The organism is Streptomyces sp. NPDC046349 (assembly GCF_055587885.1).
Genome location: NZ_JBVJFK010000006.1, coordinates 436,824 through 486,015 on the forward strand (window position 1 = coordinate 436,824; position 49,192 = coordinate 486,015).

Below are 49,192 nucleotides of genomic sequence, written 5' to 3' on the forward strand. Positions count from 1 at the left end.
AGTTCCCGGGCCGTGGCGAGCAGGTCCCCCGCGAAGCAGGCGGGGCCGGCAACGTCCTGGGCCACCGGGTAGCCGGCCTTGGGGGCGCCCTGCGCGTCGTACGGCAGGATCCGCACCGGCCAGGCCGCCGGCGCGTAGGCGGTGCGCGTCGCCAGCTGGACCCCGGCGTGCGTGAGCGCGATCGGCCGGGAGCCGCTGTTCTTGGTGTACTCGACCCGGGCCAGCACCAAGCCGTGCTTGGCCAGCAGCGACCGGCCGAACTCGGTGACCAGGCCGTACGAGCCGTCGAAGAGCGCCGGGACCGCCTCGCGCAGGGCGGACACGTACCGGGCGTAGGTCGGGGCCGCCTCGTCGGAGGCGAAGTTGACCGGCAGCCCGCCGCCGATGTCGAGGGTGTCGATCCGGCGCCGCCCGGCCGCGGCGTTGACCTCCTCGGCCAGGGCGTGCAGCGCCCGTACGCCCTGCGCGATCAGCTCCAGGGGGACGCCCTGCGAGCCCGAGTGGATGTGCAGCCGGGTCAGCCACGGCCGGTCCAGGAAGGCCCGTACGAGCCACTCGCGCGCCCCGGGGTCGCGCAGGGCGACGCCGAACTTCGAGGTGGACGTCGCCGTGGACAGCGCGTCGATGGCGCCCGCGCCCGTCTGCGGGTTGATCCGGACCCCGATCGGGGACGCGGTGGGCCCCGCGGCGACGAGGGCGTCGAGGCGCTCCAGCTCCTGGCGGTTGTCCGCGTTCACGGCGATGCCCAGCGCGAGCGCCTCGCGCAGTTCGGCCGTCGTCTTGGCGGGGGAGTCCAGGACGGTCCGGGCCGCGGGCACCCCGGCGGCGCGGGCCAGCGCCAGCTCGCCGGGGCTGGCGACCTCGCAGCCGAGCCCGGCGTCCGCGAGCAGCCGCAACACCGGCACCAGCGGGGCGGCCTTCACGGCGAAGGCGTGCAGGACGGGCGTGCCGGGCGCCAGGGCGTCCGCGAAGGCCGAGGTCAGGGCCGCGGCGGAGGCCCGGATCCCGTCGGTGTCCAGCAGGCAGACCAGGGGCTGCGAAGTTTCCGCCCCGCCCACCAGCCCCTGCTCGACGGCGGCCCGTACGACCAGATCCCGGCGCGCGGCGGCGCCCTCGCCCTCCGTGTCTGCGGCCATGTCCGCCATCCCACCATCCGACGGGGCCGCCCGCAGCTGTTGACTGAATCTATTCAGAGCGCGAGTATGTGAATGGAATTAACAACATCGGAGGAGGCACCCCGCCATGTCAGGACCCCGCCCCGTACGCGCCGCGCGCGGCACCGAGCTCAGCGCCCTGGGATGGCAGCAGGAGGCCGCCCTGCGGATGCTCCAGAACAACCTCGACCCCGAGGTCGCCGAGCACCCCGACAAGCTCGTCGTCTACGGCGGCACCGGCAAGGCCGCGCGCGACTGGCGCTCGTACGACGCCATGGTCCGCACCCTGCAGACCCTCAAGCAGGACGAGACGATGCTCGTCCAGTCCGGCCGCCCCGTCGGCGTGATGCAGACCCACGAGTGGGCGCCGCGCGTCCTGCTCGCCAACTCCAACCTGGTCGGCGACTGGGCCAACTGGGAGGAGTTCCGCCGCCTGGAGCACCTCGGCCTGACCATGTACGGCCAGATGACCGCCGGCTCGTGGATCTACATCGGCACGCAGGGCATCCTCCAGGGCACCTACGAGACCTTCGCCGCCGTCGCCGCGAAGAAGTTCGGCGGCACCCTGGCCGGCACGATCACCCTCACCGCCGGCCTCGGCGGCATGGGCGGCGCCCAGCCCCTGGCCGTCACGATGAACGACGGCGTCGCGATCTGCATCGACGTCGACCCGCGCGCCATCGACCGCCGCATCGAGCACCGCTACCTGGACGTCAAGGCCGACAACCTGCGCCACGCCCTCCAGCTGGCAGTCGAGGCCCGCGACGCCCGCAGGCCGCTCTCCATCGGCCTCCTCGGCAACGCCGCCGAGCTGCTCCCGCAGATGCTCGCCGAGGGCGCCCCGATCGACATCGTGACCGACCAGACCTCGGCCCACGACCCGCTCGCGTACCTGCCCGTCGGCGTCGACTTCGACGACATGGCCTCCTCCGCGGCCAAGGACCCGGCCGGCTTCACCACCCGGGCCCGCGAGTCCATGGCCAGGCACGTCGAGGCCATGGTCGGCTTCATGGACGCCGGCGCCGAGGTCTTCGACTACGGCAACTCCATCCGCGGCGAGGCCCAGCTGGCCGGCTACGACCGCGCCTTCGCCTTCCCCGGCTTCGTCCCGGCCTACATCCGCCCGCTCTTCTGCGAGGGCAAGGGCCCCTTCCGCTGGGCCGCCCTGTCCGGCGAGGCCTCCGACATCCACAAGACCGACAAGGCGATGCTCGAACTCTTCCCGGAGAACGAGTCCCTGCACCGCTGGATCAAGATGGCCGGCGAGCGCGTCCACTTCCAGGGCCTGCCCGCGCGCATCTGCTGGCTCGGCTACGGCGAGCGCGACAAGGCCGGCGAGCGCTTCAACGAGATGGTGGCCGACGGCACCCTGGCCGCGCCCCTGGCGATCGGCCGCGACCACCTCGACTGCGGCTCGGTGGCCTCCCCGTACCGCGAGACCGAGGCCATGCTCGACGGATCCGACGCCATCGCCGACTGGCCGCTGCTCAACGCCATGGTCAACGTCGCCTCCGGCGCCTCCTGGGTCTCCATCCACCACGGCGGCGGCGTCGGCATGGGCCGCTCCATCCACGCGGGCCAGGTCACCGTCGCCGACGGCACCGCGCTGGCCGGCGAGAAGATCCGCCGCGTGCTCACCAACGACCCGGGGATGGGCGTCATCCGCCACGTCGACGCCGGCTACGACATCGCCGAGACGGTCGCCGACGAGCGCGGCGTCCGCGTCCCGATGCGCGAGGGCGACTCGGCGTGACCTTCCACCAGATGTGGGCCGAGCTCGCGCCCGTCGGACGCAACGCCGACACCGGCGGCTACCGCCGCTATGCCTGGAGCGGGGCGGACGCCGACTGCCGGACCTGGTTCCAGGAGCAGGCCGAGGCGCGCGGGCTCACGTACGAGACCGACCGCAACGGCAACCAGTGGGCCTGGCTCGGCGACCCCCTCGCCGGGGACGCCGTGGTCACCGGCTCGCACCTGGACTCCGTCCCCGACGGCGGGGCCTTCGACGGCCCCCTCGGCGTGGTGTCGTCCTTCGCGGCCCTGGACGAACTCCGCAGGAGGGGCGCGGAGTTCTCCAGGCCGCTGGCCATCACCAACTTCGGTGACGAGGAGGGCGCCCGCTTCGGGCTCGCCTGCGTCGGCTCCCGGCTCACCGCCGGCCAGCTGACGAAGGAGAAGGCCCACGAGCTGCGCGACGCCGACGGCGTCAGCCTGCCGCAGGCCATGGAGGCCGCCGGATACGACCCCGAGGCCATCGGGGCCGACCCCGAACGGCTCGACCGCATCGGCGCCTTCGTCGAGCTGCACGTCGAACAGGGCCGCGCCCTGGACCTGTCCGGGGACCGGGTCGGCATCGCCTCGGCGATCTGGCCGCACGGCCGCTGGCGGTTCGACTTCCGCGGTGAGGCCAACCACGCCGGCACCACCCGCCTGGTGGACCGGCGCGACCCGATGCTGACGTACGCGGCGACCGTGCTGGCCGCCCGCAGCGAAGCGGCCCTCGCCGGGGCCGTCGCCACCTTCGGGAAGATCTCCGTCGAGCCCAACGGGGTCAACGCCATCCCGTCGCTCGTGCGCGGCTGGCTCGACTCGCGCGCCGCCGACCAGGCCACCCTCGACACCGTCGTCACCGCCATCGAGAAGGCCGCCCGCGAGCGCGCCGAGCAGGACGGCATCGACCTCGGGATCGTCCGGGAGTCCTTCACCCCGGTCGTCGAGTTCGAGCACGCCCTGCGCGACGAGATGAACCGGATCCTGGGCGGGTCCGTCCCCGTCCTCGGCACGGGGGCGGGACACGACGCCGGAATCCTCTCCGCCGCCGTCCCGACCGCGATGCTGTTCGTACGCAACCCGACCGGCGTCTCCCACTCCCCGCGGGAGTTCGCCGCCGAGGACGACTGCGTCGCCGGCGTCCTCGCCCTCGCCGACGTACTGGAAGGCCTGGCATGTCGCTGACGACGTACTGGCTGGAGCACGCCTGGCTCGGCACCCACGTCGAGCCGGGCGTCGCCCTGGAGGCCGACTCCGAAGGACGCATCGCCGTCCTGCGCACCGGCGTCGAGACGCCGCCGCCCGGCGCGGAGCCGCTGCGGGGCCTGACGGTCCCGGGCCTCGCCAACGCGCACAGCCACGCCTTCCACCGGGCCCTGCGCGGCGTCGTCCAGATCGGTTCCGGCACCTTCTGGACCTGGCGCGAGCTCATGTACGAGGTCGCCCAGAACCTCACTCCCGACAGCTACTTCGCCCTCGCCCGCGCCGTGTACGCCGAGATGGCGCTGGCCGGCATCACCAACGTCGGGGAGTTCCACTACGTCCACCACGCGCCCGGCGGAACCCCGTACGCCGAGCCCAACGCCATGGGCGAGGCCCTGATCGAGGCGGCCGCCGCGGCCGGCATCCGCATCACCCTCCTCGACACCGCCTACCTCTCCTCCGGGTTCGGTGAGGCGCCGAACGCCCACCAGCAGCGCTTCTCCGACGGCACCGCGGACGCCTGGGCCGAACGCGTCAGCGCCCTGAAGCCCCGCGGGCACGCCCTGATCGGGGCGGCCGTCCACTCGGTGCGGGCCGTGCCCGCGGACCAGCTGGCCACCGTGGCCGACTGGGCCGAGGAGCGCCGGGTGCCGCTGCACGTCCACCTGTCCGAGCAGACCGCCGAGAACGACGCCTGCCAGGCCGCCCACGGCCGCACCCCGAGCCAGCTGCTGGCCGACCACGGGGTGCTCGGCCCGCGCACCACCGGCGTCCACAACACGCACCTCACGGACGCGGACATCGCCCTGCTCGGGGCAACCGGCACCGGCACCTGCATGTGCCCCACCACCGAACGCGACCTCGCCGACGGCATCGGCCCGGCCACCCGGCTCCGGCGGGCGGGCAGCCCGCTCTCCCTGGGCAGCGACAGCCACGCGGTCATCGACCTGCTCGAAGAGGCCCGCGCGATGGAGCTGAACGAGCGCCTGCGCAGCCGTACGCGGGGCCACTGGACGGCCAACGCGCTGCTCACCGCGGCCACCGGCGACGGGCACGCGGCCCTGGGGCTGCCCGACGCGGGCCGCCTGGAGGCGGGTGCGCTCGCGGACTTCACCACGCTCGCCCTGGACTCCGTCCGCACGGCCGGTCCGCTGCCGCGGCTCGGCGCCGAGACGGCCGTCTTCGCCGCGACGTCCGCCGACATCCGCCACACGGTGGTCGGCGGCCGCCACATCGTCCGCGACGGCCACCACACCCTGGTCGAGAACGTCCCGTCCGCCCTGTCCGAAGCGATCGCGGCCCTCCGCGCCTGACGTCGCCCGCCCCCGTCCCGCCCTTCCGTCGTCCCCCGGGGCTCCGCCCGGACCCGCACCCCGACCGCCGGCGACGCTGGATCCTCAGTCCGTCCGGCGTCCGAGGACCGGGTCCGGGCGGATCCCGGTTCGGGAAGGGACGGGCTGGGGACGAGCAAGCCCTGAGAGGAACCCAGTGACCACCACGGCCATCACCAACATCGGCAGCCTCGTCACCAACGACCCGTCCGTCGGCGACGGCAGCCCCCTCGGGCTGATCGAGAACGCCGCCGTCGTCATCGACGACGACCAGGTCGTGTGGGTCGGCCCCGCCGCCAAGGCCCCGGCCGCGGAGGGGAGCTTCGACGCGCAGGGCCGGGCCGTCATCCCCGGCTTCGTCGACTCGCACTCCCACCTCGTCTTCGCGGGCGACCGCACCCAGGAGTTCAACGCCCGGATGTCCGGCCGCGCCTACTCCGCCGGCGGCATCCGCACCACTGTCGCCGCCACCCGCGCCGCCTCAGACGCACAGCTGGAGGCGAACCTCGTCCGCCACCTCGACGAGGCCCGCCGCCAGGGCACCACCACCTTCGAGACCAAGTCCGGCTACGGCCTCACCGTCGCCGACGAGGCCCGCGCCCTGCGCATCGCCGCCGCGCACACCGAAGAGGTCACCTACCTCGGCGCGCACATCGTCTCCCCCGACTACGCCGAGGACCCCGCCGGCTACGTCGACCTCGTCACCGGCGAGATGCTCGCGGCCTGCGCCCCGTACGCCCGCTGGGTCGACGTCTTCTGCGAGAAGGGCGCCTTCGACGGCGACCAGGCCCGCGCGATCCTCACCGCCGGCGCCGCCGCCGGGCTGATCCCGCGCGTCCACGCCAACCAGCTCTCCCACGGCCCCGGCGTGCAGCTCGCCGTGGAGCTGGAGGCCGCCTCCGCCGACCACTGCACCCACCTCACCGACGCCGACATCGACGCCCTGGCCCAGGCGGCGGACACCACGGTCGCCACCCTGCTGCCCGGCGCGGAGTTCTCCACCCGGGCCCAGTGGCCGGACGCCCGCCGCCTGATCGACGCGGGCGCGACCGTCGCGCTGTCCACGGACTGCAACCCCGGCTCCTCCTACACGAGCTCCATGCCGTTCTGCATCGCGCTCGCCGTCCGGGACATGCGGATGACCCCCGACGAGGCCCTCTGGGCGGCCACCGCCGGCGGCGCCCGCGCCCTGCGCCGTGCGGACATCGGCGTCCTGACCCCGGGAGCCCGCGCCGACCTGGCCCTGCTGGACGCCCCCAGCCATGTCCACCTGGCCTACCGGCCGGGCGTACCGCTCGTTTCCGCGGTGTGGCAGAGGGGCGTCCGCGCCCACTGACGAACGGTCGATCGGGCCTGTCCTTTGTCTTCCCTCCGTAAGGCCCCGGGCGTACCTTGAGCCACCGATCTGATGTGTCGTCAGGTGTTCGTGGCCCGAGGGGAAGACGAAGGTGTCCGACCGCAAACGCTCCACCGCGCTCGCGCTGGCCTCCGCGCTGGCCGGATCGGCGGTGCTGCTCACCGCCCCGACAGCCCACGCCGCCGTCGTCGACGTGGCCTACGACTGCAAGACCCCCATCGGGGACAAGTCGGCGGTGTCGCCCATCGACATCAAGGCCGTCAAGGAGGGCGACGGCTACAAGCTGACGATGTCGTTCCAGAAGGGGGTCTCGTCCAGCCCCATCGAGCTCGGCAAGGGGGCCATGAGCCCCAGCGCCGTCATCGTCGTCGGCGGAGCCGAGAAGGCGACCGTGGCGGTCTCCGGCCCGTCCAACCCCGAGGCCGTCCCGCCCGACACCCCCATCAGGATCACCGACCTGTCGGGTGCCTACACGCCCAAGAAGAGCGGCAAGGTCACCTTCACCGCGGGCGTGCTCACCATCAAGGCGATGGGCACCACGACCACCTGCACCCCCGGCAACAACCCCGGGCCCTCCCTGGAGCTGGACGTCACCGCCCCGGGCGGGGCAGGCGGGGCCGGCGGCGGTGACGACGGCGACCCGCCGCCCGACACCCTCCCGCAGACCGGCCCCGCCGACTCCGCCCTCGCCCTCGGCACCCTCGGCGGCACCGTGATGCTCACCGGCGCGGCCGGCGTGCTCTGGCTGACCCGGCGCGGCCGACGGGCCCGGTCCTGAACGGAGCAACCCCGGCCATGCCCGTGCTCCACACCCCCAGGCGGACCGTCCGCCTCCTCCTGGCCCTGCTCGCGGCGGCCGCGCCGTACACGGTCCCCACCGCCCATGCGGCCGCCGACGAACCGGGCTGGACCGCGGAGCCCGCCACCGGAACGGCCGCGGCCCGGCCCGGCGGCGCCCGCCCGTACTTCTACCTGGAGGGCGCCCCCGCCGCCGTGCTGGAGGACCGCCTGGCCCTGACCAACACCACCGACCGGGAACGCACCGTCACCCTGCGCGGGGCCGACGCCCACGCCGACGGCACCTCCGCCGTGCGCCCGGCCGCTCCCGCCCCCGGCGCGGGCGGCGCCGGCTCCTGGTTCGGCTTCGGCGCCGGAGCCACCGTGAAGATCCCGCCCCGCACCCGTGCGGTGGTCCCCTTCACCGTCACCGTGCCGCCCGCGTCACCGCCCGGCGACCATCCCGCGGCCGTGATCGCCACCGAAGCCGGCCGGGAGGTCGGCGTACGGGTCCACCTGCGCGTCAGCGGCCCCACGCTGGCCGCCCTCACCGTCGAGGACGTCGCCGTCCGGGGCCGGGGCGCGGCCGCCGTGGTCGCCTACACCCTGGTCAACCGGGGCAACGTCACCCTCGCCCCCGAGCTGGACATCCGTGCCGAGGGCGCCTTCGGGGAGGTTCCGGGCCGCGGCCCACGGGCAGTGCCGGTCGAACTGCTCCCCGGCCGTCGGGTCGAGCTGACCGAGCCCTGGCCCGGAGCCCCGGTCCTCGACCGGGTCCGCGTGACCGTCACCGCGACAGCTCCCGGCGGCGCCGAGGCCGCCGCGTCCGCCTCCGCCTGGTTGGTGCCGTGGCGGGCCGCCGGCTGGACCGTCCTCGGCCTGCTCGGGTCGGGCGGGACCGCGCTCGCCGCGCTGGTCCTCGTGCGCCGCCGGCGCCTGCGACGGGGACCGGCGGACGGCGGGGCCGGCAGCGGACCGGCGACGACCCCTGCACCGGAACACGAACTGACGGGAGCCTCCAGGTGAGCGCCAAGGTCGGCGGCAAGGTCGGCGGCACCGCCCGGTCCCTCCTGGCGGGACTGGCGGCGTGCGCCCTCGCAGTCCTCCCCGCGGCCCCGTCCGCCGCGGACGACGGCACACCCACCGCTGCGCTCTCCCTCCAGGAGGCGGCCAAGGGCACCGAGATCACCGTCACGGGCACCGGCTGGCGCGCCAAGACCCTGGTGATGCTGCTCGTCTGCGGGCAGAACATGATCGGCGGCACCAACAGCTGCGCCAACGCCGACGGGGCAGCCGTCTCCGTCGCCGAGGACGGGCGCTTCGCGGCCCGCCTGCCGGTCGCGGCGCCGCCGAAGCCCTGCCCCTGCATCGTCAACGTCACCTCCGTCAACGGGGACCGGGCCACCGTCGCCGTCCCCCTGAAGATCACCGATCATCCGGTGGCCGAGCTGCCCGCCGAATCCGGCACGGGCCGCCTCGCGCTGCTCACCGGGGTCCGGCTGGAGGGCGAGGACGGGGTCCTGACCTGGTTCGGCGCCCCGCCCGCCCGGAAGTTCAAGGTCACCGTCGGCAACCTCGGCACGGCCCCCGTCAAGGACCCCGTCTTCCAGCTCGGCACCGCCCACGGCGTGTTCGCCCCGCTGTGGGAGGAGGCCCGATGGAAGGGGACCATCCCGCCCGGCGGAAAGGCGGAGGTCGCGCTCGACGTCACCCTCCGAGCGGGCGCCCACGGCGACCACACGATCTCCCTCAAGTACGGCGAGACGGTCGTGGCCGCCCAGCCGTGGGGCGTGGCCCGCCCGTACGGGGTCCTGCTCTTCCGGGGCCTGCTCCTCGTGGTGATCCCCGCCGCCCTCTTCCGCGTCGGCATGGCTGTCGTCGACAAGGTCCGGCCGCGCACCGGGCACGGCGCCGGGCGACACCGGGGCGTACGGCCCGCCGACGCCGCGCCGGCCGTCACCGCCCGGCTGCCCCGGCTGCCCCGGCTCCCGGCCTCGCGCCCGGCCGCACCGGCCCGTACCGAGCGGCCGGCCGAGCCTCCCGCGACCACCACGGCGGTCCTGCCGTGGTTCACCCCGGACAGCGCGCCGGAGACAGCACCACAGACGTCCGCACCGTCTGAGAACCGTTCGACGACGAAGGGACCATCGTGAAGAACCGACGGAGGGTGAGCGCGGCCCTGGTCGCGCTGCTGCTCGGCGGCGCGGGCCTCGCCATCACGGCTCCAACCGCCCAGGCCGCCGAGGCCACGTTCAAGGTCAGGTGCGTGCCGCCGGCCGGCGGCGGCTCCCCCGTGGAGGGCGAGACCACCGCCCGGATCACCGCGCCGGCCGCGGCCAAGGTCGGCGACGAGGTCGACGTGGCCTGGGAGACGGTCAAGCCGGCTTCCAACAACACGGATCTGATGGACATCCCGCAGGACTCCGTCCAGCCCACCGGCTGGATCACCGTCGGCGGCGGTGGCGGGGAGCTGAAGGTCGTCGGGGAGAAGAAGAACCCGCCGATCCCCAAGAAGGCCCCCATGCAGATGTCCACGATGAAGGGCAAGCTGAAGCTCACCAAGGCAGGCAAGATCACCCTGACCCCGGGTAAGTACGACGTCGCCGTCACCTTCTCCTTCGGCACCTTCGTCACCAAGTGCGCGCCGGTCGGCGAGGTCAAGGGCGGGGCCACCATCGACGTGTCGGGCGGCTCCGGCGGCACGACGTCGGGCGGCACGACCACCGGCGGCACCACGACCGGCGGCACCACGACCGGCGGCACCACGACCGGCGGCACGACGTCGGGCGGCTCCACCACGTCCGGCGGCAGCGGCGGCGGAGGAGGCCGGACCGACTTCCCGGGCAAGGCGGTCGAGGTGGCCTTCGACTGCGGAGCGGTCGTCCCGGGCGGCATCAGGACCCCGGTCACGATCAACGCCAGGAAGAACGGCGGCAGCTACGACCTCACCGTCAAGACCGCCAAGGGCGCGATGGCGGCGCCCATGGCCCTGCCCGCCGGGGCCCTCAAGCCCTCGATGGACGTGAAGCTCGGCGGGGCGGACAGCGGCACGGTCAAGGTCTCCGGACCGGCCAACGCCGAGCCGATCCCGGACAAGGCGCCGGTCAGCCTCAGCGACATGACCGGCACCTACAAGCCCGGCACGTCCGGCAAGGTGACGCTCAGCCCGGACCAGCTGACGATCGACGTGACGATGGCCCCCGGCTCCACGCCGATCAACGTCCCCTGCAAGGCGACGAGCAGCGGCGTCTCGCTGGAACTGGACACCACCGCCCAGCCGGGCGGCTCCGGCTCCTCCACCAGCGCCACCGGCAGCACCACCTCGGGCGGCCTCGCCGAGACCGGCGCGGAGGACGAGGGCGGCATCAAGGCCCTCGCCCTCGTCGCCGGCACGGTGATCCTGCTCGGCGGCGCGGTGTTCACCTTCACCCCGTGGCGCCGCCTGCGCGGCACCCGCTGACACGGCAGCGGCCCGGCACACCTTCCGGTGTGCCGGGCCGTCCCTCCGCCGGAGCGGAACGAGTCAGTTCATGCCGCCCATCAGCGCGTTGACCTTCTTGCGGTACATGAAGATCGCGACACCGGCGAGCACGGCGGCGAACGCCTGGAAGAGGATCACGCCGACACCGTTGAGCTGGACCTCGGCCAGGCCGAGCAGACCGGTGATGCAGTCGCCGGCGGTGACGGCCAGGAACCAGACGCCCATCATCTGGGAGCCGTACTTCTGCGGGGCCATCTTCGTGGTCACCGACAGGCCGACCGGGGAGAGGCACAGCTCCGCGAGCGTGTGCATCAGGAAGATGAGCACCAGCCACCACATGGTGACCTTGGTGTCGTTGCCGGCGGTCTGGCTCAGCGGGATGGCGAAGACGAAGAACGAGGCACCGACGATGACCAGGGCCGCCGAGAACTTCACGATCGTGCTGGGCTCGCGGTTGCGGCGGGCCAGCGCCACCCACGCGGCGGCGAAGACCGGGGCCAGGGCCACCACGAAGAGCGGGTTCAGCGACTGGAAGATCGTGGTCGGGACCTCCCAGCCGAACAGGTTGCGCTCGGAGTTCTTGTCACCGAACAGCGAGAGGGTCGAACCGCCCTGGTCGTAGATCATCCAGAAGACCGCGGCGGCCACGAAGAACCAGATGTAGGCGCTCATCCGGGTCTGCTCACCGGGGGTGAGGTCCTTGTCCCGCTTGATGCGGGTGAGGACGGCGACCGGGATGATCAGACCGGCGATGGTGATCGGGTACAGCGCCCACTTGATGGTGAACATGTCCGCCGCGACGACGGCGCCGTAGAAGACGGCGACGGCGGCGAGGACGGCGAGGGCCTTGGTGATCACGGCCTTGCGCTCGGCCGGGCTCAGCGGGTTCGGGACGACGCTGCTCTTCGGGCTCAGGGTGCGGCCGGCCAGCAGGAAGACGGCCAGACCGATGCCCATGCCGACGGCGGCGAGCGCGAAGCCGAGGTGCCAGTTCACGAGCTCGCCGACCATGCCGATGCCGACCGGGGCGAGGAGGGCACCCACGTTGATGCCGATGTAGAAGATCGTGAAGCCGCTGTCACGGCGCGGGTCGTCCGCGTCCTTGTAGAGGTGGCCGACCATCGTGGAGATGTTGGCCTTCAGCAGACCGGAGCCCACCGCGACGAGCAGCAGGCCGACGAAGAACGCGAGCTGGCCGGGGACGGCGAGCGCCACGTGGCCCGCCATGATCACGAAGCTGGCGATGGCGACCGTCTTGCGGGCGCCCCAGACACGGTCACCGAACCAGCCGCCGGGCATGGCCATCAGATAGACCATGGCCACGTACACGGAGTAGATCGCCGTGGCCGTCGCCGCGGTGAAGCCGAGGCCGCCGCCCTGGCTGCCGGTCGCGGCGTCGACGCCGCCGGAGACCAAGTACAGAACGAGAAGCGCACGCATGCCGTAGTAGGAGAAGCGCTCCCACATCTCGGTCATGAACAGCGTGGCCAGGCCGATCGGGTGGCCGAGGACGGTCTTCTCGTGAGCGGGGCTCGGTGAGGCCGTCGTCAGGCTGGAAGCCATGGTCGATCCTTGCTTGCTCGGGACGCTTCGGCTTCGTGAGCTCATCCGCGCCCGGTGGGGGGTGGCCGACACCGGCGGACGGAGTCCCACCCCACGCCTCGGGGTCTCGCCCCCGTCGAGCAGGGGTGAAGGGAATCCGCAACCGGGATCCACGCCCACCCGCGCACCATCACGCGAGGGGCCCGGCCAACAGGTCATCCACTGTCGTCAAGGCCGGCCGGGTCAGTCCTCGATAAGGCTGCCCGTCCGGTTCAGGACAGAAATAGAGACCTTTGCGCTGATTTTCGGCACAAAGGTCCCTGAGGTATTGCATCAGGCGTCTCGCCACCATACGACACGACACTGCGGCATATGAAAGGACTTGAGAGATGGATCACAAGGCGAGTCGGGAACCGTTCGACCATATTCGAAGGCGCTCGGCGGTCCATAACGCCAGATCGGAAGGGGTCTGCAAGCAGGCCTCTCGATTCAGTCGCCGCGGACTACCATCACCCACATGACGCGTGTACTGCTCGCCGAGGACGACGCATCCATCTCGGAGCCCCTGGCCCGTGCCCTGCGCCGGGAGGGGTACGAGGTCGAGGTCCGCGAAGACGGCCCCACCGCCCTGGACGCGGGACTCCAGGGTGGCGTCGACCTCGTCGTCCTCGATCTGGGACTGCCGGGCATGGACGGACTCGAAGTCGCCCGCCGGCTGCGCGCCGAGGGCCACGGCTTTCCGATCCTGGTCCTCACCGCCCGGGCCGACGAGGTCGACACGGTCGTCGGCCTGGACGCGGGCGCCGACGACTACGTGACCAAGCCCTTCCGCCTGGCCGAGCTCCTGGCACGGGTCCGGGCCCTGCTCCGGCGCGGCGCCGCCGAGACCCCCCAGCCCCCCGCCACCCACGGCGTGCGCATCGACGTCGAGTCGCACCGCGCCTGGATGGGCGAGGAGGAGCTCCAGCTCACGGCCAAGGAGTTCGACCTGCTGCGCGTCCTGGTGCGCGACGCCGGCCGGGTCGTCACCCGCGACCAGCTCATGCGCGAGGTCTGGGACACCACCTGGTGGTCCTCCACCAAGACCCTCGACATGCACATCTCCTGGCTGCGCAAGAAGCTGGGCGACGACGCAGCCAACCCCCGCTACATCGCCACCGTCCGCGGCGTCGGCTTCCGCTTCGAGAAGAGCTGACCCGCAGGGTCCTTCCTCCGGATCATGCCCGGCTCGCGTGCTCCGGCACGCCCGCTCGCCGCGTTGCCGCCGGTGGCCGGCGCCCCGCGTCGCCTCCCCCTCCGCCTTGCGATCGAGCGCGCCGGACCGCTGCCCGCTCCCTGATCCGGCCTGATCCGGAAGAAAGGCCCCCGCATGCGCCGCCGCCTCATCCAGTCCACGCTCGCCGTGGTGCTCGTGGTGATCGCCGTCTTCGGGGTCTCCCTCGTCATCGTGGAGACCCGGACCATCACCAGCAGCGCCCAGGACCGGGTCGAGTCCGAGGCGTTGCGGCTTGTGAGCGTCGTCGAGGCGAACGTCCTCGAGAAGCAGCCGACCGATCCCGCCGCCCTCGCCGAACTGCTCGACGCCGGGCACTACGCGCGGATCACGGTCCCCGGGCAGCCGGTCGTGGAGGTGGGCGCGTCGATCCCCGACAGCGTCGTACGCGGCACCGCGCGCGGCGAGCAGGGCGAGACCGTCGTCGTGGAGGAGGCCCGCTCCACGGTGACCAGGGAAGTCGTACGGACCCTGGCCGTGGTCGGCGCGGTGGCGCTGCTGGCCGTCGTGGCGGCCGTCCTGCTCGCCGTACGGCAGGCGAACCGGCTGGCCTCCCCGCTCACCGACCTCGCCGAGACCGCCGAGCGGCTCGGCTCGGGCGACCCGCGTCCCCGGCACAAGCGGTACGGGGTTCCCGAGCTGGACCGGGTCGCGGACGTGCTGGACTCCAGCGCCGAGCGGATCGGCCGGATGCTCACCGCCGAGCGGCGCCTGGCCGCCGACGCCTCCCACCAGCTGCGCACCCCGCTCACGGCGCTGTCGATGCGGCTGGAGGAGATCACGGTCACCGACGACCTGGCGACCGTGCGGGAGGAGGCCACGATCGCCCTGACCCAGGTGGAGCGGCTCACGGACGTCGTGCAGCGGCTGCTCACGAACTCGCGGGACCCGCGTACGGGCTCCGCGGTCCCCTTCGACCTCGACGAGGTCGTCAAACAGCAGGTGGAGGAGTGGCGGCCGGCCTACCGCAGCGCCGGCCGGGCCATCGTGCGCTCCGGGAAGCAGGGGGTACGGGCCGTCGGCACCCCCGGGGCGGTCTCCCAGGTCCTGGCGACCCTCGTGGAGAACGCCCTCATGCACGGCGGCGGCACCGTGGCCCTGCGCACCAGGGTGATCGGCAATCAGGCGGTCCTGGAGGTCACGGACGAGGGACCGGGCGTCCCGCCCGACCTCGGCAACCGGATCTTCGAGCGGGCCATCAGCGGCCGCAACTCCACCGGGATCGGCCTCGCGGTCGCCCGGGACCTCGCCGAGGCGGACGGCGGCCGTCTGGAGCTCCTCCAGACGAAGCCCCCGGTCTTCGCGCTCTTCCTCAGCCGTACGGCGCCGCAGCCGGCCGAGCGGGAGAAGACGGTCCGCTAGGTGCTGCGACCCGGGGAGCCTTTCCGGCCGCAGCACCACCGGCTGACCGCGGCGGGTCCGGCCGGCCCTACTTGTGCGCGGGCTCCGGCTCCGGCAGCTGCTCGGGCCTGCGCTCCGGCCGGCGCCGCGGCGCCGGCTCCGCCGCCGGCCCGGTGGCCGCGGGCGCGGCGACCGGCGGCAGGGCCTTGAAGACCCAGGTCCGGTACGACCAGAAGCGGAAGACGGTGGCCGTGCCGATGCCGATGAACTTGAAGACGTTGCTCGCGAGCGGGCCGTCCCACCCGAAGCCGTAGGTGGCGGTGTAGAGCACGCCGTTCTCGATGACCAGCCCGATCGCGCTGAATCCGGCGAAGAGGGCCATCTCGCGGGTGCGGCCGCTCTTGGCGCGGTCGCGGTAGGCGTAGTAGCGGAAGCCGAGGTAGTTCGTGGCGATGGCGACGACGGTGGCTATCACGCTCGCCCGGACCACCTGCAGATCGGTGGTGTGGCGGATCAGGTTGAAGACACCCAGGTTGACCAGGACACCCAGGCCGCCGACCGCCCCGAACTTGGCCACCTCGCGCACGAGGCCGCGTACGCGTCCGAGGACCGATCCGCGCTGCGTGGTCATCAGTAGGCCAGTCCCGTCGGTCACCGCCCCCGCTCGGGGCGTCCGGTGTTCTCCGTCAACCCACCCATGCTAAGTCTCCCCCCTGTACTCCGTCTGTGCCTTCCGGCACCCTGCGACGCACGGCACAGAGGGCGATCGCGCCAGGGCACGTCCGGATGGCGGAATACCGGCGGATACCCTGGAGGAGTGACGTTCCCGGTAGTCGGCATGGTCGGCGGCGGTCAGCTCGCCCGCATGACCCACGAGGCGGGCATCCCCCTCGGCATCAGATTCAAGCTCCTCAGTGACACACCACAGGACTCGGCGGCCCAGGTCGTGAGCGACGTCGTCATCGGCGACTATCGCGACCTGGAGACGCTGCGCGCCTTCGCGCGCGGCTGTGACGTGATCACCTTCGACCACGAGCATGTACCCACGGAGCACCTGCGGGCCCTGGAAGCGGACGGCATCCCCGTCCGCCCGGGGCCCGACGCCTTGGTACACGCCCAGGACAAGGGGGTGATGCGCGCCAAGCTCGACGAGATCGGCGCACCCAGCCCCCGCCACCGGATCGTGAGCGATCCGGACGACGTGACCGCCTTCGCGGACGAGGTGGGCGGGTTCCCCGTCATCCTCAAGACGGTGCGCGGCGGCTACGACGGCAAGGGGGTGTGGTTCGTCCGCACCCCGCAGGACGCCGCGGCCCCCTTCAAGGCGGGCGTCCCGGTCCTCGCCGAGGAGAAGGTGGACTTCGTCCGCGAACTCGCGGCGAACATCGTCCGCTCCCCGCACGGGCAGGCGGTCGCCTATCCCGTCGTCGAGTCCCGCCAGGTGGACGGGGTCTGCGACACGGTGATCGCTCCCGCCCCCGACCTCTCCGAGGAGCTGGCGGGCGAGGCCCAGGCCCTCGCCCTGCGCATCGCGCAGGAACTCGGCGTGACCGGCCACCTGGCCGTGGAGCTGTTCGAGACCACCGACGGCCGCATCCTCGTCAACGAGCTGGCGATGCGTCCGCACAACAGCGGTCACTGGACCCAGGACGGGGCCGTGACCTCCCAGTTCGCCAACCACGTGCGCGCGGTCCTGGACCTTCCGCTGGGCGACCCGCGCCCCCGCGCCAAGTGGACCGTCATGGCGAACGTGCTGGGCGGGGACTACCCCGACATGTACGCGGCCTACCTGCACTGCATGGCCCACGACCCCCAGCTGAAGATCCACATGTACGGCAAGGACGTGAAACACGGTCGCAAGGTCGGCCACGTCAACACCTACGGCGACGATTTGGACGCTGTGCTGGAGCGCGCACGCCACGCCGCCGACTACCTCAGAGGAACGGTCACGGAATGAGCACCACCGCCGCAGGGCCCGTCATCGGCATCGTCATGGGGTCCGACTCGGACTGGCCCGTGATGGAGGCCGCCGCCCAGGCCCTCGACGAGTTCGAGATCCCCTACGAGGTAGACGTGGTCTCCGCCCACCGGATGCCGCGCGAGATGATCGAGTACGGGGAGCAGGCCGCCGGGCGCGGCCTGAAGGCGATCATCGCGGGCGCGGGCGGAGCCGCCCACCTGCCCGGCATGCTCGCCTCGGTCACTCCGCTGCCGGTCATCGGCGTGCCGGTGCCGCTGAAGTACCTCGACGGCATGGACTCCCTGATGTCGATCGTCCAGATGCCGGCGGGGGTTCCCGTCGCCACCGTCTCGGTCGCCGGGGCGCGCAACGCCGGCCTGCTGGCCGTACGGATGCTGGCCGCCCACGACACGGAGCTGCTGGCCCGGATGCGCGACTTCCAGCAGGAGCTCAACGACCAGGCCACCGAGAAGGGCAAGCGGCTGCGCACGAAGGTCGCGAACGCGGAGTCCTTCGGGTTCGGCAAGTGAGCGCGGCGCAGCGTCTGGCGGAGGCGCGCGAGCTGCTGGCCGAGCACCCCGTCGTGGACGGTCACAACGACCTGCCCTGGGCGCTGCGCCAGCAGGTGCGCTACGACCTGGCGCAGCGGGACATCGCGGGCGACCAGTCCGCGCACCTGCACACCGACATCCCCCGGCTGCGCGCCGGGGGTGTCGGGGCCCAGTTCTGGTCCGTGTACGTACGGTCCGACTACGCGGGCGACGAGGCGGTCAGCGCCACCCTGGAGCAGATCGACGCGGTCGCCCAGCTGATCGACCGCTATCCGGGCGACCTCGTGCGGGCGCTGACGGCGGACGACATGGAGCAGGCCCGCGCCGCCGGCCGGATCGCCTCTCTGATGGGCGCCGAGGGCGGCCACTCCATCAACAACTCGCTCGCCACGCTGCGCGCCCTGCACCGGTTGGGCGTGCGGTACATGACGCTCACGCACAACGACAACATCGACTGGGCGGATTCCGCGACCGACGAGCCCCGGCACGGCGGCCTGACCGACTTCGGTCGCGAGGTCGTCCGCGAGATGAACCGCGTCGGCATGCTGGTGGACCTCAGCCACGTCGCCGAGACGACGATGCGGGACGCCATCGCCGTCTCGGCCGCGCCGGTGGTCTTCTCGCACTCCTCGGCCCGGGCGGTCTGCGACCACCCGCGCAACATCCCCGACGACGTGCTGGCGCTGCTGCCGGCCAACGGCGGGGTGGCGATGGCGACCTTCGTCCCGAAGTTCATCCTGCCGGCGGCGGTGGAATGGACCCTGGCCGCGGACGAGAACCTGCGGGCGCACGGCTTCCACCACCTCGACACCACCCCCGAGGCGATGGCCCTGCACCGGGCGTTCGAGGCGGAGCGCCCGCGGCCGGTGGCCACGGCCGCCACGGTGGCCGACCACCTGGACCACATGCGGGAGGTGGCCGGGGTCGACCACATCGGCATCGGCGGGGACTACGACGGCACGGCCTTCACCCCCTCCGGCCTGGACGACGTGGCGGGCTACCCGAACCTGGTCGCGGAACTCCTGGCGCGGGGCTGGTCCAGGGCCGACCTGGCCAAGCTGACCTGGTCCAACGCGGTCCGCGCGCTGCGCGACGCGGAAGCGGTCGCACGCGACATGTCGGCGGCCCGGGGCCCCTCGAACGCGGTGATCTAGGGCGAAGCGCCAGATCCGGTGGGTGTGGTGACGCGGTGTGACCGCGGTTCACTCGAACGCCGCACCTGCCGGGCGGCCGCGCCGCAGCACGTGTCACGGTGGCTCCAGCTCTCCCTGCTGCCGCCGAGACCGGAGCGAACGCCATGGCCGACCTGCAGGACGAACCCCATCCCGTGGGCATCGGGGCCCAGGACCTCCAGGCCCCAGCCGGACCCGAGACGAAGGCGAGCACCCTCGAACGGGCCGCCGCGCTGCTGTCCGTCCACCCCGTCGCCGACGGGTGCAACACCCTGGTCTGGACCCTGCGCCAGAGCCCGTACCACGACATCGAAACCCCCGACGCGGGCGTCGACACGGACATCCCGCGCCTGCGCGCCGGGGGAGTGGGGGCCCAGTTCTGGTCCCTGCTGGTGCCGCCGCAGGCCGCCCGGGCCCCCGAGGACGACGCGGTCGGCGACCAGGTGGTGTCCGACACCCTGGAACAGATCGACGCGGCACTGGCCCTCGTCCGCCGCTACCCCGACAGCCTCTGCCTCGCGCTCAGCGCCGACGACATGGCGGACGCCCGCAACCGCGGCCGGATCGCCTCGTTCCTCGGCCCCGTGCCGGGCCGTGCGCTGACCGGTTCGCTGGGCGCGCTGCGCGCCTTCCACGCGCTCGGCGTACGGGCCCTCGCGCCCGCGGGAGCACCCTGGGCGCAGGAGACACTGACGGCCTTCGGCCACGAGGTGGTGCAGGAGGCGAACCGGCTGGCGATCCTGCTGGACCTCGCGGGTTGCGAGCCGGCCGTCGCCCGTCAGCTCGCGGGCGCCTCGAAGGCCCCGGTGATCATCTCGAACACGGCGGCCGCTGCGCTGAACCCGCATCCGGGAAACGTGTCCGACGAGGTGCTCGCTCTGCTGCGCGAGTCGAACGGCCTCGCGATGGTCACCTTCGACACCGCGCGCACCGGGGACTCCCTGCACGCGGTGGCGGACCACCTCGACCACGTGCGGGCGGTCGCGGGCCCGGAAGGCGTCGGACTCGGCGGGGCCTTCGGCACCGAGCCGCCCGGCCCCCGCCCCACCGGCCTGACCGACCCGTCGGGCTACCCGCGGCTCATCGCGGAACTCCTGGACCGCGGCTGGCCGGAGTCCGACCTCGCCCTGCTCACCTGGGGCAACGCCCAGCGCGTGATCCGCGACGCCGAATTCACCGCCCGCCGCAGGTCAAGCCCCGCCGGCGTCTGAGGCGCGGGGGGCCGAGGCAGCGCCCCCGTCACGGCGCCGCCCCCGGCGCAACCGCGCCGGGCAGACCCGCCGGGCAACCCCGCAGGGGTCAGGCTCGGGGCCGCCCCATCGCCCGGTACGTCCAGCCGGCGGCACGCCACCGCACCGGGTCCAGCGCGTTGCGGCCGTCCAGCACGAGCCGGTCGGTCACGACGGAGGCGAGCTCCGCCGGGTCGAGGTCGCGGAACTCGCGCCACTCGGTGAGGTGGAGGACCACCTCCGCGCCCCGGGCCGCCGCGAGCGCGGAGTCCGCGTACCCGAGGGTCGGGAAGACCCGCCGGGCGTTCTCCATGCCCTTGGGGTCGTAGACGGTGACCTGACCGCCCTGCAGGTGGATCTGGCCCGCGACGTTCAGTGCGGGCGAGTCCCGTACGTCGTCCGAGTCCGGCTTGAAGGTGGCGCCCAGCACGGCGACCCGCTTGCCGAGGAAGGACCCGCCCACGGCCTCGCGGGCGAGCTCGACCATGTGTCCGCGCCGCCGCATGTTGATGGAGTCGACCTCGCGCAGGAAGGTCAGCGCCTGGTCCGCGCCCAACTCGCCCGCGCGCGCCATGAAGGCCCGGATGTCCTTCGGCAGGCAGCCGCCGCCGAAGCCGATCCCGGCCCGGAGGAACTTCGCGCCGATCCGCTCGTCGTAGCCGATGGCCTCCGCCAGCTTGACCACGTCACCGCCGGCGGCCTCGCAGACCTCCGCCATCGCGTTGATGAAGGAGATCTTGGTGGCGAGGAAGGAGTTGGCGGCGGTCTTGACGAGCTCGGAGGTCGGGAAGTCCGTGACGACCAGCGGCGATCCCTCGGACATGGGGGTCTCGTACACCTCGCGCAGCAGCTTCTCGCCGCGCTCGCCCTGGACGCCGATCACGATCCGGTCGGGGTGGAGGGTGTCCTGCACGGCGAAGCCCTCCCGCAGGAACTCCGGGTTCCAGGCCAGTTCCACGTCGTCGCCGGCCGGGGATAGCTCCACCAGCTTCTCCGCCAGCCGCTGCGCCGAACCCACCGGCACGGTGGACTTGCCGACGACCAGCACCGGCCGCGTCAGGTGCGGGGCCAGCGAGGCCATGGCGGAGTCGACGTAGGACATGTCGCACGCGTACTCGCCGTGCTTCTGCGGGGTGTTCACGCAGACGAAGTGGACGTCGCCGAAGGCGCCGACCTCCTCGTAGGACGTCGTGAACCGCAGCCGCCCGGTCGAGCCGGGCAGTCCGGCCACGTGCTTGGCCAGCAGTTCCTCCAGCCCGGGCTCGTACATCGGCACCCGGCCCGCGGCCAGCATCTCGATCTTCTCCGGCACCACGTCCAGTCCCAGCACCTCGAAGCCCAGCTCGGCCATCGCCGCGGCGTGGGTCGCGCCGAGGTAGCCGGTGCCGATCACAGTGATCCTGAGGGGGGCCATGGGTGCTCCAGAGGTGCGGGGCCGTTTGCGGCCACTGAGCATAGTCGGGCCGACACGCGGGGACGTTCCCCAGGAGCACCGTCTCTGTCACGCAGCTCACGTGGCCCGTCCATATCGCCATCCGTGACCGGGACACTAGGATTGGGTTACTTAACGGTAGTTAGCATCACGTAACGCGTGTCACCCTGGGGAGTGAGAGATCTTGGCGGGTTCTGCCGACTTCGACCTGTACCGCCCGGCCGAGGAGCACGACATGCTCCGCGAGTCGGTCCGCTCGCTCGCCGAGGCGAAGATCCTGCCGTTCGCAGCCGCCGTCGACGAGGAGTCCCGCTTCCCGCAGGAGGCCCTCGACGCGCTGGTCGCCAACGACCTGCACGCCGTCCACGTGCCCGAGACCTACGGCGGCGCGGGCGCCGACGCCCTCGCCACCGTGATCGTGATCGAGGAAGTGGCCCGCGTCTGCGCCTCCTCCTCCCTCATCCCGGCCGTGAACAAGCTCGGCTCCCTCCCGGTGATCCTCTCCGGCTCCGAGGAGCTCAAGGCCAAGTACCTCGGCCCGCTCGCCAAGGGCGACGCGATGTTCTCCTACGCCCTCTCCGAGCCGGACGCGGGCTCCGACGCCGCCGGCATGAAGACCCGCGCCGTGCGCGACGGGGACTTCTGGGTGCTCAACGGCGTCAAGCGCTGGATCACCAACGCGGGCGTCTCCGAGTACTACACGGTCATGGCCGTCACCGACCCGGAGAAGCGCTCCAAGGGCATCAGCGCCTTCGTCGTCGAGAAGTCCGACGAGGGCGTCTCGTTCGGCGCCCCGGAGAAGAAGCTCGGCATCAAGGGCTCCCCGACCCGCGAGGTCTACCTCGACAACGTCCGGATCCCCGCCGACCGCATGATCGGCGCCGAGGGCACCGGCTTCGCCACCGCGATGAAGACCCTCGACCACACCCGCATCACGATCGCCGCCCAGGCGCTCGGCATCGCTCAGGGCGCGCTGGACTACGCCAAGGGCTACGTCCAGGAGCGCAAGCAGTTCGGCAAGCCGATCGGCGACTTCCAGGGCGTGCAGTTCATGCTCGCGGACATGGCCATGAAGATCGAGGCCGCCCGCCAGCTCACGTACTCGGCCGCCGCCAAGTCCGAGCGCGTCGACGGCGACCTGACGTTCTTCGGCGCCGCGGCCAAGTGCTTCGCCTCCGACGTGGCCATGGAGGTCACCACGGACGCCGTCCAGCTCCTCGGCGGCTACGGCTACACCCGTGACTACCCGGTGGAGCGCATGATGCGCGACGCCAAGATCACCCAGATCTACGAGGGCACGAACCAGGTCCAGCGGATCGTCATGGCCCGCAACCTGCCGTAAGCCGCGAGGCTCCGGCCCGCGCACCAGGACGACCCCCGGCCCGGGCCGGGGGTCGTCCTGTACCGATCCGCCCGCAGCGGATCGCCGCACCGCCCACGGCTGCCGGGTTCGTCCCGGTACGGGACGGACGCCGCGAGCAGGGCTTCCGGCACCCCGGGCCCGCAACTGCCCGGCCGGGCCGATCCGTTCGCCCCTCACAGCGCGAACACCCGGTCATTTCATGACATACCGAGCGCAGCGCCCGTACGGTGCGCGCGCCGGCCGGCACATCCGGCACCGGCCTCCGGGCATCCCCGGATGGGCTAAATTTGGACCTTCGTACGCCGGAATCGGTTGGGGAGAACGCGCAATGACGGAAGCGATCCTGCTGGTCGGCGGACAGGGGACACGGCTGCGTCCCGTGACGGTGAACACGCCCAAGCCGATGGTCCCCACGGCGGGCGTCCCGTTCCTCGCCCACCAGATAGCCAGGGCCGCCGCCGCCGGTGTCACGCACATCGTCATGGCCACCTGTTACCTCGCCGAGGTCTTCGAGCCGTACTTCGGGGACGGTTCCGACTTCGGCCTCAGCCTCGAGTACGTGGTCGAGGACGAACCCCTCGGGACCGGCGGCGCCATCCGCAACGCCGGGCAGCGCCTGACCGGCGGCCCCGACTCCTCCGTCCTCGTCTTCAACGGCGACATCCTCACCGGCCTGGACATCCGCGGCCTGGTGGAAGCCCACGAGGCCGCCGCCGCCGACGTCTCCCTGCACCTGGTGCGGGTCGAGGACCCGCGGGCCTTCGGCCTCGTCCCCACCGACCCCGACGGGCGGGTGCTGGCCTTCACCGAGAAGCCGCAGACGCCCGAAGAGATCATCACCGACCAGATCAACGCCGGCTGCTACGTCTTCCGACGCAGCGTCATCGACTCCATCCCGGCCGGCCGCCCGGTCTCCGTCGAGCGCGAGACCTTCCCGGGCCTGCTCGCCGCCGGGGCCAAGCTGCACGGAGTCACCGAGAACACCTACTGGATGGACCTCGGCAGGCCCGAATCCATCATCCAGGCCTCCGCCGACCTCGTCCGCGGCGTCGTCCCCTCCCCGGCCGTACCCGGCCGCCGCGGTGAGTCCCTGGTGCTGCCCGGCGCACAGGTGGCCGCCGGAGCCAAGCTGTCGGGCGGCACCGTCGTCGGCGCCGGCGCCCGGATCGGGGCCGGCGCGGTCGTCCAGGGCTCCATCGTGCTCGACGACGCGGTCATCGGCCCGGACGCGCAGGTGAGCGCCAGCCTGATCGGCGCCAGCGCCTCCGTGGGCGCGCGCACCGTGCTGGACGGCACCGTCGTCGGCGACGGCGCCGTCGTGGGCGCCGACAACGAACTGCGGGCCGGCGCCCGGGTGTGGTGCGAGGCGCAACTGCCCGCCGCCGCCATCCGCTTCTCCCCGGACGCCTGAATCCCGGTCCGGGGAGGCGGGGCGGCCGCCGCCGCGGTCAGTTGCCGCGGACGGTGACCTTCTCGTCGTTCTGGATCTGCTTCACCAGCTGCTGCACCTTGGCCTTGTCCCAGACGAGGTTGCCGCCGCGCTGCCCGGAGATCGGCATGTTCATCGACACGCCGTCACCACCGTTGACGCCCTTCATCGCGAAGAACATCTGGGCCATGTCGTACAGGCCCATGTCCTTGTCGACGATGAGGGTGTCCAGGCCCGCGCCGAGCATCGGGTAGAGCGCGAACGGGTTCAGGATCGTCGACGGGGTCGCCGCCTGGTTGGCGAGCGCCGCCAGGAACTTCTGCTGGTTCTTCGTCCGCTGGAGGTCCGACTCGGCGAAGGCGTAGCGGGTCCGTACGAAGGCCAGCGACTGCTCGCCGTTCAGCGTCTGCCTGCCCGCCTTGAAGTCGGCGCCCGACTTCTCGTCCTTGAAGCCCTGCTCGATGTCGAGCTCCACGCCGCCCAGCGCGTCCACGATGTTCGCGAAGCCGGCGAAGCCGATCTCCGCGTAGTGGTCGATGCGCAGGCCCGTGTTGTGCTCCACGGTCCGCACCAGCAGTTCGGGGCCGTCCTCGGCGTACGCCGCGTTCAGCTTGACCCGCCGCCCCTGCGCGGGGAACGTCTTGCCGGACTGGGAGCCGACGAAGGAGGGGATCTCCACGTCCGAGTCGCGCGGCAGCGAGATCATGGTGTTCCCGCTGGAGCACTTCGCCAGGATCATCATCGAGTCGGTCCGCTTGCCCTCGGCCGAGCCCGTGTGGAGCTTCTTCTTCTCCTCGGCCGACATGCCCTCGCGGCTGTCCGAGCCGACGATCAGGTACGTCGTGCAGTCGCCCTCCTTCGGCCGTTCGATGACCTTGGAGAGGTCCACCTCACGACGCACCTTGGAGTCGGCCCAGAAGTAGGTGGAGACGGATGTCACAAGGAGCGCGGAGACCAGGACGATCGAGCCGACCTTGATGCGCTTGCGCCAGTCCGGGGCCGGGCCGGGCGCCCGGCCGGGGCCGCCGGGGCCCGACGGTCCGCCGGGACCCTGCGGCCGGCCCGGGGCGCCGCCCGAGGGCGAGCCGTAGACCTGCCCGGTGTTGTAGCCGCTGTCGAAACCGCCGTACGTGTCGTGGCCGCCCGCCTGCTGCGGGGGGACGCCGGGCGCGGCCACCGGCCCCGCCGGGCGCTGCGGCCGCGGCGGCTGCACGGGCTGCGGGGGCCGCGGCGGCTGCTGGGGCTGCCGCTGGATGTGCCGCATCCGCTGCACACCTTCGGGCTGCGGACGCGCGCTGCCGCGTCCGTAGGCGTCGTCACGACCTTCTGGCCAGTCATTCATGCGCCCAAGGATGCCTGCCCGGGCGGCGCCCGCGACAGCCCGGGGGAGGTTCCGTACCGGTGCTGTTGCAGAGCTGATGCCTCCATGACCCAACTAAGGTGTCCGTATGACACAGATACCGGGCGAGCTGCCCGGGAAGCCGACCGCCGCCTCCCGGACGACCCTGAGCCACATCATGACCGCCAACGACACCAACCTCCTGGGAACGGTGCACGGTGGCGTCATCATGAAGCTGGTCGACGACGCCGCCGGCGCCGTGGCGGGCCGTCACTCCGGCGGTGCGGCCGTCACCGCCTCCATGGACGAGATGGCCTTCCTCGCACCCGTGCGCGTGGGCGACCTCGTCCACGTGAAGGCCCAGTGCAACTGGACCGGCCGCTCCTCCATGGAGATCGGCGTACGCGTCCTCGCCGAGCGGTGGAACGAGTCCACCCCCGCCACCCAGGTCGGCAGCGCCTACCTCGTCTTCACCGCGGTGGACTCCGACGGCAAGCCCCGCCAGGTGCCGCCGGTGCTCCCGGAGACGGAGCAGGACGAGCGGCGCTACCAGGAGGCCCAGATCCGCCGCACCCACCGGCTCGCCCGCCGCCAGGCCATCATGGCCCTGCGCGAGGAGCGCGCCGCCCAGGGTTTCGACGACTGAGGCCGGCCGCCCCGCCCCGCCCCGGGCCCGTACGGCGCGTACGGGCCCCTCAGTCGCCGCAGACCACCTGGTCGCCGCTGACAACCCCGAACGCACCCTGGTACGGGTCCTCCGCACGCACCGGCACCACCTTGCGGTAGTCGGCGCCCGCGATCACCGTGACCGTCCGGCCCTGCCCCGCGACCGCCCGCAGCTCACTGCCCGGCAGCGCGGTCGCCACCGACCGCGCGGAGCGGTCCCATCGGGGGTCGTACGTGATCACCGTGCGCTTGACGTCGCGGCTGGCGCCGTTGCCCGGGGCACGCGTGGTGTCGAAACCGGTGGCGCGCAGCGCGGAGTCGACGCGCCCGCCCAGCCCGTCGATCCGGGTCCCGTTCTCCACCTGGACCCGGACCTGCGCCGGAGGCACGTCCACCGGCACCGCCGCCGGCCGGCCGGCGGCGGTGCCGGGCCGGGCCGGGGCCAGCGGCCGGTCCTCGCGCAGCGCCTCGAAGAGCTTGGCCGCCTTCGGCTCGTCCCACTTCACGGTGGAGCCGATGCCCTTGACGCGGAACGAGGGGCTGGCGATGGGCACCGAGGCGAACTCGGAGGAGGAGGGGGTGAAGTCCCGCATCGCCTGCCCGAGCGCCAGCATCTGCTCCGCGCCGAAGCCCTTGTCGGCGCGGACCGAGCCCAGCAGGGTGGAGCTGAGTTCCTTGAACTTGACGGGGTTCAGCAGCACCCCGCCCCCGGTCGCCTGCTTGATCAGGGCGGCGACGAACCGCTGCTGGCGCTGCATCCGGCCGAGGTCGGAGGCGCCATCGACGTGGCGCGAGCGCACGTACTGCAGGGCCTGTCCGCCGGTCAGCCGGTGGGTGCCGGGCAGCAGGTCGAGGCCGGTGTTCGGGTCGCGCATCGTCTTGGCGGTGCAGATCTCGACGCCGCCCATCGCGTCGACCGTCCTCATGAAGCTGGTGAAATCGACCTCCAGATAGTGGTCGATCTTCACCCGCGTCATGTTCTCGACCGTCCGCACGGTGAGGTTGGGCCCGCCCTCGGCGTAGGCCGCGTTCAGCCTCACGGGGTGTGCCTTGTGCGCCTTTCCGGTGACGAGGTCGCGGTGCGCGGGCACCTCGGCGTAACTGTCGCGGGGCAGGCTGACGACGCTGGCCCGCTCCTTGTCCGCCGACAGGTGCACCAGCATGATCGTGTCCGTGCAGTGGCAGGGCGCTCCGCCCAGGCGGTACTCGCGCTTCTCCTCGGGGCCGATCTTCTCCCGGCCGTCGGTGCCCACGAGCAGGAAGTTGATGCCGTGTCCGGCCTGCGGGCGGTTCTTCATGTCCTTGAACGGGTCCACCCGTTCGATCCCGGTGTCCAGACCGGTCATCACGGCGTGCCCGACGGCCCCGGAGCCCAGCACCGCCACCGACATCCCGGCCGCGATCCGCACCCCCCAACGGGGCCGGCCCTCCCGGTGCCGGGCCGGTCCGCCGCCGCGCCGCACGCGCTGAGGCCGGGGCGGCCCGGCGGGACGGATGGGACGGTGCGGCTGGGGCACGGGGGACACCTCCGCGGAGAGCACAGGGATACCGGTCGAAGGACGGGCCGGCCCTCATGCGGCTCAGCCGGCTGATTCGACAGAACAGTAGGCCCATACGATCAGCCGCTGTCCTTACCGATCACTCGGCGCGCACCCGGTTCCCCCGTACGCGGTAACGTGACACCGATACCCGACCTTGAAGGACCACATGCCCGCCCAGCAGCCCGCAGTCTCGGTGATCATGCCGGTGCTCGATGAGGAGCACTACCTCCGTGAGTCCGTCCGCCACATCCTGGAACAGGAGTATGCGGGCGAGATGGAGGTGGTGATCGCACTCGGGCCGTCCAAGGACCGCACCGACGAGATCGCCGCGGAACTCGTCGCCGAGGATCCCCGCGTCCACACCGTCCCGAACCCCACCGGCCGGACACCGGCGGCGCTCAACGCCGCCATCAAGGCCTCGCGTCACCCCATCGTGGTACGCGTCGACGGTCACGGCATGCTCTCGCCGAACTACATCGCCACCGCCGTCCGCCTTCTGGAGGAGACCGGTGCGCAGAACGTCGGCGGGATCATGCACGCCGAAGGCGAGAACGCCTGGGAAGAGGCCGTCGCCGCAGCGATGACGTCCAGGATCGGCGTCGGCAACGCCCCCTTCCACACCGGCGGCCAGGCCGGCCCGGCCGAGACCGTCTACCTCGGCGTCTTCCGCCGCGAGGCGCTGGAGCAGCAGGGCGGCTACAACGAGGAGTTCATCCGCGCCCAGGACTGGGAGCTGAACTTCCGCATCCGCGAAGCGGGCGGCCTGATCTGGTTCTCGCCCGAGCTGAAGGTCCAGTACCGCCCGCGGCGCTCCGTCAAGGCCCTGGCCAAGCAGTACAAGGACTACGGCCGCTGGCGGCATGTGGTGGCCCGGTACCACTCGGGCTCCATCAACATGCGCTACCTGGCCCCGCCGACCCTCGTCTGCGCGCTCGCCGCGGGCGTGGTTGTGGGTGCGACCGTCACCCCGCTGGGCTTCGCCGTCCCGGCCGGCTACCTCGCGGCCATCGCCGCGGGCTCCGTCCCCGCGGGCAGGGGACTGTCGCTGAAGGCCCGGGCGCAGATCCCCGTCGCCCTGGCGACCATGCACCTGTCCTGGGGCTTCGGCTTCCTGACCAGCCCGCGTGCCCTGGCGGACAAGCTCATCGCGAGCCGCCGCCCGGCCGTGGTGCCCGGCGTCCCGCAGGCCTGAGACGTACGACAGGGCCCGAGGGGCCCGGCGCGGAAGCGGCGAGCGTACGCAGCTTCCGAGCCGGGCCCCTTCCGTGCGCCCGCTACCAGGTGAAGCCGGGCTGGATCGGCATGCAGGCCTGGTCGTTGTCGCCGTTGAGCGCGTGGGCGGAGTCAGGGGCCTTGGTCGGGGCGGGCGGCGGCGGGGTCGGCGTGCCGCCGGTCCGCCAGTCCTTGCCGACGAACACGACGATCCCGGCGACCTGGTCGGACTTCTGCACCGACCCGGCGGGCAGGCCGAGGGCGGCGGCCACGGCCGCCGCGTCGGCCGCCTGGGCGTCGGTGGCGTAGCGGATCACCGAGGTGTCCTCCGCACCCGTCTGGGTGTCGGCGACGACCTTGGTGAACCCCTTGCCGGTCAGCAGGGCGGCGACCTCGCTCGCGCGGCCCTTCACCTTGGCCTCGGTGCCGTCCTTGCCCCCGGTCGAGTTGCGGACGGTGACCGCGATCTTCGCGGGCGGTGCGGCCGTGGCGGCGGCCGTAGGGGCCGTGGTCGGCTGCTGGGCCGGGGCGGACGGCGAGGCGGGTGCGCCCGGGGTCGCGGAGGCCGCCGGGGAGCCGGAGCCCTGGCCGTCGAGGGCGATGTCCTCGCGGACCATCCTGAACAGGTCCTCGGCCTCGCCCGGCTTGGGCTCGACACGACCGTCCAGGCCGGGCTTGGTGCTGTAGATCCACGGCATGGTGGTCATGGTGATCCGGCCCGGCGGGACCTTCTTCAGCTCCATGCTGAGGTCGAACAGCTTGTCGATCTTGTTCAGGCCGGTGTCCACGACCATGGCCTCGATGGCCGCCTGGGCCAGGCTGTTGAGCTTGACCGGGTTGCTGAGCTTGGCGTTCTTGCGGAACTCCCGGGCCATCGAGTTCATGTACTGGTGCTGGGCGTGGGTACGGCCGATGTCGGTGCCGTCCTCGAAGCCGTAGCGGGTGCGCAGCCACTGCAGGGCCGTCTCGCCCTGGATGACACTCGTGCCCTTGGGCAGCTTCAGGCCGGAGCCCTTGCCGTCCCGGGTGCGGGAGTGCACGTTCTGCTCGACGCAGACCGGGACGCCGCCGATGGCGTCGGCCATCCGGACCACACCCTTGAAGTCGATCATCATGAAGTGATCGATGGGGATCTTGGTCAGCTCGGTCCAGGCCGCGACCGTGCAGCCGGGTCCGCCGCGCTGGATCGACTCGTTCGTCTGGACGAGGCCCTTGCTGGCCGGGTGCACCTTGCCGCCCGGCTCGGTGCACTTGGGCATCATCAGCATGGTGTCGCGCGGCATCGAGACCACCGACATGTTGCTGCGGTCCGCGGACAGGTGCAGCAGCATCTGGACGTCCGCGAGCGGCGGGCCGTCGAAGCTGTCCGTGGCTCCGCCGAGGGCCTGGTTCTCCGCGTCGTCGCGTGCGTCGGAACCGATGAGCAGGATGTTCAGCGGGGTCTGCCCGAAGGCGTTGGGCTTGGAACCGCCCAGCTTGTTCTCGCCGAGGTTGAGCGCGTCCGTCTGGATGCTGCCGTTCAGGTGCCGGTAGTAGAGGTAGCCGGCCGCCGCCGTCCCGAGTATGAGCAGGGACAGGACGGAGGAGACCCAGCGCAGTACGCGCCGGCGGCCCCGCCTGGCGGGACGGGCGCCCTCCGCCCTGCGGGCCGACCTCGAGCCGCCCCTCGGGCGGGGCACCGTGCCGGGCGCGTCCGTCCCGCCGCCGGGTATGTCCCCGTCGGCCTGGGCGCTCGCCCCCTCCTCCCGCACGTCGCTGTGCCTCACGCGTATCCCCCTCAAGGTCCTTCTGGTCGTTGGGGTGCCCGGTGCGACCGGGCACGTCCCGCTACTTGGCGCAGACGGCCTTGTCTGCCTGGGCCTGCTGGACGTCCTTGGGCAGCTCCTGCGGCACCGGGGGCGCCAGCGGGGTGCCCGGCTTCTGGAAGTCCGGTCCCAGCGTCAGCTTCATCGGGGTCTTCGCCGCCGCGTCCGTCGTCCCCATCTTCAGCGCGGTGGCCGGCAGCCCCAGGGCGTCCGCGAGCGCACGGGCCTGGTCGGCCTGGTTGGGCGCGTACTCCAGCTGGGTGGCGTCCACCTTCGACGGTGCGTTGCCCTGGTTGCTGGCCTTCGACATCCCCTTGGTGTCCTGCAGCCAGCCGAACGTGGTGGAGGCGGCGCCCTTGGGCCCGCCACCGTTGTAGACGGCCACCCGTACGTCCCCTGCGGGCGCCCGGTTGCCCTGGAGCAGCGCGTCCTGCCTGGCCTTCGCGTCGGCGTCGGCCGCCTCCTTCGCGGCCTGCTCCTTCTTCTCGACCTCCGTCAGCGAGACGTCCCCCCGGATCATCTGCAACAGCGGGTCGGCCAAGGCCTGGTTGACCACGACCGTCGCCTTCACCTTCTCGGCCGGGTTGTCGAGCACCGGCAGGGTGGTGAAGGTGATGTTCTTGAGGTCGATGTCCTTCAACTCGGACGCGAGGTCGGTGAGTTTGTCGATCGAGCCCAGGCCCTGGTCCACCGTCAGCGACTTGGTGGCCGCCTCGGCGAGGGAGAAGAACTTCTTCGGGCTGGTCAGCGTCTCCTTGGACTTCATCTCGCGCATCATCGAACCCAGGAACTGCTGCTGGGTCTTGATGCGGTCCAGGTCGCTCTCGTTGCCGAAGGCGTGCCGGGTCCGTACGAAGGCCAGTGCCTGCTCGCCCTCCAGCCGGTGCTCGCCCTGGGAGAGCTTGAGCTTGGAGTCCTCGTCGTCGACGGCCTTCTCCAGGCACACGGGCACTCCGCCGACCGCGGTGCTGAGGGTCTTGACGGCGTTGAAGTCGACCATCATGAAGTTGTCGACCTCTATGCCGGTGAGGTCCTTCACCGTGCGCATCGTGCAGCCCGCGTCACGGCCCTCCTGGCCCAGACTGTTGTTGAAGCGCACGCCCTTGGAGCCGCGGACCGTCTTCGTGGTGCCGTCCGGCTGCTTCGTCGGACAGTCCGGGATGTTGGTGATCAGGTCGCGCGGGATCGACAGCGCGGTGGCGTTGGAGCGGTCCTTGGCGATGTGGAACAGGATGGTGGTGTCGGCGTGGCCGACGCTGTCCTTGTCGCCGTAGCCCTCGTTGCCCGCACCGCTGCGCTTGTCGGTGCCGATGACCAGGATGTTGATGGCCTGGTCCTTCTTGAACCCGCCGGTGCCGGCGCCCGCGATGTCGGTGACGCTGAGGTTGCCGTTCAGGTGGTCGTAGTAGAGGTACGCCGCCGCGGCGCCGCCGACCAGCAGCAGCGCCAGCGTCCCGCTGGTGATCAGCAGGGCCTTCTTGCGGCGTCCGCCGCTACCGCCGCCGCCCTTGCGTGAACGGCCGCCCCTGCGGCCTCCGGGCGGGGCGTCGCCGCGGCGGGGGGCGGGCACGCCGGGGGAGGGGGCGGTGGGAGCGGCGGGTGCCGACGAGGACCTGCGGGGCGCGGCGACCTTGGGCCGCTCTCGCGCTGCGGAGTCGCTCAATTGCAGCTCGTAGTGGCCGGTGCGGGGATTGAGCACCCACTGGTCTGCGGGGTCGATCTCATCCGCCCGCCCACGGCTTTGCGCATCCACGGTTGCTCGAATCCTCCGTCGGGTGCCTCGCGACGCGCCTCCCCAAGGCGCACGGTCAACGATCCGGCTGCTGGTGCCCGGTCTCCGGTCCGGCCGGGCACCGGATCGCTCACCTTATCCGTCCTGTTCGGCCGCAAACCATGGTGGTGACAAATTCCACTCCCCTTATAACGGGGTGAAGCACCCATCCCACTCGGTTCGGTCACCGGCTTTTGGGATTGCTTTACCGGCACCCTGCGTTCCCTGCGGTCGTTCCTGTAAAGGTAGGGATGGGTGCGGAGGGGGTCGGGGTTCCCTCGCGGGTCGAATTCCCTTCCACGACCCTGCCACTGGTGCTTTCGGCCGGGGTCGGGGCGGTCGCTCCGGCGGACCGGGCCGCCGCGGAGGCCTTCGGCTCCGGCGGGGTCACCGTCACCGGTTCGTCCTCCCGCAGCTGCCGGAACAGCCGCGCCGCGTCCGGTTCCACCAGCTCGTCCCGGTTGGGGTTGGGTGCGTAGGGTCGGCGCGGCACGGTCAGGAACGTAACGCGATGGGTCGGTATGCCCCGTACGCCCCGTACGAGTTCGTACATGTTGCGCAGTGACGCCAGTCCGGCGTCGGTGGTCAGCGAGGAGGTGGCGGCGTCCAACAGCGGGTACAGGCGTGTCGGGTTCAGCAGAACGCCGTTGCTCTGCACCTTCTTGACGAGCGAGCCGAGGAACTGCTGCTGGCGCTCCATCCGTTCGGTGTCGCTGCCGTTGCCCAGGCTGTGCCGGGCGCGGACGAACCCCAGTGCCTGTTCGCCCCGCAGGGTCTGCCGGCCGGCGGGCAGCTTCAGCTTGGCCTGCACGTCGTCGATCGGCTCCTTGAGGCACACCTCCACCCCGCCGAGTGCGTTCACCATCCGCTTGAACCCGCTGAAGTCGATGACCATGTGGTGGTCGATCCGGATGTCCGTGAGCTTCTCCACGGTCCGGATCGTGCACGCGGCCCCGCCCCACTCGAACGCCCAGTTGAACTGCGCGAAGGAGGCGCCGGTGCGGGTCCCGTCCGGCTGCAGGCAGGAGGGGATCTCCGTCATCAGGTCCCTGGGTATCGACACAGCGGTCGCGCTCCTGCGGTCCTGCGGCAGGTGCAGCAGGATCGTGGTGTCCGAGCGCTGGGTGCCCTTGTCCTCCCCGTAGCCGGCGTTGCCCTTGCCCGAGCGCGAGTCGGAGCCGATCAGCAGGATGTTCTGGGCTCCCGTGGCGAGGAGGGCCGGGCGTTCGCGCTCGTAGCGCTCCAGCTCGGCGGCGGCCGACGTGTCCTCGGTGATGTTCCCGTCCAGCTTGTTGTAGAGCCACCAGCCGGTGGCCGCCCCCGTCAGGACCAGCAGGGTCAGACCGAGGCCGATCCAGCGCAGCAGCCGGCGCCTGCGGGTCCACGGAGGCCGTCGCTCGCCTCCGGCCGCATCGCTGCCGCCCGGTATGCCTGAGCTGTCCGTCACTGGCGTGCGTCCCCTCGCCGCTGCGAGCAGCCGTACGGGTGAGCACGGCCACTGCCGATCCTGCCCCCGGGGTGCCGGAGCGGCCCGGGGGCAGGGTCGTGTCTAGGGCCATGCGGGTGACAGATCGGCCGTTCCCGAGGTTGATCAGTGCGGGTGACGGGCCGTGCCCCGGGTCAGACCGTGTGGGTGACGCGCTCGCTCTCGGTCCGCTGGGCCAGCGCCTGCGCGGACAGCCGGTCCAGGTTCCGGCAGAGCACCACGGAGGCCCCCGCGGCCAGCGCGGCGTACAGCCCGGCGGACAGCCCCTCCCAGGTGTCGTAGCCCAGCCCGGTCAGCACCCGCGACCCCTCGCCGAGGCCGAGCCTCGCCGCGTCCTCGCGGGCCCGGGCGACCAGCGCCGTGTGCGAGAGCTCCTCGCCGCCGACGACCAGCGCGGGAGCGTCGGGCTGTACCGGCACGAAGGGGGCGAAGCGGTCGCCCTGCCCCGGCACCTCGACCGCGTAGTCCGCGAAACCGGCCGGGGCCTGCGGGAAGCGCCCGCCGAGCGGCCGCAGGGCCAGCGCCACGCGCTCGCCGCCGCACTCCCGGGCCTGCTCCAGCGTGTCCGGACCGCTGACGACGAGATCGGCGTCGCCCGGGTCCCCGCCCACCGAGGCCACGACCCCGACCGAGTCGCAGGCCAGCAGCCATACGGCGCTCTGCCAGTGCGCCGGGAGCAGCAGCGCGAGCCGGTCGCCGGGCTCGGCGCCCAGGTCGCCCTGGAGCAGGTTCGCGGTCTTGGCCACCCAATTGGCGAAGGTCGCGACGGACAATTCGACGCGTTCGCCGGTGGCGTCGTCGTAGAAGGTGACGAGCGGGCGGCCCGGATCGGCGGCGAGCGCGGATCGCAGCAGGTCGGCAGGGGTGCGGTCAATGGCGTTCACCCGGCACAGGGTACGCGGGGCCCTCGCCCGTCCGGGGGGCCGCGGCTCCTCCGTACGGGGGAGGGGTATCGGCGTCGCAGCGGACGGAGCATCAGATCTCGGATGGCGCGCCGTGGTGGGCGTGCCCACCATCCTTGTCATGCGTGGATTCCTTGCTTCCTCGATCGGCGTCGCGACGGCCGCCGTACTGGCCCTGCCCCTCGCGCTCCCGACTCCAGCACTCGCCGAAACCGTCCCCGTGACCCCGGCCGGGTCCACCCAGTCGCTGCCGCTCGTCCCCCTCGGGCCCGCGGCGGACCGCAGCCCCGGCGTCCCCGGAATGAGCGCCTCGCCCCGCGGCCCCGAGACGCAGGGCCTGACCGCCCATGAGGTCAAGACGTTCTCGATGGTCGGTGTGGTCTGGGACGACGTCACCGCCCAGCTCAACGGCCGGGTCCAGGTCCGCACCCGCTCCGTCCGCACCGCCACCTGGTCCGACTGGCAGGACGTCGAGGTCCACAACAGCGAGCACGCGGCCGACCCCGATGCGGTGGAGCGCGACTCCGGCCGGGTGCGCGGCGCCACCGCCCCGCTGTGGGTGGGCGAGTCCGACGGCGTGGAGGTCCGCGTCCAGGCGGAACTGGACGCCCCGGCCACCCGCGCGGGTTCCCGGCTGCCCTCGGGCATGCGCATCGAACTCGTCGACCCGGGCGCCGCGGCTCCGGCCGGTTCTTCGGACGGCAAGAACAGCGGCCCGGCCGACGACAAGGGCGAGATGGTCGCGCCCGGCCTGACCATGGAGATGGCCGAGGCCTCCGCGGCGAACGTGCCGCACGCCTCGCTCGGGGCGAACGAGATCACCGAGCTCAACAAGGCCGACTCCACCGCCGACGCCGTCTTCGCCGCCGAGGGCGAACTCAGCGCTGCGGCCGCCCCGTACATCGGCCCGCGCCCCCGGATCGTCACCCGCAAGGGGTGGGGCGCTGACGAGTCCCTGCGCGAGAAGGCCTTCGCCTACACCAACACCGTGAAGGCGGCGTTCGTCCACCACAGCGCCTCCGGCAACAACTACGCCTGCAAGGACGCCCCGGCGGTACTGCGCAGCCTGTACCGCTATCACGTGGTCAGCAGCGGATGGCGCGACTTCGGCTACAACTTCGCCGTCGACAAGTGCGGCACGGTCTACGAGGGCCGCGCGGGGGGCGTCTCCAAGCCGGTCCTCGGCGCCCACACCATGGGCTTCAACACGGACAGCATGGGCGTGGCGGTGCTCGGCACCTTCACGAACTCGGCGCCCCCGGCCGCCGCCGTCGACGCGGTCGCCCGCCTCACCGCCTGGAAGCTCGGCCTCTTCGGCCGGGACCCGCGCGCGAGGACCACCCTCAAGTCGGGCGGCGGCAACCGCTACCCGAAGGGCAGGAACGTCTCGATGAACGTCATCTCGGGCCACCGGGACGGCTTCGCGACGGAATGCCCCGGCAAGAAGCTGTACGGCAAGCTCCCGACGACCCGCACCTCCTCGGCCAGGCTCCAGGGCCGCCCGTAGCCGCGCCGACGGGCCACCCCCCGCCCGCGCCCACCCCCGACCCCCGACCGCCCGGTCCACGGACCTCGGTCCACGGACCTCGGTCCACGGCGCCCGGCCCCGGGCCACGGGCATCCGGGCACGGGCCGCGGGCCACGGCGTCCGGCCTCGGGCGTTCGGCCTCCGACCACGGTCGTTCGCCGCCCGGGCCCCGGGCCACGGCCGTTCGGCCCCGGGCACGGCGTTCAGCCTCCGACCACGGGCGTTCGGCGTCCGGGCCCCGGGCCACGGGCGTACGGCCCCGGGCACGCCGTCCGGCCTCGGGCCCCGGACGTTCGCCGTCCGGCCCTCGGCCACGGGCCTCCGGCTACCGGCCACGGCGTCCGGCCTCGGGCGTTCGGCCTCTGCCGGGCCACGGGCCCCGGGCCCGGGTGTTCGGCCCCGGGCCGCGGCGTCCGGCCTCGGGCGTTCGGTGTCCGCCGGGCCACGGGCCTCGGGCCACGGGCCTCGGGCCCGGGCGTTCGGCTACCGGCCACGGCGTCCGGCCTCCGGCCTCGGACGTTCGCCGTCCGGCCCCGGGCAGGCATCCGGGCACGTGCCCCGGGCCACGGCGTCCGGCCCCGGGCGTTCGGCGTCCGCCGGGCCACGGGCCTCGGGCCCGGGGAAACGGGCCCCGGCCTCCGGCCTCGGGCCCCGGGAGTCCTCGGGCCACGGCCCCGGCCTCCGGCCATGGCATGACCGCAGGCCTCGAGCCTGCGGCCCCGGGCCTGCGGCCTGCGGTCACGGCCTGCGGCCCGGCCCTCAGGCCACCGGCGTTCGGTTGCCGGTGGGCCAGCGGTCGCCGGCCTGCGGCCTTCGGCCGGCCCCGGCCGAGCCCCGGCACCATCGCGCGGGCCCGCCGCAGGCCATCGGCTGCGGCCGGAATTGCGGCCCGGGCCGGTGGTCCCACCGCCGGTCCGCCACGGCCTGGCGCGGCGGCAGGGGCCGGCCGGGGGATCGCGCTCCGGCGGGCGGGCTACGCTCGATCCATGGCCGGCCGTTTCGACCCCCTCAACCGGACCGTCGTGCGCGGCGGGCGCACCGCCGTGCCACCGGGGCGGGGGAGCAGCGCCGGCGGCAGGGGAGCGGCACGCCGCTGGACCCCCGACGGCCCCGTCGACCTCGCTCTCACGCTCGGCCCGCTCCGGCGCGGCCCCGGCGACCCCACCTTCCGCACCACACCCGACGGCTCCGTATGGCGCGCCACCCGCACCCCTGACGGCCCCGCCACTCTCCGGGTCTCCCGGACCGGCGCGGAGATCGACGCCGAGGCCTGGGGTGCCGGCGCCGCATGGCTGCTCGACCAGTTGCCCGTCATGCTCGGCGCGGCCGACGACCCGGCGGTGTTCGTGCCCCGCCACCGTCTCGTGCACGCCAGCCACCGCCGCCGCCCGGGCCTGCGCCTGACCCGCACGGGCCTGGTGCTGGAGTCCCTGATCCCCACGGTCCTGGAACAGAAGGTCACCGCCGACGAGGCCTACCGGGCCTGGCGCCGCCTCGTACGGCAGTACGGCGAGCCCGCGCCCGGCCCCCACGGGCAGAACCTGCACGTCATGCCCGATCCCCGCACGTGGGCGATGATCCCGTCCTGGGACTGGCACCGGGCCGGCGTCGACGCCAAGCGCTCCGACACCATCGTCCGGGCCGTACGCGTCGCGAACCGCCTGGAGGAGGCGGCGGCCATGGACCTGCCCGAGGCCGCGCGCCGCCTGGAGGCCGTCCCCGGCATCGGCCCGTGGACCTCCGCCGAGACCCTGCAGCGCAGCAACGGCCACCCCGACGCCGTCACCACCGGCGACCTGCACCTGCCGGGGATCATCGGCTACGCCCTCGCCGGCGACCGCGACGCCGACGACGCCGCGATGCTGGAGCTCCTCGCCCCGTACCCCGGCCAGCGCCACCGGGCGGCCCGCCTCGTCCTCCTCGCGGGCCGCACTCCGCCCCGGCGCGCTCCCCGCATGTACCGCAGCGACATCGGCCGCTTCTAGCGCGCCCCGGCCGGCGCCGTACCCCGCCGCGTTGCCGTCACCCGCCGCCGGCCCGCCCTGCGGACACCCCCTCGGCAGCGCCGCTCGCAGCCGTCGGAGCGTCGGCGGACGCGGCTCGCCGCAGCGTGAGCGGATCCGGCTCCCCGCAGCGTCGGCGGACCCGGCCCGCCGCAGCCGTCCCGGGCTGCCTTCCGCAGGGCCGGCCGCAGGCGGGGCCGGCGTCACCGCACGCGGATGAAGTCCTCCGCCGAGCGGCCCGGCCGCTGCGGCGGGGCCGCCGCCGGGTGGCCGACCGCCACCGTGCCCATCGGGTCCCAGTCCTGCGGCAGCTCCAGCACCTCACGCACCACGTCCCGGCAGAACATGGTCGAGGACACCCACGCGGACCCCAGCCGCTCACCGGCCAGCGCGACCAGCAGGTTCTGCACGCCCGCCCCCATGGCGACCACGAACATCTCCCGCTCCGCGGCGTCCCGCCGGGCGTGCCCGTAGTGGTGCGCCCCGTCCGTCACCAGACACGGCACCACCAGGTAGGGGGCGGCCCGCAGCACGTCCCCGCGCCGCACCCGCTTCGCGATGGACTCCTCGGACTTGCCGTCCAGGCGCAGGTCGGCGATCCAGGCGTCCCGCATCGCGTCCAGCAGCCGCAGCCGCGAGTCCTCGGACTCCAGCAGCACGAACCGCCACGGCGTCGTGTGGTGCGGGGCCGGGGCGGTCACGGCCGCCGCCACCGCCCGCCGCACCGCGCCCGGGTCCACCGGCTCCGCCGTGAAGGCCCGTACGGTACGGCGCTGCGTGACGGCTTCCCGTACCGCCTCCGACGTGCCCAGCCGGAACATGTCGTCGGCCGGTGCGCGCACCAGGTCCCGTGCCGTCGCGCCCTCGGCCAGGACGTGCGCCAGTCCTCGTACGACGGCCACCGGCAGGCCGGCCGCCTTGCCCTTGACCAGGTCGCCGGCGGCGGCGAGCTCGTCGGCCGTCGCCACGACCGTCGCGCTCAGCGGGTTGCCGTGGGCGTCGGTGGCGCCCCGCAGGTCGTCCAGGACCCGCACGCCGGCCGAGCCGATGGCCACGTCCGTCAACCCGTTGCGCCACGGCCGCCCGAAGGTGTCCGTCACGACCACGCCCACCTCCACGGAGAGCGCGTCGCGCACCCCGGCGCGGATCGCGGCCGCCGAGGCGTCGGGGTCTTCCGGGAGCAACAGCACCGTGCCGGGCGCGGTGTTGGAGGCGTCCACGCCGGCCGCGGCCATCACCAGGCCCTGCCGGTTCTCGACGATGCGCAGGGGGCCCCGGCGCGCGACCACCCGTACGGTCTCCGCGTCGATGGCGGCCTCGCGCGAGTCCGCCCGCACGATCCGGCCCTCGGCCTTGGAAACGATCTTCGAGGTGACGAGCAGGACGTCACCGTCGCGCAGATCGGGCGCGGCCGTCGTGATCAGCTTCGCCAGGTCGTCACCCGGCCGGACCTCCGGTATCCCGTCGACGGCCCGCACCTCGTACGAGGGAGCCGCCGTCACCGGGAGGCCTCCGCCAGGTCCAGCGCGGCCCGGGCCATCTCGGCGGTGGCCTCCGGGTCGGTCATCATCAGGGGCACCGCGCGGCAGGTGATGCCGGCGGCCTCCACCTCGGCGACGGCGTCCGCGTCGGAGGTGTCGACGAGCCAGCCGTCGAGGAGCTCGGTCCCGTAGTGCAGGGCGACCGCGGCGGCCGTGGACTCCACGCCCACCGCGGCGAGCACCTTGTCGGCCATCCCGCGCACGGGTGCGCCGCCGACGATGGGGGACAGGCCCACGACGGGGGCGTCGGCGGCGGCGATGGCCTCCCGGATGCCGGGCACGGCGAGGATCGTGCCGACCGACACCACGGGGTTGGACGGCGGGAAGACGATCACGTCGGCCGCGGCGATGGCCTCCAGCACGCCGGGCGCGGGCTTGGCCTGCTCGGCACCCACGGGTACGACGGCCTCCGCGTCCACCGAGGCGCGCAGCCGGACCCAGTACTCCTGGAAGTGGATGACGCGGCGCTCGCCGGTTCCGGCCTCGGTGATCGCGACGTGGGTCTCGACGCGGTCGTCGGACATGGGCAGCAGCCGCACGCCGGGCTGCCAGCGGTCGCAGAGGGCTTCGGTGACGGCGCTGAGCGGGTAGCCGGCGCCGAGCATCTGCGTGCGGACGATGTGGGTGGCGAAGTCGCGGTCCCCGAGCCCGAACCAGGTGGGTCCGACCCCATAGGCGGCGAGTTCCTCCTTGACGGTGAAGGATTCGTCGGTCCGGCCCCAGCCCTGGTCCTCGTTGATGCCACCGCCGAGGGTGTACATCACCGTGTCCAGGTCGGGGCAGACCTTGAGCCCGAAGAGGTGAATGTCGTCACCGGTATTGCCGATGACGGTGATGTCCGCGTCGGGCACCGCCGACTTGAGTCCGCGAAGGAACCGGGCGCCGCCTATACCGCCGGCCAGAACAACAATGCGCATACGGACAGTCTGTCAGCCGCAGGCTGTCGTGGAGGGGTGGCGGTCGGGCGGCGGGTGGGACTGTCGGCCGCGGCTGTCGTGGAGGGGTGGCGCCCCTCCGGCGGGCGGAGTGGCAGGCGGGTCGGGCTCAGGCGGGGACGGACTCGGACTGCGCCGGGGAGCAGCTGTGCATCGGCATCTCGGTCAGCCCGGGGAAGTAGACGTGCAGGCTGACCGCGCCGTCGAGGGTGTCGTTGACGACCTCGTGGGCGTAGCCGGGGGCGAAGACGCGCTGGCCGCCCGCGCGGTGGGTGAGCCGTCCTCGGGAGGTGTGCTCGGTGAGCTCGCCCTCCAGGACCGTCAGGACGCCGGAGGAGGCGCCGTGGTCGTGCAGGCCGCTGCCCTGGCCCGGGACCCAGCTGAGCAGCCAGACCTCGTAACCGGGGCCGGTGCGCAGCCGGTGGTACCAGCGGGTGGTGGCGTCGTACTGGACGAGGTGCTGCCAGGAGGCGCGGTCCTCGGCGATGGAGCGGGCCAGGCCGACGAACTCGGCGACGGTGGCCGGGTGTTCGCGGGCGGGCTGGAGGAGGTGCTGGACGGCGAGGATGTCGCCGGCGATCTGCAGGTCGCTCTCGACGGCCGCGGTTGCGGCGGTGGCGGCGGCGGAAGCGGTAGTGGTGCTGGCGGTGGTGCTGTTCATCGGGGGGTACCTCGACGGATGTCAGTCGTGCTGGCGGTCGCTGTGGGGGAGGGCCGGAGCTCTGTGGAGCCGAGGCTCCACGGGCATCAACAGCAGCAACAGCAACAGCGAACCTGGGCAGCGCGCAGGAACCCACGAATGGGGGTCCGGGTGGCGGCTGCGGGCGCTGACATGCGAACTAGGAGAACGGGTTCGGGGTCCGGCTGTCAACCCAATGTCCGGTTTGGGGGAAAAGTTTCACCTCATCCGGTTGCTGTGTGCGGAGAAAGGTTTGTGCAGTCCGCGGCAGGGGAGGTGGCGCTGCGCCGGGCTCAAACCTGATCCCGCCATGTCGTGACCTGAATGTGATCTACGCCGCTCTTCGGAGTGGGCCGCAACCCCGCTTCCGGGGGACGCGTGGATTACGGGTGAAGGTGACATCTGATGACGCCGATGGCATGTGTCACGATTTTTGGCGATATGAACACTTTCTGCATAGGCTTGGTTCCGCAGAGTGAATAAGGGGCCCGATAGCAGATCCCGGCTTGACTGCCCCGGAGCCACACACTTGTAATTTCACTCGTGTCGTTACGTAGCAATGAGTGACGACGTGACCACGGGGACGCACCAACAGAGCGAGGGGCGCACATGACCGAGCTGTTTCAGGAACTGCTGGTCGAGGAAGCGGACGAGGAGCTCGGATGGCAGGAGCGCGCCCTGTGCGCCCAGACCGACCCCGAATCCTTCTTTCCCGAGAAGGGCGGCTCCACCCGCGAGGCCAAGAAGGTCTGCCTCGCTTGTGAAGTCCGCTCCGAATGCCTCGAGTACGCCCTCGCCAACGACGAGCGATTCGGCATCTGGGGCGGCCTGTCCGAGCGTGAGCGCCGCCGCCTGAAAAAAGCAGCCGTCTGACACCGCCGGAGCACCCCAGGCCCGGCACCCGCAGCACCCCGCACGACATATCCGAATATCCGAGCAAGGCGTCGAGCACGACGCACAGCCGAACGAAGAGCACTGCACACGGTCCGCCTCCTGCACCTTCCCCGCAGGAGGCGGACCGCTGCTTTGGCAGCCGTTAGGGTGGGGCGCTGTCCAGCAGCCTCCGAGGGCACACCACCCCCGGACCCCCGGCCGGAGGGCCCGTACCGCGATGTCCCTGCACAGCCAGTCGACGGCCTCCTACCAGGCGCCCGTCACACCCGAGTTCCCCCGGCACGTCGTCACCGCGGTCCTCGTCGCCCACGACGGCGCCCGCTGGCTGCCCCGGACGCTCGCCGGCCTCCTCGGCCAGGAACGCCCCGCGCAGAGCCACGTGGCCGCCGACACCGGCAGCGCCGACGAGTCCGCGCGGCTGCTCACCGAGGCGCTCGGCGACGACCGGGTCCTGCACCTCGCCCGCCGCACCGGATTCGGCACCGCCGTCGACGAATCCGCCCGCACCGCGGGCATCCTGACCCCCGAGGACCTCCCGTACCTCAAGCGCCCCAGCGGCTGGGACCCCGTCAGCCGCACCTGGCGCGACGACGCCTACGACCTGCCCGACCTCCCCCACGGCGAACCCGTCCAGTGGCTCTGGCTCCTCCACGACGACAGCGCCCCCGAACCCGACGCCCTCACCGAACTGCTCCGCGTCGCCGACGACAACCCCGACGCCGCGATCATCGGCCCCAAGCTCCGCGGCTGGTACGACAAGAAGCAGCTCCTCGAAGCCGGCGTCACCATCGCCCGCAGCGGACGCCGCTGGACCGGCCTCGACCGCCGCGAACAGGACCAGGGCCAGCACGACCAGATCCGCCCCGTCCTGTCCGTCTCCACCGCCGGCATGCTCGTGCGCCGCGACGTCTACGACGAGCTCGGCGGCTTCGACCGGCGCCTGCCCCTCATGCGCGACGACGTCGACCTGTGCTGGCGCGCCCAGAGCGCCGGCCACACCGTCCTCGTCGCCCCCGACGCCGTCATGCGCCACGCCGAGGCCTCCGCCCGCGAACGCCGCACCGTCGACTGCGCCGGCCGCACCACCGCCAGCCCGCACCGCGTCGACAAGGCCGGCGCCGTCTACACGATCCTCGCCAACAGCTCGGGCCGCGCCCTGCCCTACGTCCTGCTGCGCGTCCTGCTCGGCACCGTGCTGCGGACCCTCGCCTACCTCATCGGCAAGGCGCCCGGCCAGGCCGTCGACGAGATCACCGGCCTCCTCGCCACCCTGCTGCGGCCCGGCCGCCTCCTCGCCGCCCGCAAGGCCCGCCGCCGCCCCGCCGTCCCCGCCTCCGAACTGCGCCCGCTCTTCCCCCCGCCGGGAGCCTCCCTGCGGGCCAACGCCGACCAGCTCGCCGGCTACTTCGGCGGCAACCGCGCCACCGATTCCGCCCCCGCCGGCCGGCACGGCGGCGGCAGCATCCTGACCGCACCCGGCGAGGACGGCGACTACCAGGAGACCGAGCGCTTCGCACGCCTCAAGCGGATCGCGCGCAACCCCGCCCCCTTCCTCTTCGGACTCCTCCTCCTGGTCTCCCTCGCGGCCTGCCGCGCCCTGATCGGCGGCGGCTCCCTCATGGGCGGCGCCCTGCTGCCCGCCCCCGACAGCGGCCTCGACCTGTGGAGCATCCACACCGACGGCTGGCACCCCGTGGGCACCGGCTCCACCGCCCCCGCCCCGCCCTACCTGGCCGTCCTCGGCGCCTTCTCCACCCTGCTGTTCGGCTCCACCCAGGCCGCCCTGACCCTCCTGCTCGTCGCCTCCGTCCCGCTGGCCGGCCTCACCGCCTACTTCGCCTCCCGGCCGCTCGTCGAATCCCGGCTGCTGCGCGCATGGGCCGCCACCGCCTACGCCTTCCTGCCCGCCGTCACCGGCGCCCTCGCCGGCGGCCGCCTCGGCACCGCCGTCCTCGCCGTCGTGCTCCCCCTCATCGCCCGCTCCGCCGTCGCCGCCTTCGGCCTCGGCGAGCACGCGGCCGCCGCCGAGCAGCGCAGCGGCTGGCGCGCGGTGTGGACGTACACGCTCCTGCTGACCCTGGCCACCGCCTTCACCCCCGTCGTCTGGCCGCTCGCCGTCCTCCTCGGCGCCGCCGCGCTCGTCCTGCGCCGCGCGCAGTGGAAGTCGTACGGCCTGCGGCTGCTCGCCACCCTCGCCGTCCCGCTCGTCGTCCTCGCCCCCTGGTCGCTGGGCCTGCTCACGCACCCCGGCCGCTTCCTCCAGGAGGCCGGCGTGCCCTACGCAACGGGCTCCGCGGGCGCACTGGACCTGCTCGGCATCAGCCCGGGCGGCCCCGGCACCGGCGCCCGCCTGCTCCTCGCCGGCATCGTCCTGGCCGCCCTGGCCGCCCTGCTGCGCACCGACCGGCAGTTCGCCGTACGCACCGCCTGGGCCACCGCCCTGGCCGCCCTCCTCCTCGCGGTCCTCGCCAACCGGACCGCCTGGGCCGGACCGGCCACCCTCGTGTACGGAATCGCCCTCCTCGCCGCCGCGATGGTCGGCGCGGACGGCGCCAAGGACCGGGTCGCCGCCCGCAACTTCGGCTGGCGCCAGCCGCTTGCCGCGCTGATCGCCCTCGCGGCCGCCGCGGGCCCGCTGATCGCCGCGGCCACCTGGATGGTCGCCGGCGCCGACGGCCCGCTCCAGCGCCGCGACCCGGTGCAGGTACCGGCCTTCGTCGCCGACGCCGGCGGCGACGACAACCAGACCCGCACCCTGCTCCTCGACCTCGACGGGCCCGCCACGGTCTCCTACAGCCTCGTCCGCGGCCCCGGCGGCCGCCTCGGCGACGCCGAGATCACCGCCCGGACCGGCGACGACCCCCGGCTCGACAAGGTCGTCTCCAACCTCGTCGCCGGCTCCGGCGCCGACCAGTCCAGCCAGCTCAGCGCCTACGCCATCCGCTTCGTGATGTTCCGCCCCGGCGGGCCCGAAGACATCCGCCGCGTCCTCGACGCCACCCCCGGCCTGAGCAGGCGCCACCAGCAGGACGGCACCGCGCTGTGGGGCGTGGAGCCCTGGCTGCCGCGCGCCGTGATCGTCTCCGCCAAGCAGGGCGAGGCCCCGATCCCGGTCGCCGCGGGTCCCGTCGAGGCCCACGGCAAGATCCCCGCCGGCGAGGCGGGCCGCGTCCTGCGCATCGCCGACCGCGCCGACGCCGGCTGGCAGGCCACGCTCGACGGCAAGCCGCTCAAGCCGAAGACCCTCGACGGCTGGGCCCAGGGCTTCGAGCTCCCCGCCGACGGAGGCCGCCTCGACCTCGTCCACGAGGGCTCCCTGCTGCGGACCGCCTGGAACTGGACCCAGGGCCTGCTCGCCCTGGTCCTGCTGGTGATGGCCCTGCCCGGCCGGCGCGCCGAGCTCGACGACGACCTGCCCGAGGAGGAGGCCGCGTCCGCGGTCCGCCCCGGTCCGGGCGAGTCCGGCGAGGGCCGCCGCGCCCGCAGGCTCCGCGCCGAGGCCGAGGCCGAGGCGGACGCGGCCCCCGGCCCCGTGGACACCGCGACCGCCGCCGACCCGTACGCTCAGATCCCCGCACAGCCGGTGTACGGCGAGGAGTCGTACACCTACCAGGCCTACGGCGACCAGGGCGGCTACGCATACGAGCCGCAGCAGTCCCAGCAGTCCCAGGAGCAGTACCCGTACGAGCAGTACCCCGGGTACGACCAGCAGCAGGGCGGCGCGGCCCACGAGACCCCGTACCCGCAGCAGCACCAGCCGGCCCACCACCAGGACCAGCAGCAGTACCCCTACCCGTACGAGCCCTACCAGCCCTACGAGCCGTACCCGCACCACGACGTCCACGCACAGCACGACCCGCGTCCTGACGGGAGCCCTCAGCAGTGAAGCAGCGCGCACCCCTGACGCTGGCGGCCGTGGCGGCGGCACTGGCCGCCCTCACCGGCGTGGCCGCCCTCACCGCGCCCGCCCCCGCGGGCGGGTCCTCCGACGGCAGGGCGGCGGCCTCGGCCCGGATGCCGGTGGAGCGGTCCCTGCTGGTGTGCCCCGGGCCGAGCTCGTCGGACATCGCCGAGACCACCTACACCTCGTTCACGCCCGGCGCCCCCGCCGGAGAGGGCAAGGGCTCCGCCCGGCTGCTCGGCGCCACCAAGGACGCCAAACCCGTCCTGGAGCCCAAGGAGCCCGGCAAGCCCGTCGGAGCCACCGCCAACGGGGCCGACGCCCCCGCGCTCACCGGAAGCGCCGACGGCGTCCTCGCCCCCGGCTGGACGGCACAGCTGACCACCAAGGTCTCGGTCGGCCGGGCCCGAGGCGTGCTCGGCGTCGGCTGCACCGAGCCCGGTACCGACTTCTGGTTCCCCGGGGTCAGCACCGCCAAGGGGCGCGAGGACTACGTCCACCTCACCAACCCCGACGACGCGGCCGCCATCGTCGACATCGCGCTCTTCGGCCCCGACGGCCTGGCCAAGCCCGACGCGGGCGCAGCCGAGAACATCCGGGTCGACGCCAAGTCCACCAAGACCGTCCTGCTCTCCTCCCTGCTTCCGGCCACCCAGCTCGCCGACGCCACCGCGCACGTGACGACCCGCGCGGGCCGGGTGGGCGCCTCCGTGCAGGTCGCCGAGGAGAACGTGGGCGCCGACTGGCTGCCCGCGTCCACCGACCCGGCGGGCTCACTGGTGCTGCCCGGCATCCCGGCGGACGCCGCCTCCGTACGGCTGGTCGCCTTCGTGCCCGGCGAGGAGGACGCGGACCTGAAGGTGCGCCTGGCCGGACCGGGCGGCGCCATCAGCCCGGCCGGCAGCGAGCAGCTGCATGTCAAGGCGGGCATGACGGCGGTCGTGGACCTCAAGGACCTGACCCGCGGCGAGCCCGGCTCGCTGCTGCTCACCCCGGCGGATGCCGAGAAGACCGCCCCGCTGGTCGCGGCGGTACGCGTGGTCCGCGGCAGCGGCGCCAAGCAGGAGCTCGGCTTCGTCCCGGCCACCCGGGCCGTCGGGGCCCGGGCGACCGTCGCCGACAACCGGCCCGAGGAGAACACCACCGTGCTGTCGCTCACCGCGCCGAGCGCCGAGGCGAAGGTGAAGGTGACGGCGTCCCCGGGCACCGGAGGCGGTGAGCCGGCCTCCCAGGAGGTCACGATCAAGGCGGGCACCACGCAGACACTGACCCTGGCACCCGCCGGTGGGAAGGGCTCCTACGCCCTCACCGTCGAGACCCTCTCGGGCGGCCCGGTCCATGCGGCCCGCACCCTGTCCCTCCCGAACGACGGCATCCCGATGTTCACCGTCCAGGGCCTTTCCGACGACCACTCCACGGTGTCCGTCCCCAAGGCCGTCCAGGACCTCTCCGTCCTGACCAGGTGACGGTCAGGGCCCCCGCCGCGTCCGCAACGGTCGTCAGTCCTGGCCGTAGCGGGGGTCCACCGTCTCCGGAGTGAGTCCGAGCAGCTCCGCCACCTGCTCCACCACGATCTCGTGGACCAGCATCGCCTTCTCGTCGCGGGTCTTCGTACGGATCTCCACCGGCCGCCGGAACACCACGATCCGGGCCGGCCGCCCCTGGCGGGACTCCGACACCGCACCGAGCGGCACCGCCTCGTCGTTCCAGCCGCCGTCCGCACCGCCCGGCGGCCCCGGCACGTCGGCGACCAGGAACTCCACGTCGGACAGCTGCGGCCAGCGCCGCTCCAGCCGCTCGACGGAGTCCCGTACGAGATCCCCGAACAGCTCCGCCCGGCTCGCCGCCAGGGGTACCTGCGGAGGGGCCAGCGGACCGCGCATCCCGCGCCCGTGCCGGTCCCGCCGACGCGTTCTGGGCTCGACGGGGACCCCCGCGGGGGGCTCGGCGGGGCAAGGGGGCAGAGGGGTGTCCGTCACCCCCGCAGGGTAGCTCCGAGCACGACACGGGGGAGTGAGCAGCGGTGGAGTCGTCGCGGCCCGGTCAAGAGTGCGGTACCGTCCAACGTCGTGAGCCTTGTACGTCGCTGTTCGCGCACCGCGTGCGGCCGCCCTGCCGTCGCGACACTGACGTACGTCTACGCCGATTCGACCGCAGTTCTCGGCCCGCTCGCCACATACGCCGAACCCCACTGCTACGACCTGTGCGCCGAGCACTCGGAGCGCCTGACAGCCCCGCGGGGCTGGGAGGTCGTCCGTCTGGCCGACGGGTCCGGTCCGTCGCGCCCCAGCGGCGACGACCTCGAAGCCCTGGCCAACGCCGTCCGCGAAGCCGCGCGCCCGCCGGGCCGCGCCCCCGGGCCCGGCGGATCCGGCAAGGACGGCCGGACCACCGGCGAGACCCGCCGCGGACACCTGCGCGTCCTCAGATCGCCGGATTCCTGACCTCGGGTCATCTGCGGGACAGCTGCTGGTTCAGGGTAGGTTTGCCGGACCGCACAGAACCTCAGGAGGGCAGGCAGTGGCCGCAGATCTTTCGAACATCGTCAAGGCGTACGACGTGCGTGGCGTTGTGCCGGACGAGTGGGACGAGTCGCTGGCGGAGCTGTTCGGGGGTGCTTTCGT

Annotated in this window: 38 protein-coding genes (1 of these 38 running past the window's edge); 24 read left to right on the top strand and 14 right to left on the bottom strand. The window is 73.0% G+C overall.

The features are described from left to right. A protein-coding gene (locus ACZ6JS_RS17280; RefSeq protein WP_469298704.1) for a type III PLP-dependent enzyme domain-containing protein crosses the window boundary here: on the bottom strand, positions 1-1,136 show its 5' portion. Its footprint begins 217 nt before the window's first position; only the first 1,136 of its 1,353 coding nucleotides appear in the window; it begins with the start codon at positions 1,134-1,136; its stop codon lies beyond the left edge, outside the window. 106 nt (positions 1,137-1,242) lie between these two features. On the opposite strand from ACZ6JS_RS17280, the gene hutU reads away from it, so the two are divergent. The 8 genes from hutU to ACZ6JS_RS17320 all read left to right on the top strand — a co-directional run bounded on the left by hutU (position 1,243) and on the right by ACZ6JS_RS17320 (position 11,052). After that, positions 1,243-2,907, top strand: coding sequence for a urocanate hydratase (gene hutU, locus ACZ6JS_RS17285; protein ID WP_469298706.1), 1,665 nt, complete (start codon positions 1,243-1,245; stop codon positions 2,905-2,907). 11 nt (positions 2,908-2,918) lie between these two features. Next, positions 2,919-4,109, top strand: a complete 1,191-nt coding sequence (locus ACZ6JS_RS17290; protein WP_469298803.1) for an allantoate amidohydrolase — start codon at positions 2,919-2,921, stop codon at positions 4,107-4,109. Further along, a complete protein-coding gene (locus tag ACZ6JS_RS17295; protein WP_469298708.1) occupies positions 4,100-5,440 on the top strand; it encodes a formimidoylglutamate deiminase in 1,341 nt (446 codons plus the stop codon). Before ACZ6JS_RS17290 ends, ACZ6JS_RS17295 begins: the two co-directional genes overlap by 10 nt. Before the next feature lie 175 nt (positions 5,441-5,615). Continuing rightward, a complete protein-coding gene (gene hutI, locus ACZ6JS_RS17300; RefSeq protein WP_469298710.1) occupies positions 5,616-6,794 on the top strand; it encodes an imidazolonepropionase in 1,179 nt (392 codons plus the stop codon). 112 nt (positions 6,795-6,906) lie between these two features. Further along, positions 6,907-7,593, top strand: coding sequence for an LPXTG cell wall anchor domain-containing protein (locus ACZ6JS_RS17305; protein ID WP_469298712.1), 687 nt, complete (start codon positions 6,907-6,909; stop codon positions 7,591-7,593). A gap of 17 nt (positions 7,594-7,610) precedes the next feature. Then, positions 7,611-8,618 (top strand): hypothetical protein, encoded by a 1,008-nt coding sequence (locus ACZ6JS_RS17310; protein WP_469298713.1) that lies wholly within the window; start codon positions 7,611-7,613, stop codon positions 8,616-8,618. Beyond that, positions 8,615-9,745: a hypothetical protein gene (locus ACZ6JS_RS17315; protein ID WP_469298715.1), complete on the top strand. Its 1,131-nt coding sequence runs from the start codon at positions 8,615-8,617 to the stop codon at positions 9,743-9,745. Before ACZ6JS_RS17310 ends, ACZ6JS_RS17315 begins: the two co-directional genes overlap by 4 nt. Further along, the gene (locus ACZ6JS_RS17320; protein WP_469298716.1) at positions 9,742-11,052 is read left to right on the top strand and encodes a hypothetical protein; all 1,311 of its coding nucleotides are present in this window, start codon (positions 9,742-9,744) and stop codon (positions 11,050-11,052) included. Before ACZ6JS_RS17315 ends, ACZ6JS_RS17320 begins: the two co-directional genes overlap by 4 nt. Before the next feature lie 63 nt (positions 11,053-11,115). On the opposite strand, the gene ACZ6JS_RS17325 is transcribed toward ACZ6JS_RS17320, so the two are convergent. Beyond that, positions 11,116-12,636, bottom strand: a complete 1,521-nt coding sequence (locus ACZ6JS_RS17325) for a peptide MFS transporter (RefSeq protein WP_469298718.1) — start codon at positions 12,634-12,636, stop codon at positions 11,116-11,118. A 496-nt stretch (positions 12,637-13,132) separates the two neighbouring features. Here ACZ6JS_RS17325 and ACZ6JS_RS17330 point away from each other — a divergent pair, with 496 nt between their 5' ends. Both ACZ6JS_RS17330 and ACZ6JS_RS17335 read left to right on the top strand, forming a co-directional pair. Further along, positions 13,133-13,810, top strand: coding sequence for a response regulator transcription factor (locus ACZ6JS_RS17330; protein ID WP_030846586.1), 678 nt, complete (start codon positions 13,133-13,135; stop codon positions 13,808-13,810). 174 nt (positions 13,811-13,984) lie between these two features. Beyond that, positions 13,985-15,250, top strand: a complete 1,266-nt coding sequence (locus ACZ6JS_RS17335; protein ID WP_469298720.1) for an ATP-binding protein — start codon at positions 13,985-13,987, stop codon at positions 15,248-15,250. A gap of 67 nt (positions 15,251-15,317) precedes the next feature. Here ACZ6JS_RS17335 and ACZ6JS_RS17340 read toward each other — a convergent pair whose 3' ends face one another. Continuing rightward, entirely contained in the window at positions 15,318-15,860 is a 543-nt protein-coding gene (locus ACZ6JS_RS17340; RefSeq protein ID WP_469298721.1) for a GtrA family protein, read from the bottom strand. 66 nt (positions 15,861-15,926) lie between these two features. Between ACZ6JS_RS17340 and ACZ6JS_RS17345 the strand changes: the two genes are divergently transcribed. The 4 genes from ACZ6JS_RS17345 (at position 15,927) to ACZ6JS_RS17360 (ending at position 20,123) form a co-directional block, all read left to right on the top strand. Continuing rightward, complete coding sequence (locus tag ACZ6JS_RS17345; RefSeq protein ID WP_469298723.1) at positions 15,927-17,186, top strand: 5-(carboxyamino)imidazole ribonucleotide synthase; 1,260 nt, start codon at positions 15,927-15,929, stop codon at positions 17,184-17,186. Then, positions 17,183-17,719: a 5-(carboxyamino)imidazole ribonucleotide mutase gene (gene purE / locus ACZ6JS_RS17350; RefSeq protein WP_031150900.1), complete on the top strand. Its 537-nt coding sequence runs from the start codon at positions 17,183-17,185 to the stop codon at positions 17,717-17,719. Before ACZ6JS_RS17345 ends, purE begins: the two co-directional genes overlap by 4 nt. Then, on the top strand, positions 17,716-18,894 hold the full coding sequence (locus ACZ6JS_RS17355) for a dipeptidase (RefSeq protein ID WP_469298725.1): 1,179 nt from the start codon (positions 17,716-17,718) through the stop codon (positions 18,892-18,894). Before purE ends, ACZ6JS_RS17355 begins: the two co-directional genes overlap by 4 nt. Positions 18,895-19,037: 143 nt before the next feature. Next, entirely contained in the window at positions 19,038-20,123 is a 1,086-nt protein-coding gene (locus ACZ6JS_RS17360) for a membrane dipeptidase (RefSeq protein ID WP_469298727.1), read from the top strand. Between the two features lie 88 nt (positions 20,124-20,211). Here the strand turns inward: ACZ6JS_RS17360 and ACZ6JS_RS17365 are convergent, their stop codons facing one another. After that, positions 20,212-21,555: a UDP-glucose dehydrogenase family protein gene (locus tag ACZ6JS_RS17365; RefSeq protein ID WP_469298729.1), complete on the bottom strand. Its 1,344-nt coding sequence runs from the start codon at positions 21,553-21,555 to the stop codon at positions 20,212-20,214. Positions 21,556-21,757: 202 nt separating this feature from the next. On the opposite strand from ACZ6JS_RS17365, the gene ACZ6JS_RS17370 reads away from it, so the two are divergent. Both ACZ6JS_RS17370 and manB read left to right on the top strand, forming a co-directional pair. Then, the gene (locus ACZ6JS_RS17370) at positions 21,758-22,915 is read left to right on the top strand and encodes an acyl-CoA dehydrogenase family protein (RefSeq protein WP_030846609.1); all 1,158 of its coding nucleotides are present in this window, start codon (positions 21,758-21,760) and stop codon (positions 22,913-22,915) included. A 349-nt stretch (positions 22,916-23,264) separates the two neighbouring features. Continuing rightward, complete coding sequence (gene manB / locus ACZ6JS_RS17375) at positions 23,265-24,347, top strand: mannose-1-phosphate guanylyltransferase (RefSeq protein ID WP_469298731.1); 1,083 nt, start codon at positions 23,265-23,267, stop codon at positions 24,345-24,347. 37 nt (positions 24,348-24,384) lie between these two features. Here manB and ACZ6JS_RS17380 read toward each other — a convergent pair whose 3' ends face one another. Then, positions 24,385-25,707 carry an LCP family protein gene (locus ACZ6JS_RS17380; protein ID WP_469298732.1) on the bottom strand — a complete coding sequence of 441 codons (1,323 nt, stop codon included), beginning with the start codon at positions 25,705-25,707 and terminating at the stop codon, positions 24,385-24,387. 106 nt (positions 25,708-25,813) lie between these two features. Here ACZ6JS_RS17380 and ACZ6JS_RS17385 point away from each other — a divergent pair, with 106 nt between their 5' ends. Continuing rightward, complete coding sequence (locus ACZ6JS_RS17385) at positions 25,814-26,350, top strand: acyl-CoA thioesterase (protein ID WP_030034027.1); 537 nt, start codon at positions 25,814-25,816, stop codon at positions 26,348-26,350. Between the two features lie 49 nt (positions 26,351-26,399). Here the strand turns inward: ACZ6JS_RS17385 and ACZ6JS_RS17390 are convergent, their stop codons facing one another. Continuing rightward, positions 26,400-27,887: an LCP family protein gene (locus tag ACZ6JS_RS17390; protein WP_469298734.1), complete on the bottom strand. Its 1,488-nt coding sequence runs from the start codon at positions 27,885-27,887 to the stop codon at positions 26,400-26,402. A gap of 190 nt (positions 27,888-28,077) precedes the next feature. Here ACZ6JS_RS17390 and ACZ6JS_RS17395 point away from each other — a divergent pair, with 190 nt between their 5' ends. After that, complete coding sequence (locus ACZ6JS_RS17395) at positions 28,078-29,103, top strand: glycosyltransferase family 2 protein (RefSeq protein ID WP_469298735.1); 1,026 nt, start codon at positions 28,078-28,080, stop codon at positions 29,101-29,103. A gap of 82 nt (positions 29,104-29,185) precedes the next feature. Here the strand turns inward: ACZ6JS_RS17395 and ACZ6JS_RS17400 are convergent, their stop codons facing one another. The 4 genes from ACZ6JS_RS17400 to ACZ6JS_RS17415 all read right to left on the bottom strand — a co-directional run bounded on the left by ACZ6JS_RS17400 (position 29,186) and on the right by ACZ6JS_RS17415 (position 35,069). Next, entirely contained in the window at positions 29,186-30,889 is a 1,704-nt protein-coding gene (locus ACZ6JS_RS17400; RefSeq protein WP_469298737.1) for an LCP family protein, read from the bottom strand. A 61-nt stretch (positions 30,890-30,950) separates the two neighbouring features. Beyond that, positions 30,951-32,681: an LCP family protein gene (locus ACZ6JS_RS17405; RefSeq protein WP_469298739.1), complete on the bottom strand. Its 1,731-nt coding sequence runs from the start codon at positions 32,679-32,681 to the stop codon at positions 30,951-30,953. A 223-nt stretch (positions 32,682-32,904) separates the two neighbouring features. Then, on the bottom strand, positions 32,905-34,146 hold the full coding sequence (locus ACZ6JS_RS17410; RefSeq protein WP_469298741.1) for an LCP family protein: 1,242 nt from the start codon (positions 34,144-34,146) through the stop codon (positions 32,905-32,907). Between the two features lie 173 nt (positions 34,147-34,319). After that, entirely contained in the window at positions 34,320-35,069 is a 750-nt protein-coding gene (locus ACZ6JS_RS17415) for a TIGR03089 family protein (protein WP_469298743.1), read from the bottom strand. A gap of 139 nt (positions 35,070-35,208) precedes the next feature. Here ACZ6JS_RS17415 and ACZ6JS_RS17420 point away from each other — a divergent pair, with 139 nt between their 5' ends. Both ACZ6JS_RS17420 and ACZ6JS_RS17425 read left to right on the top strand, forming a co-directional pair. Then, positions 35,209-36,594: a peptidoglycan recognition protein family protein gene (locus ACZ6JS_RS17420; RefSeq protein ID WP_469298745.1), complete on the top strand. Its 1,386-nt coding sequence runs from the start codon at positions 35,209-35,211 to the stop codon at positions 36,592-36,594. A gap of 1,007 nt (positions 36,595-37,601) precedes the next feature. Continuing rightward, entirely contained in the window at positions 37,602-38,600 is a 999-nt protein-coding gene (locus tag ACZ6JS_RS17425) for a DNA-3-methyladenine glycosylase family protein (protein ID WP_469298747.1), read from the top strand. A gap of 221 nt (positions 38,601-38,821) precedes the next feature. On the opposite strand, the gene ACZ6JS_RS17430 is transcribed toward ACZ6JS_RS17425, so the two are convergent. The 3 genes from ACZ6JS_RS17430 to ACZ6JS_RS17440 form a co-directional block, all read right to left on the bottom strand. Then, positions 38,822-40,120 carry a coenzyme F420-0:L-glutamate ligase gene (locus tag ACZ6JS_RS17430; protein WP_469298749.1) on the bottom strand — a complete coding sequence of 433 codons (1,299 nt, stop codon included), beginning with the start codon at positions 40,118-40,120 and terminating at the stop codon, positions 38,822-38,824. Beyond that, a complete protein-coding gene (gene cofD, locus ACZ6JS_RS17435; protein ID WP_469298750.1) occupies positions 40,117-41,076 on the bottom strand; it encodes a 2-phospho-L-lactate transferase in 960 nt (319 codons plus the stop codon). The genes ACZ6JS_RS17430 and cofD overlap by 4 nt, the downstream gene beginning before the upstream one ends. A gap of 127 nt (positions 41,077-41,203) precedes the next feature. Next, positions 41,204-41,755 (bottom strand): cysteine dioxygenase, encoded by a 552-nt coding sequence (locus ACZ6JS_RS17440; RefSeq protein ID WP_469298752.1) that lies wholly within the window; start codon positions 41,753-41,755, stop codon positions 41,204-41,206. Positions 41,756-42,382: 627 nt separating this feature from the next. On the opposite strand from ACZ6JS_RS17440, the gene ACZ6JS_RS17445 reads away from it, so the two are divergent. The 3 genes from ACZ6JS_RS17445 to ACZ6JS_RS17455 all read left to right on the top strand — a co-directional run bounded on the left by ACZ6JS_RS17445 (position 42,383) and on the right by ACZ6JS_RS17455 (position 48,034). Further along, positions 42,383-42,646, top strand: coding sequence for a WhiB family transcriptional regulator (locus tag ACZ6JS_RS17445; RefSeq protein ID WP_003983763.1), 264 nt, complete (start codon positions 42,383-42,385; stop codon positions 42,644-42,646). A gap of 238 nt (positions 42,647-42,884) precedes the next feature. Beyond that, positions 42,885-46,553, top strand: a complete 3,669-nt coding sequence (locus ACZ6JS_RS17450; protein WP_469298753.1) for a glycosyltransferase family 2 protein — start codon at positions 42,885-42,887, stop codon at positions 46,551-46,553. Next, positions 46,550-48,034, top strand: a complete 1,485-nt coding sequence (locus ACZ6JS_RS17455) for a DUF5719 family protein (protein ID WP_469298754.1) — start codon at positions 46,550-46,552, stop codon at positions 48,032-48,034. The genes ACZ6JS_RS17450 and ACZ6JS_RS17455 overlap by 4 nt, the downstream gene beginning before the upstream one ends. 33 nt (positions 48,035-48,067) lie before the next feature. Here ACZ6JS_RS17455 and ACZ6JS_RS17460 read toward each other — a convergent pair whose 3' ends face one another. Then, complete coding sequence (locus tag ACZ6JS_RS17460; protein WP_469298756.1) at positions 48,068-48,547, bottom strand: metallopeptidase family protein; 480 nt, start codon at positions 48,545-48,547, stop codon at positions 48,068-48,070. A 90-nt stretch (positions 48,548-48,637) separates the two neighbouring features. Between ACZ6JS_RS17460 and ACZ6JS_RS17465 the strand changes: the two genes are divergently transcribed. Next, complete coding sequence (locus ACZ6JS_RS17465; protein ID WP_469298757.1) at positions 48,638-49,012, top strand: DUF3499 domain-containing protein; 375 nt, start codon at positions 48,638-48,640, stop codon at positions 49,010-49,012. The last annotated feature ends 180 nt before the right edge of the window (positions 49,013-49,192 follow it).

What these genes read in the sequence shown, in the direction of transcription:
- ACZ6JS_RS17340 (WP_469298721.1), bottom strand. Translation starts at nt 15,860, where the DNA reads ATGACCACGCAGCGCGGATCGGTCCTCGGACGCGTACGCGGCCTCGTG.
- ACZ6JS_RS17335 (WP_469298720.1), top strand. Translation starts at nt 13,985, where the DNA reads ATGCGCCGCCGCCTCATCCAGTCCACGCTCGCCGTGGTGCTCGTGGTG.
- ACZ6JS_RS17440 (WP_469298752.1), bottom strand. Translation starts at nt 41,755, where the DNA reads ATGAACAGCACCACCGCCAGCACCACTACCGCTTCCGCCGCCGCCACC.
- cofD (WP_469298750.1), bottom strand. Translation starts at nt 41,076, where the DNA reads ATGCGCATTGTTGTTCTGGCCGGCGGTATAGGCGGCGCCCGGTTCCTT.
- ACZ6JS_RS17385 (WP_030034027.1), top strand. Translation starts at nt 25,814, where the DNA reads ATGACACAGATACCGGGCGAGCTGCCCGGGAAGCCGACCGCCGCCTCC.
- ACZ6JS_RS17290 (WP_469298803.1), top strand. Translation starts at nt 2,919, where the DNA reads ATGTGGGCCGAGCTCGCGCCCGTCGGACGCAACGCCGACACCGGCGGC.
- ACZ6JS_RS17365 (WP_469298729.1), bottom strand. Translation starts at nt 21,555, where the DNA reads ATGGCCCCCCTCAGGATCACTGTGATCGGCACCGGCTACCTCGGCGCG.
- ACZ6JS_RS17450 (WP_469298753.1), top strand. Translation starts at nt 42,885, where the DNA reads ATGTCCCTGCACAGCCAGTCGACGGCCTCCTACCAGGCGCCCGTCACA.
- ACZ6JS_RS17325 (WP_469298718.1), bottom strand. Translation starts at nt 12,636, where the DNA reads ATGGCTTCCAGCCTGACGACGGCCTCACCGAGCCCCGCTCACGAGAAG.
- manB (WP_469298731.1), top strand. Translation starts at nt 23,265, where the DNA reads ATGACGGAAGCGATCCTGCTGGTCGGCGGACAGGGGACACGGCTGCGT.
- ACZ6JS_RS17395 (WP_469298735.1), top strand. Translation starts at nt 28,078, where the DNA reads ATGCCCGCCCAGCAGCCCGCAGTCTCGGTGATCATGCCGGTGCTCGAT.
- purE (WP_031150900.1), top strand. Translation starts at nt 17,183, where the DNA reads ATGAGCACCACCGCCGCAGGGCCCGTCATCGGCATCGTCATGGGGTCC.
- ACZ6JS_RS17425 (WP_469298747.1), top strand. Translation starts at nt 37,602, where the DNA reads ATGGCCGGCCGTTTCGACCCCCTCAACCGGACCGTCGTGCGCGGCGGG.
- ACZ6JS_RS17345 (WP_469298723.1), top strand. Translation starts at nt 15,927, where the DNA reads ATGCTAAGTCTCCCCCCTGTACTCCGTCTGTGCCTTCCGGCACCCTGC.
- ACZ6JS_RS17310 (WP_469298713.1), top strand. Translation starts at nt 7,611, where the DNA reads ATGCCCGTGCTCCACACCCCCAGGCGGACCGTCCGCCTCCTCCTGGCC.
- ACZ6JS_RS17420 (WP_469298745.1), top strand. Translation starts at nt 35,209, where the DNA reads ATGCGTGGATTCCTTGCTTCCTCGATCGGCGTCGCGACGGCCGCCGTA.
- ACZ6JS_RS17330 (WP_030846586.1), top strand. Translation starts at nt 13,133, where the DNA reads ATGACGCGTGTACTGCTCGCCGAGGACGACGCATCCATCTCGGAGCCC.
- ACZ6JS_RS17445 (WP_003983763.1), top strand. Translation starts at nt 42,383, where the DNA reads ATGACCGAGCTGTTTCAGGAACTGCTGGTCGAGGAAGCGGACGAGGAG.
- ACZ6JS_RS17295 (WP_469298708.1), top strand. Translation starts at nt 4,100, where the DNA reads ATGTCGCTGACGACGTACTGGCTGGAGCACGCCTGGCTCGGCACCCAC.
- ACZ6JS_RS17380 (WP_469298732.1), bottom strand. Translation starts at nt 25,707, where the DNA reads ATGAATGACTGGCCAGAAGGTCGTGACGACGCCTACGGACGCGGCAGC.
- ACZ6JS_RS17360 (WP_469298727.1), top strand. Translation starts at nt 19,038, where the DNA reads ATGGCCGACCTGCAGGACGAACCCCATCCCGTGGGCATCGGGGCCCAG.
- hutU (WP_469298706.1), top strand. Translation starts at nt 1,243, where the DNA reads ATGTCAGGACCCCGCCCCGTACGCGCCGCGCGCGGCACCGAGCTCAGC.